The sequence below is a fragment of the Vibrio sp. 10N.261.51.C6 genome (assembly GCF_041471785.1).
In the GTDB taxonomy this organism is placed as follows: Bacteria; Pseudomonadota; Gammaproteobacteria; order Enterobacterales; family Vibrionaceae; genus Vibrio; species Vibrio crassostreae_C.
In genome coordinates, this window is record NZ_JBFRPB010000051.1 from 1 (window position 1) to 57,671 (window position 57,671).

General features: G+C 43.9%; 43 protein-coding genes and 1 riboswitch (1 of these 44 running past the window's edge). Of the genes, 16 read left to right on the top strand and 27 right to left on the bottom strand.

All coding sequences use genetic code 11. The annotated features are described in order from the left end of the window. Positions 1 to 193 precede the first annotated feature (193 nt). On the top strand, positions 194 to 598 hold the full coding sequence (locus tag AB4375_RS13640) for a hypothetical protein (RefSeq protein WP_017069043.1): 405 nt from the start codon (positions 194 to 196) through the stop codon (positions 596 to 598). Between the two features lie 92 nt (positions 599 to 690). Here the strand turns inward: AB4375_RS13640 and AB4375_RS13645 are convergent, their stop codons facing one another. Continuing rightward, positions 691 to 1,284 carry an outer membrane beta-barrel protein gene (locus AB4375_RS13645; RefSeq protein WP_017067207.1) on the bottom strand — a complete coding sequence of 198 codons (594 nt, stop codon included), beginning with the start codon at positions 1,282 to 1,284 and terminating at the stop codon, positions 691 to 693. A 145-nt stretch (positions 1,285 to 1,429) separates the two neighbouring features. On the opposite strand from AB4375_RS13645, the gene AB4375_RS13650 reads away from it, so the two are divergent. Together AB4375_RS13650 and AB4375_RS13655 are read left to right on the top strand one after the other, a co-directional pair. Further along, positions 1,430 to 1,519: a YnhF family membrane protein gene (locus AB4375_RS13650; RefSeq protein ID WP_100214626.1), complete on the top strand. Its 90-nt coding sequence runs from the start codon at positions 1,430 to 1,432 to the stop codon at positions 1,517 to 1,519. Between the two features lie 41 nt (positions 1,520 to 1,560). Continuing rightward, the gene (locus tag AB4375_RS13655; RefSeq protein ID WP_017069044.1) at positions 1,561 to 2,775 is read left to right on the top strand and encodes a patatin family protein; all 1,215 of its coding nucleotides are present in this window, start codon (positions 1,561 to 1,563) and stop codon (positions 2,773 to 2,775) included. A 159-nt stretch (positions 2,776 to 2,934) separates the two neighbouring features. Here AB4375_RS13655 and pyk read toward each other — a convergent pair whose 3' ends face one another. After that, positions 2,935 to 4,383, bottom strand: a complete 1,449-nt coding sequence (gene pyk / locus AB4375_RS13660; protein WP_017069045.1) for a pyruvate kinase — start codon at positions 4,381 to 4,383, stop codon at positions 2,935 to 2,937. Positions 4,384 to 4,702: 319 nt separating this feature from the next. Here pyk and AB4375_RS13665 point away from each other — a divergent pair, with 319 nt between their 5' ends. Then, a complete protein-coding gene (locus AB4375_RS13665; RefSeq protein WP_017062140.1) occupies positions 4,703 to 5,920 on the top strand; it encodes an ROK family protein in 1,218 nt (405 codons plus the stop codon). A gap of 168 nt (positions 5,921 to 6,088) precedes the next feature. Further along, positions 6,089 to 7,030 (top strand): chemotaxis protein CheV, encoded by a 942-nt coding sequence (locus AB4375_RS13670; protein ID WP_017062139.1) that lies wholly within the window; start codon positions 6,089 to 6,091, stop codon positions 7,028 to 7,030. A gap of 333 nt (positions 7,031 to 7,363) precedes the next feature. Here the strand turns inward: AB4375_RS13670 and AB4375_RS13675 are convergent, their stop codons facing one another. The 4 genes from AB4375_RS13675 to AB4375_RS13690 all read right to left on the bottom strand — a co-directional run bounded on the left by AB4375_RS13675 (position 7,364) and on the right by AB4375_RS13690 (position 13,809). Next, the gene (locus tag AB4375_RS13675; protein ID WP_372051805.1) at positions 7,364 to 10,456 is read right to left on the bottom strand and encodes an error-prone DNA polymerase; all 3,093 of its coding nucleotides are present in this window, start codon (positions 10,454 to 10,456) and stop codon (positions 7,364 to 7,366) included. Between the two features lie 113 nt (positions 10,457 to 10,569). After that, complete coding sequence (locus tag AB4375_RS13680; RefSeq protein ID WP_372051806.1) at positions 10,570 to 12,039, bottom strand: DNA polymerase Y family protein; 1,470 nt, start codon at positions 12,037 to 12,039, stop codon at positions 10,570 to 10,572. A gap of 3 nt (positions 12,040 to 12,042) precedes the next feature. Beyond that, the gene (gene imuA, locus AB4375_RS13685; RefSeq protein ID WP_372051808.1) at positions 12,043 to 12,750 is read right to left on the bottom strand and encodes a translesion DNA synthesis-associated protein ImuA; all 708 of its coding nucleotides are present in this window, start codon (positions 12,748 to 12,750) and stop codon (positions 12,043 to 12,045) included. Between the two features lie 318 nt (positions 12,751 to 13,068). Continuing rightward, the gene (locus AB4375_RS13690) at positions 13,069 to 13,809 is read right to left on the bottom strand and encodes a YciK family oxidoreductase (RefSeq protein WP_017062135.1); all 741 of its coding nucleotides are present in this window, start codon (positions 13,807 to 13,809) and stop codon (positions 13,069 to 13,071) included. A gap of 137 nt (positions 13,810 to 13,946) precedes the next feature. Here AB4375_RS13690 and sohB point away from each other — a divergent pair, with 137 nt between their 5' ends. Next, positions 13,947 to 15,014 carry a protease SohB gene (sohB, locus tag AB4375_RS13695; protein WP_181360070.1) on the top strand — a complete coding sequence of 356 codons (1,068 nt, stop codon included), beginning with the start codon at positions 13,947 to 13,949 and terminating at the stop codon, positions 15,012 to 15,014. 185 nt (positions 15,015 to 15,199) lie between these two features. Here sohB and AB4375_RS13700 read toward each other — a convergent pair whose 3' ends face one another. The 8 genes from AB4375_RS13700 to AB4375_RS13735 all read right to left on the bottom strand — a co-directional run bounded on the left by AB4375_RS13700 (position 15,200) and on the right by AB4375_RS13735 (position 27,608). Next, a complete protein-coding gene (locus AB4375_RS13700; protein ID WP_017062134.1) occupies positions 15,200 to 16,762 on the bottom strand; it encodes a SpoVR family protein in 1,563 nt (520 codons plus the stop codon). A gap of 11 nt (positions 16,763 to 16,773) precedes the next feature. Then, positions 16,774 to 18,045, bottom strand: a complete 1,272-nt coding sequence (locus tag AB4375_RS13705; protein WP_372051809.1) for a YeaH/YhbH family protein — start codon at positions 18,043 to 18,045, stop codon at positions 16,774 to 16,776. A gap of 127 nt (positions 18,046 to 18,172) precedes the next feature. Continuing rightward, positions 18,173 to 20,107, bottom strand: coding sequence for a PrkA family serine protein kinase (locus AB4375_RS13710; protein WP_017062132.1), 1,935 nt, complete (start codon positions 20,105 to 20,107; stop codon positions 18,173 to 18,175). A 543-nt stretch (positions 20,108 to 20,650) separates the two neighbouring features. Beyond that, on the bottom strand, positions 20,651 to 21,151 hold the full coding sequence (locus AB4375_RS13715; RefSeq protein WP_017070032.1) for a YfbU family protein: 501 nt from the start codon (positions 21,149 to 21,151) through the stop codon (positions 20,651 to 20,653). Between the two features lie 224 nt (positions 21,152 to 21,375). Continuing rightward, complete coding sequence (gene pflA / locus AB4375_RS13720; protein ID WP_010437353.1) at positions 21,376 to 22,116, bottom strand: pyruvate formate lyase 1-activating protein; 741 nt, start codon at positions 22,114 to 22,116, stop codon at positions 21,376 to 21,378. Positions 22,117 to 22,280: 164 nt separating this feature from the next. Then, entirely contained in the window at positions 22,281 to 23,282 is a 1,002-nt protein-coding gene (locus AB4375_RS13725) for a lipid A deacylase LpxR family protein (RefSeq protein WP_017063491.1), read from the bottom strand. Positions 23,283 to 23,482: 200 nt separating this feature from the next. Then, positions 23,483 to 25,759, bottom strand: coding sequence for a formate C-acetyltransferase (gene pflB, locus AB4375_RS13730; RefSeq protein WP_017063492.1), 2,277 nt, complete (start codon positions 25,757 to 25,759; stop codon positions 23,483 to 23,485). A 307-nt stretch (positions 25,760 to 26,066) separates the two neighbouring features. Beyond that, a complete protein-coding gene (locus AB4375_RS13735) occupies positions 26,067 to 27,608 on the bottom strand; it encodes a DUF3360 family protein (protein ID WP_372051810.1) in 1,542 nt (513 codons plus the stop codon). Between the two features lie 791 nt (positions 27,609 to 28,399). Between AB4375_RS13735 and AB4375_RS13740 the strand changes: the two genes are divergently transcribed. The 4 genes from AB4375_RS13740 to AB4375_RS13755 all read left to right on the top strand — a co-directional run bounded on the left by AB4375_RS13740 (position 28,400) and on the right by AB4375_RS13755 (position 31,578). Beyond that, positions 28,400 to 29,170 carry an ABC transporter ATP-binding protein gene (locus AB4375_RS13740; RefSeq protein ID WP_004736532.1) on the top strand — a complete coding sequence of 257 codons (771 nt, stop codon included), beginning with the start codon at positions 28,400 to 28,402 and terminating at the stop codon, positions 29,168 to 29,170. A gap of 137 nt (positions 29,171 to 29,307) precedes the next feature. After that, complete coding sequence (locus AB4375_RS13745) at positions 29,308 to 30,078, top strand: ABC transporter substrate-binding protein (RefSeq protein ID WP_017062125.1); 771 nt, start codon at positions 29,308 to 29,310, stop codon at positions 30,076 to 30,078. A 79-nt stretch (positions 30,079 to 30,157) separates the two neighbouring features. Continuing rightward, positions 30,158 to 30,898 carry an ABC transporter permease gene (locus AB4375_RS13750; RefSeq protein ID WP_017066929.1) on the top strand — a complete coding sequence of 247 codons (741 nt, stop codon included), beginning with the start codon at positions 30,158 to 30,160 and terminating at the stop codon, positions 30,896 to 30,898. A gap of 2 nt (positions 30,899 to 30,900) precedes the next feature. Then, on the top strand, positions 30,901 to 31,578 hold the full coding sequence (locus tag AB4375_RS13755) for an ABC transporter permease (protein ID WP_372051811.1): 678 nt from the start codon (positions 30,901 to 30,903) through the stop codon (positions 31,576 to 31,578). Between the two features lie 163 nt (positions 31,579 to 31,741). Here the strand turns inward: AB4375_RS13755 and AB4375_RS13760 are convergent, their stop codons facing one another. The 6 genes from AB4375_RS13760 to emrD all read right to left on the bottom strand — a co-directional run bounded on the left by AB4375_RS13760 (position 31,742) and on the right by emrD (position 42,767). Next, positions 31,742 to 34,846, bottom strand: coding sequence for a hypothetical protein (locus AB4375_RS13760; protein ID WP_372051813.1), 3,105 nt, complete (start codon positions 34,844 to 34,846; stop codon positions 31,742 to 31,744). Between the two features lie 33 nt (positions 34,847 to 34,879). After that, positions 34,880 to 34,962, bottom strand: a riboswitch (cyclic di-GMP riboswitch). Between the two features lie 9 nt (positions 34,963 to 34,971). Beyond that, the gene (locus AB4375_RS13765; protein ID WP_372051815.1) at positions 34,972 to 36,312 is read right to left on the bottom strand and encodes an HlyD family type I secretion periplasmic adaptor subunit; all 1,341 of its coding nucleotides are present in this window, start codon (positions 36,310 to 36,312) and stop codon (positions 34,972 to 34,974) included. Beyond that, positions 36,305 to 37,990, bottom strand: coding sequence for a type I secretion system permease/ATPase (locus AB4375_RS13770; RefSeq protein WP_017062120.1), 1,686 nt, complete (start codon positions 37,988 to 37,990; stop codon positions 36,305 to 36,307). Before AB4375_RS13770 ends, AB4375_RS13765 begins: the two co-directional genes overlap by 8 nt. Positions 37,991 to 38,146: 156 nt before the next feature. Then, on the bottom strand, positions 38,147 to 38,953 hold the full coding sequence (gene xthA, locus AB4375_RS13775) for an exodeoxyribonuclease III (RefSeq protein WP_017070028.1): 807 nt from the start codon (positions 38,951 to 38,953) through the stop codon (positions 38,147 to 38,149). A 169-nt stretch (positions 38,954 to 39,122) separates the two neighbouring features. Beyond that, a complete protein-coding gene (locus tag AB4375_RS13780) occupies positions 39,123 to 41,213 on the bottom strand; it encodes a S9 family peptidase (protein WP_372051829.1) in 2,091 nt (696 codons plus the stop codon). A 348-nt stretch (positions 41,214 to 41,561) separates the two neighbouring features. Further along, complete coding sequence (emrD, locus tag AB4375_RS13785; RefSeq protein ID WP_017065927.1) at positions 41,562 to 42,767, bottom strand: multidrug efflux MFS transporter EmrD; 1,206 nt, start codon at positions 42,765 to 42,767, stop codon at positions 41,562 to 41,564. Positions 42,768 to 43,266: 499 nt separating this feature from the next. Between emrD and AB4375_RS13790 the strand changes: the two genes are divergently transcribed. Continuing rightward, entirely contained in the window at positions 43,267 to 45,384 is a 2,118-nt protein-coding gene (locus AB4375_RS13790) for a methyl-accepting chemotaxis protein (protein ID WP_017070026.1), read from the top strand. A gap of 112 nt (positions 45,385 to 45,496) precedes the next feature. Here the strand turns inward: AB4375_RS13790 and AB4375_RS13795 are convergent, their stop codons facing one another. The 5 genes from AB4375_RS13795 to dinG all read right to left on the bottom strand — a co-directional run bounded on the left by AB4375_RS13795 (position 45,497) and on the right by dinG (position 50,395). Continuing rightward, positions 45,497 to 46,630 (bottom strand): cupin domain-containing protein, encoded by a 1,134-nt coding sequence (locus tag AB4375_RS13795; protein ID WP_017070025.1) that lies wholly within the window; start codon positions 46,628 to 46,630, stop codon positions 45,497 to 45,499. Positions 46,631 to 46,680: 50 nt separating this feature from the next. Beyond that, the gene (gene rsmS, locus AB4375_RS13800) at positions 46,681 to 46,851 is read right to left on the bottom strand and encodes a pleiotropic regulatory protein RsmS (protein WP_017055021.1); all 171 of its coding nucleotides are present in this window, start codon (positions 46,849 to 46,851) and stop codon (positions 46,681 to 46,683) included. After that, positions 46,841 to 47,389, bottom strand: coding sequence for a primosomal replication protein (locus tag AB4375_RS13805; RefSeq protein ID WP_017070024.1), 549 nt, complete (start codon positions 47,387 to 47,389; stop codon positions 46,841 to 46,843). The genes rsmS and AB4375_RS13805 overlap by 11 nt, the downstream gene beginning before the upstream one ends. A 22-nt stretch (positions 47,390 to 47,411) precedes the next feature. After that, positions 47,412 to 48,191 carry a TSUP family transporter gene (locus AB4375_RS13810; RefSeq protein ID WP_017062114.1) on the bottom strand — a complete coding sequence of 260 codons (780 nt, stop codon included), beginning with the start codon at positions 48,189 to 48,191 and terminating at the stop codon, positions 47,412 to 47,414. A gap of 128 nt (positions 48,192 to 48,319) precedes the next feature. Beyond that, positions 48,320 to 50,395, bottom strand: coding sequence for an ATP-dependent DNA helicase DinG (gene dinG, locus AB4375_RS13815; RefSeq protein WP_372051816.1), 2,076 nt, complete (start codon positions 50,393 to 50,395; stop codon positions 48,320 to 48,322). Between the two features lie 513 nt (positions 50,396 to 50,908). Here dinG and AB4375_RS13820 point away from each other — a divergent pair. Beyond that, entirely contained in the window at positions 50,909 to 51,928 is a 1,020-nt protein-coding gene (locus AB4375_RS13820; protein ID WP_372051817.1) for a porin, read from the top strand. A 74-nt stretch (positions 51,929 to 52,002) separates the two neighbouring features. Beyond that, positions 52,003 to 52,650 (top strand): DUF2057 family protein, encoded by a 648-nt coding sequence (locus tag AB4375_RS13825; RefSeq protein WP_372051818.1) that lies wholly within the window; start codon positions 52,003 to 52,005, stop codon positions 52,648 to 52,650. 58 nt (positions 52,651 to 52,708) lie between these two features. Here the strand turns inward: AB4375_RS13825 and AB4375_RS13830 are convergent, their stop codons facing one another. Next, positions 52,709 to 53,437 carry a pseudouridine synthase gene (locus tag AB4375_RS13830; protein ID WP_372051819.1) on the bottom strand — a complete coding sequence of 243 codons (729 nt, stop codon included), beginning with the start codon at positions 53,435 to 53,437 and terminating at the stop codon, positions 52,709 to 52,711. A 321-nt stretch (positions 53,438 to 53,758) separates the two neighbouring features. Here AB4375_RS13830 and AB4375_RS13835 point away from each other — a divergent pair, with 321 nt between their 5' ends. Beyond that, entirely contained in the window at positions 53,759 to 55,984 is a 2,226-nt protein-coding gene (locus tag AB4375_RS13835; RefSeq protein WP_017067848.1) for an NADP-dependent isocitrate dehydrogenase, read from the top strand. Between the two features lie 327 nt (positions 55,985 to 56,311). On the opposite strand, the gene cspD is transcribed toward AB4375_RS13835, so the two are convergent. Further along, positions 56,312 to 56,533, bottom strand: coding sequence for a cold shock domain-containing protein CspD (cspD, locus tag AB4375_RS13840; RefSeq protein WP_004736548.1), 222 nt, complete (start codon positions 56,531 to 56,533; stop codon positions 56,312 to 56,314). Between the two features lie 583 nt (positions 56,534 to 57,116). Between cspD and clpS the strand changes: the two genes are divergently transcribed. Beyond that, positions 57,117 to 57,437, top strand: coding sequence for an ATP-dependent Clp protease adapter ClpS (clpS, locus tag AB4375_RS13845; RefSeq protein ID WP_004737430.1), 321 nt, complete (start codon positions 57,117 to 57,119; stop codon positions 57,435 to 57,437). Between the two features lie 39 nt (positions 57,438 to 57,476). After that, on the top strand, positions 57,477 to 57,671 hold the 5' end (the start) of the coding sequence (gene clpA, locus AB4375_RS13850) for an ATP-dependent Clp protease ATP-binding subunit ClpA (RefSeq protein ID WP_017062108.1). It continues 2,079 nt past the right edge of the window; 195 of the gene's 2,274 nt are visible here — the first part of the coding sequence; the start codon lies at positions 57,477 to 57,479; its stop codon lies beyond the right edge, outside the window.

The following is a 57,671-nucleotide window of genomic DNA, read 5'->3' on the forward strand; positions in this document are numbered from 1 at the left end:
CCTCCTCCTACTCGATTCTGCTCTATGAAAGATCTATTGTGCTTAATCTCCATTAACTCAGATACTTATCATTCAACTCGATCAGTTGATGGTTGCTCTTAAATTTTTCGTGTCTTTTATCTTTTACCTAGCGATGACACCTTTCGTTATTATTCCAGTAAACTACCGCTTTTAAACACAGTCTGAGAATATTATGAAACATCGTTACTTGATCGGCCTTATGTGCTGCAGCGGAGCCTCGTTTGCTCACGCTTCTGAAGCTCCAGCTTTGGAAGTTGGACTTGCCGTTGACCAAGACCTGAGTGTCGTTGTGGAATTTGATCAGAAATACCGTGCTACGATTGGCAATGACGGCGCTGCCTTTGATTACATTTTGAAGCGTGGTCAGTTCGAGACTGAAGCTCCGTTGAGCTGGTACGTCGGTGCTGGTGCTTGGGCTGAATGGAATGACGACTTTGGCTTACGCTTGCCGTTAGGCGTGAAAGTGAATTTCTACGAAGGTTGGAATGCTTACGCTCAAGTTCACCCTGAACTCGATATGTATAAAGGTGTTGAGTTGCAAGTGGGCGGCGCTTTAGGTGTTACCTATAAGTTCTAACCTGAACTAAAACCGTTTTAATAATGAAAAAACCAGCATTTAGCTGGTTTTTTAGTTTGGGCCGATCTTATATCTTTGCTTCATTGAGCCGCTTAGAAAGTAAAACTCAGTCCGACATTGGCTTGGAATTGGTTCATCCAGTCGGTATCAAAGCGAATGATGCACTCTTGCCCGTTATTTGGGATATTACAAACACCGGAGGTATCGTTGTCGACAACCGTGCCTAACCAACGTACTTGTGTGTTCAACGCTAGTCGGTCACTAAATTTGTACTCTAAGCCACCAAAGATAGAAGTTGAGAATCCATACTTATCTTTTGCCCAGTCTACATCGACGTAAGAAGCACCCAGGCCTAGCCCTAGATAACCCGACAACACAGGCGAAGCAGGGTAGTAGATGCTGCTTTGAAGGTGCAGGTATTGGATGGAGGAGCTTAGGTTAAGCGTTTCTAATTCCGAGCTCTGATTGGAGTAGAAGAAGCCGATGCGTCCTTTTTCAAGTGGCGTTTCAATGGCAAAGGTGTAATTTTCAGAGCCTTTCATGTCATAGGTTTTACCGTCCTGGTCTTCGACACTGCCACCGCCGGTATAACCTACCATAGGTGTAATGATGATCTCCGGCGAAGCATACGCGCTTGAAACGGAGAGAAGCGTAATCAGTGCCATCATATTTGCTTTGTTATTCATGAGTATATCCTTATCCATACACTTACTAATTGTGATGGTTACATCAATATTGTGCGACTAATTTCGACGATTCTTGAAGATACTTCACACACCTGATAGTACTTAAATAGAGACTCGACAAATTAATAATAAACCAGAGGTGTCTATGGACCATAATCTGAAAAATGCCCTACAAATTACCGTGTTTATCTACATGATCATTCTTTCATTTGGCTTTATTGCGATTGGTAGTTAATACCATCTATTGCGAGGCTGAGTTTTGATACTCAGGGAATAATGAATAGTGGGATTATAACCAATATTGATACAGCAATAGACTTGGATTATTACGCTAAGTTTATTGCTGGAAAAACAGCACTGGTCGCTCAAGGTGGCGGACAGAGAAGTATTTTTACTTCTGGAGTGCTGGATGCCTTTCTTCTCTCAAATTTTGACCCCTTCGACGAATTTTTTGGTACCTCAGCAGGTGCTCTCAACTTATGTGCTTATCTGTGCCGTGATAAAGGCCTTGGACGTTCTTTTGTTCTCGACCTCACAACCTCACCAGAGTTCTTCAATCTCTTTTCCTATATACGACACAGAAAGAACCTAGGATTAGAATGGGCGCTAGAACAAATCATGGCTTACCCATATAAGCTCGATCTGGATTTAGGGCGACAAACGCTAGGCGATCGCCACTTCTATGCGGCTGTAACGGATTCCAAAGACTTACGAGACCACTACTTCCCATTATTGGGCGAAGATTGGTACAAGGTGATGATTGCGACCTGTGCTATTCCTCGCTTGTACAATGACGAAGTCTTTATTGGTGACAGTGCTTATGTGGACGGTGGTGTATCGGCGTGTATCCCAGTTCAGGAAGCGTGGCGAAGACAAGCTCGTTCTATTGTGGTGATTCGTACTGAGCCAGTGGTGGAGGAAGGTAATACCCATTTGGTTGAAGCACCAGTTAAAGGATCTTCAGTCAAAGCGCCTAAACCTATATCTGCAGAAGAACTGGAGTGGTTCCGCGAATCTTTCGACACTGTTCAAGGCCATTGGCAACAGAAAGTGGAACAGTGGAAAACCGACTGGACCTCTTTCTTCCAACAACAAATTATGCGCTCAAAAGAGCAGAAGCGTGACCGTGGGCATTTAGACCTGCTGAACGGTGGTCGCTGGCTATTTGGTGCAGATGATATTTATCGCTTAAGTCATTTAATCGGAGATAAGTTTGATTCAGGGTTGGCTGACATGCTGATGGTGCATTATCAGACCTACTCATTGACTCAGGATTTTTTGAATTCGCCACCAGACGACGCGTTTGTGGTTCAGATAGCACCTAGTCAAACGCTTAAATCGAGCTCATTAATGAGTCATAAAGATGATTTACTGCATGATTACGAATTGGGTTTAGAAGCCGGTTACCGATTTGTGGAGACCTATACCTCAACGGAAAACGCTCGCAACTCGCATATGCCACAGTTAGCCACCATTGCTGCGGGTAACTAATTCCCGAAGTTGATGAGCTAGCATGCTGTGAGCTCGTTATGCTGTTTAAGCAGATTTTAGTGAGTCGTGTTCTGAAATGAAAAAGGGTTATTGAACTTGGTTCGATAACCCTTTTAAGTTTTTGAGATTAGGCGAATCGTTTCGCCTTAAGGTCAAATATTAGGTGACAGGCAAGATTCTCATACAGTTGGTTGACCCTGCTACATCCATAATGTCGCCTTGAGTGACGATCACTAGGTCACCAAACTTAAGGTGTCCTTTCTCTTTCAAGCAAGTGAGTGTAGATAGTGCAATGTCAAAGCTGTCTTCGGCTTCTGTCTCGAAGTAGATTGGTGTCACACCTCGGTATAAGGTACAGCGATTAAGCGTTCCTTCGTTACGAGACAGCGCGTAGATCGGCATGTCGGCACTCAGGCGAGACATCATCAGTGCGGTGCGGCCTGACTCGGTGAGAGTGACAACGCCTTTAATGCCTTCCATATGGTTTGCAGAGTAGATGGTCGCCATCGAAACGGTTTCTTCGGCAGTAACAAAGGTGCGGTCAATACGGTAATTGGATTGGTTATTAATGCCTGCCATTTTTTCCGCACCAATACAGACTTCAGCCATCGATTTTACGGTTTCGACTGGGTAGTCACCAGCTGCAGTTTCACCAGACAGCATCACAGCATCGGTGCCATCGAGTACGGCGTTGGCAACATCCATAACTTCGGCACGGGTTGGCATTGGCGCAGAAATCATTGATTCCATCATCTGAGTTGCGGTGATGATAGTTCGGTTAAGCGCTCTGGCACGGCGTATAAGCTGTTTTTGTACTCCGACTAACTCAGGGTCGCCAATTTCCACTCCGAGGTCACCACGAGCCACCATGACCACATCTGAGGCCATTATGATGTCATCCATGTTCTCAACTGTAGCTACTGTCTCTGCTCGCTCCACTTTTGCGACGAGGTGAGCTTCTAAGCCGGCTTCTCGTGCAAGCTGACGAGCATAGTGCATGTCTTCACCATTACGAGGGAAAGACACCGCTAGGTAATCCACTTTGATTTGTGCGGCGGTGACGATGTCGCGCTTGTCTTTTTCTGTTAGCGCTTCTGCGGAAAGGCCACCCCCTTTTTTGTTGATGCCTTTGTTATTTGAGAGTGGGCCGCCAATGATGACTTCGGTATGAACGCGACAGCCTTCCACTTTGGTTACTTTGAGTTGAACACGACCATCGTCAAGCAACAGTATATCGCCGGCGGATACGTCGTTAGGCAGTTCTTTGTAATCAAGGCCAACGGCTTTTTGATTGCCTTCACCTAAACCTAGGCTGCTGTCGAGAGTAAATAGGTCACCTACGGCAAGTTGAATTTTGCCATCTTTGAATGTCGACACACGAATCTTGGGACCTTGTAAGTCTCCGAGAATGGCGATTTGAGTACCGTGTCTTTTTGCTATTGCTCTGACTTTTTCTGCGCGTTGTATATGGTCGTCGCTGGTGCCGTGAGAGAAGTTCATACGAACAATATTGGCACCGGCTTTGATGATCTCTTCAAGCACGTTACCTTTATCAGTAGAAGGGCCTAGCGTTGTGACGATTTTCGTTTTTCTTAATTCGGCTGTCATGAATACTCCTAGAGTGAGGCCAAGTAATCTTTTAAAAGACTGAATTAAGTATATGCATTAATTGATAATTTATTGGGAGCTAGGAGGATATTTCTTGATTTGCCTTTAATTATTGAATTCAGGGCTCAAACGCGATGTTTTATTCTGAAAATTAAGTCGCAAATTATCGATGTGGGTGTTAATTTTCCTCGAACTATTTGACTCGATACACAAAGATTCATGTATATACGTGATACTGGTCACGGCGATATACCAAGTGACTTCACAATTACTTCGCAAAGTAAAAAAATTACCTCGTTGATGATTTCTGGAGCGTAAAATGTACATGGCTCAACCGGGCCATATTGATCATATCAAACAGGTCAATGCTGGTCGTGTATATAAACTAATTGACCTTAAAGGTCCTATTTCTCGTATCGATCTGTCCAAGCAAAGTGAGTTGGCTCCGGCGAGTATTACTAAAATTACCCGTGAACTCATTGAAGCTCACCTTATTCACGAAACGACGGTTCAAGAAGCCACGACTCGTGGGCGTCCTGCTGTCGGTCTGCAAACTAATAACGAAGGTTGGCAATTTTTGTCGATGCGTCTTGGTCGCGGATACTTGACGATCGCGCTCCATGAATTGGGCGGCGACGTGCTTATCGATACCAAGATTGATATCCATGAACGTGATCAAGACGATGTGCTTGCGCGTCTTCTCCATGAAATCGATGAGTTCTTCCAAACCTATGCCGAGCAACTCGACAGGGTGACGAGTATCGCTATCACACTGCCAGGTCTGGTGAATTCAGAGCAAGGTATTGTGTTGCAGATGCCGCACTATAACGTTGAAAACTTAGCGTTGGGGCCGGAGATCTACAAAGAAACCGGTTTGCCAGTTTTTATTGCCAATGATACCCGAGCGTGGGCATTAGCAGAAAAGCTGTTTGGTAACTCACAAGACAACGACAACTCTGTTCTTATCTCGATTCACCACGGTTTAGGTGCCGGGATCATTCTTGATGGTCGCGTTCTGCAAGGACGTCACGGTAACATCGGTGAGTTGGGGCATATCCAGATCGACAAGGAAGGTAAGCTTTGCCACTGTGGTAATCGAGGCTGTTTAGAAACGGTGGCGAGTTCTCAGGCAATCCGTGAGCAAGTCAAAGAGCGATTGGTAAATGGTGAAGAATCAACGCTAACGGTGTTTGAAGACGTCACTATTGAACAGATCTGTGCTGCCGCTGCTAATGGGGATCCGCTGGCTGTCGAAGTGATTGAACAGTTAGGCCGTTATCTAGGTTCTGCGATTGCGATTGTGATTAACCTGTTCAACCCAGAGAAAATCTTGGTGGGTGGTGTTATCAATCAGGCGAAGAGCGTGTTATACCCGGCGATTCAAAAGTGTATCGAAGAGCAGAGTCTATCGGTTTACCATAAAGACTTAGAGCTGGTGGAATCTCGTTTTTATAAGCAGGCAACCATGCCAGGTGCTGCGCTCATCAAGCAGGCCTTATACGATGGCCAACTGTTAATGAAAGTTATTGAAGGTTAACCCCTTTTTCTCGTCTTGTAGCCTTACCTTGAACCTTTCCATGTACTTAAGCTTTGTATAACATCATTTGTTGTACTTAGTTTAAGCATTCTGTGCATTGGCGCTTTGCTTTAACCTATTGAAGTAGGCTATTGTAGCCACAGTTATTATTTGTCACTAAGGTGTTGTATGTCTGGCGTTTTAAATTCGGTTGATCAGAGAACCAAACTGGTCGGTGAAAACCGTCTGGAACTCTTGTTATTCAGCTTAAATAGTCGTCAACTATTTGCGATTAACGTATTTAAAGTGAAAGAAGTCCTCAAAGTGCCAGTACTCACTCGCTTACCGGGCTCTCATCATCATATTACGGGTGTTGCGTCTTTACGTGGTGAATCGGTGCCTGTTATCGATTTACGCAGTGCCATTGGCTTTCCGCCATCTCGTGCGGAGTCTCAAGAGAGCAACCTGATTATTACGGAATACAACCGAACCGTACAAGGTTTCTTGGTTGGGCAAGTTCGTAATATCGTGAACACGACATGGACAGAAATCCAGCCGCCGCCAAAGACAACAGGTCGTGCAAACTACCTAACCGCTATTACGCATATTCAAGAAGAAGAGCAGCACAAGATCGTCGAGATCATCGATGTTGAGAAAGTGTTGGCTGAGATCATTGATTACGATGTCTCGATCTCTGAAGGCGTTTTAGATGAACAATTAGCTCAGGAGATGATAGGACGTAACGTGCTTATCGTTGATGACTCTTCAACAGCGCGTAACCAGATCAAAGGCACCTTGTCGCAGTTGGGTTTGAACATTATTGAGTGTTGTGATGGCTTAGAAGCACTGACCTTACTTAAGGGCTGGTGTGATGAAGGCAAAGACATCAATCAAGAAATATTGTTGATGATCACCGATGCTGAAATGCCTGAAATGGACGGCTACAAGCTGACACACGAAGTACGTACTGACCCAAGAATGCATGACCTATTCATCACGCTAAATACTTCATTAAGTGGAAGTTTTAATGAAGCTATGGTTGAGAAAGTAGGGTGTAACCGCTTTATTTCTAAGTTCCAGCCAGACCTCTTGGTTGAAGTGACTCAAGAGCGAATGCGTCAGATTTTATAATTAATGCTGCTGTACGGTTTGTTTTGAGTGACCTTATAGAAAACGCTTGCGAATATTCACGCAGCATATTTTTCTTAACGAAATATGCTCAACTACTAGCGTAATTTTTCACACACAATCTAAGGTAGTTCCTCTTAATGATATGGTTAACGTCTAAAGTCGTCATGACTTTGAGCTTATTACTGTATAGGGAATTTAAGAAAAGACGTACGGAAGCTGAAGTTGAGTCATAACTCAACAACTGGAATTGAAGGGAAGCGGATGCTTCCCTTTTTCGTTTTTCTTTCTCTCTTTTCTTTAGCCAATGATCGATTGAGAACAGTTGGTACTTCGCTAATGAAAATCCCGAGATTTGGTTTTCAAGCCAACAATTTCATCGGTAATATCGATAAGTTTTCCCGCGATAACATGCACGACTTCACCTTCTTTTTCTAATATCCCTTGTACTTTTAACGCTTTGGCTGTGAGATAAGCTTGCTGTTGAGCGCGTGCGGTTGCTCCCCATACCACGACATTAATATTGCCAGTGCTATCTTCCAGCGTAACAAAGGTGACACCTGCCGCGGTGCCGGGAGATTGTTTACCTGTGACTAATCCGACAACGGTGACCATAGATTTGTGTCTTTGTTGTATTAAATCTTTCATGTGTGTGAATCGACCTAATCGTCCCGCTTCTTCGAGCAAAGTGATTGGATGCTTGTTCAGTGAAACTCCGACACTGGTGAAGTCTTCGAGTAGATCTTGCATTTCGTTGGGCTTGTGCAGTGTGTGTTCGCCATGCTCATCCTCAGTATCGTCATAGACCTGGCTAAACAGAGGTAGATCAGACGCGGAATCCATTATCGCCCAGCGAGTTTGGAAGCGGTCTCCAGAGACGTTATGTAGCGCATTGGCCGATGCCAGTAGCTCGATATCTTTCTTATTCATCGATAACTGTTTCACCTGGCTAGGGTGGCGATAACCGGATGGTGGACGATTGGCGATCACGCTTTGAATCCCATGCTCGCTGAACCCTTTGATTTGTCGCAGCCCTAAGCGAATCGCTAGACCATTCTGATGAGAGACAACCGTGTGGTCGTTTTGAGAAGCGTTCACACATACCGGAAGTATCACCACATTATGTCGCTGTGCATCTTGTACCAACTGTGATGGGCTATAAAAGCCCATGGGTTGGCTGTTCAACAAAGAAGCGTAGAAACATTCAGGGTAGTAGCATTTCAACCAAGCTGAGCAATACGCTAACACCGCAAACGAAGCCGAGTGGCTTTCCGGAAATCCGTACTCGCCGAAGCCGCATATCTGTTTAAAGATCTGTTCGGCAAACTCTGTTTCATAGCCGCGCTTTTGCATTCCCTCGATGAGTTTGTTTTTAAACTTAAAGACGTTGCCATTTTTCTTCCAAGCGGCCATTGCGCGTCTGAGTTGATCTGCTTCACCACCAGTGAACCCTGCAGCCACCATCGCGAGTTTAATCACTTGCTCTTGGAAGATAGGTACACCTAAGGTACGCGACAGTACTGATTCCACGTCTTTAGATGGATAACTGATTGGCTCAATGCCATCTCGACGCTTGAGAAACGGATGCACCATATCACCCTGAATAGGGCCTGGGCGTACGATAGCGATTTGAATCACCAAGTCGTAATAAGTCTTCGGTTTAAGCCTTGGCAGCATGCTCATTTGTGCGCGTGACTCAATTTGGAATATCCCGACTGTGTCTGCTCGCTGAATCATGCCGTAAACCTGAGGATCGTCCTTAAGGCGAGTGATCTCAGCAATGGTCAGTGATCGCCCGTGAATACGTTTGATCAGGTCGAAACATTTACGAATCGCAGAGAGCATACCCAACGCGAGCACATCAACTTTCAGCAAGCCTAAGGTTTCTAGATCATCCTTATCCCATTGGATAATGGTTCGATCGTGCATTGCTGCATTTTCGACGGGAACCAGCTCATACAAAGGCCCTGAGGATATGACAAAGCCACCGACATGTTGAGATAAGTGACGTGGGAAGCCGATAATCTCATTAACCAAGTGGATAAACTGCTGCCCCTTCAAAGAATCAGGTTGTAGCCCTAATTGAGTGAGCTGAGCCTGCCAACCTAAGCTTTTGTCCCTACGGTTGGTGTTCTTGATGAAGTAATCAAGTTGGGTTTCCTGTAGTCCTAACGCTTTACCGACATCTCTTACTGCACTTTTGAAGCGATATGAAATGACCGTTGCGGCAAGCGCAGCCCGTTCTCTACCGTATTTTTTATAGATGTATTGGATGACTTCTTCACGACGTTCGTGTTCAAAATCGACATCAATATCAGGCGGCTCATCGCGCTCTTTACTGATGAAACGCTCAAACAGCACCGAGATCTGTCTTGGGTCGACAGAGGTGATTTCTAAGCAGTAACAGACCACGGAATTGGCCGCTGAACCTCGACCTTGGTAAAGAATGCCTTGGCTTTTGGCAAACATCACGATGTCATGAATGGTGAGAAAAAAGAAAGGGTAGTCAAGCTCGCCAATTAATCCCAATTCTTTATCTATGATTTGTTGGATGTCGTTAGGTACACCTTGTGGGAAGCGAGTCTGTTTTCCTGTTTCGACCAACATGCGCAGATAACTCATGGGTGTCTCCCCTTGAGGAATCAGCTCACTGGGATATTCGTATCGCAAGCTATTTAAATCAAATTCACACAGCTCAGCGATACGGTTGCTCTCTTCTAGCCACTCCGCTTTGAAGATATGAGAGAGCTTATTGATACTCCGTAAACAGCGCTCGGCATTAGCGAGTAAGTGACTGCCCACTTCGGTAATGGGCTTTTGGTACTTTATCGCAGTGAGTGAGTGCTGTAAGGGTAAGCGGTTAGCATTGTGCATTAGCACGCCACCACAAGCTGTTATCGGCAGTTGATGATGTTGTGACAGCTCAACGCAGTAATCTGTGTACTGCTGGTCGGTTTGCTTTAGGTGTCTTTGTAAGCCGATCCAAAGCCGACCTGAATGGTGCTGGGAGAGCCATTTCCCCCAATGCGCGTCTTCATTTTTCTGTTGAGGAAGCCAAAGAATAAAGCAGTGCTTAGCCGACATGATATCCCACTCAGAGAGCTGATAATGTCCCTTACTGCTACGACGTCTCGCGTTGGTAATAATACGGCACAGCTCGGCGTAGGCTTGTCTGTTTGGGCATATCAAGACCACTTGGCACTCTTCATTTAGCCAAAACATGCTCCCGACAATTTGCTTGAGTGACAGTTTATGTTGCTTGATTGCAGAGTGAACCTTAACGATGCCCGCGACTGAGCACTCATCAGTAACCGCGAGTGCTTTGTAACGTAAGAAGTCGGCCTGTAAAACAAGCTCTTCCGCATGCGAAGCTCCCTCTAGAAAGGAGTAATTACTTTGACAGAAAAGCTCTGAGTATTGCTGAGACATAACGTAATCTCACTTAACCATTGCGAGTGAACATGATTGAAAAGGGACGCTGAAATTGAATAAGTAGAACGGAGGAGCTAACAAAGTTTCTTGCTGACTTACGTTCTTACCGACTAGCTAAATAAGCCGTGCAAAAACCACTGTTTATCTGGCGTTTTAAATATCCAGAGCCACCGACCGTTTTCGCTGTGAGCAATAAAGTAGTCACGAATGACCTTCTCTCCGTCCCACCAGCCAGACACAATGCGCTCTGGGCCTTGAGATAAGGTGACGCTTTCGGTTAAGGCTTCGGGCTCTGGCAGTAAAATACTGGGCCTGAGCCGCTGTTGAACGACGCTGAGAGCTGTGGTTTGTTGCTCGCTCCTTGAGGGCGCTTGCCTTTTTGTCACAGACTTACTCAGTGTTGGGAGCGAATACTGATTGGCCTTTTCTGGCCTTGGGTCGTGCTGTATTTTTGGTGTTTGAATACAGGCTTGTCCAAGCTTTGCTTGCAGTAGTGAGAGCAAATCTAACGCGGCAAGTGTTCCGGTATTACCATCAAAAAGATCATGGTAGGCCATTTGGGGTTCTCCATGACGAACCAAGCTGAGGGTCAGTCCTTGAACCGGTGCGGTGAGCTTGAGTGACTCTAAGGTGAGATGAGTAAGGTTCGCCCATTTTTCAGCAAGGTAATCACCTTGTGCCGAATAAAAAGAGACAGGGTGATCGTCTTTATCTCTTAGGTGTAAAGTCAGAGTTAACTCGAAAGCCACTCGATCGCGTAGCTTCAAAAAACATTCGAGTTGATTCAGTAATTTCAGCAACGGCTTTTCGATAAATAGGATGCTTTCAATATCAAACAATAGCTCCAAATATTGCTGGAAATTCTCTGGTGGATGATAGAAATCAATCGGGTGCTTGAACTGGCCGTTAAGGCGACCGACATAATTCACCAAGTCGATATCAAAGCGGCGTGCGACCTCTTGCAAAGGCAGCTTTAATAAGTCTTCAACGGTATTGATACCGACACGGTTCAGGCGTTCCACTTGCTTTGTCGGTAGCTCACTGGAAATTAATGCTTGTTGATTGACCCAAGTTTTCATCTGCTCAATATTGTTTGTTGCTTGGTTGATCGCTTGCTTACCCAAAAGGATCGCAGAAAGCGGCGAATAACCCGTAGCGAAGCTGAACTGGATATTGAGCGTTTCTAAGTGGCTTTTGAGCTCATGCCAGTAGTTATCTAGCCCGTCGTAAAGTGACAGCATGTTAGAGGCTTTAATCAACAAACCATTAGGTGGCAATAACGCCATGTCGGAAGTGACCAGATACGCCCATTGAGCGATCTCTTTAAGCTTACTTTTCTCCAGTTCAATACTGTAAGGGTGGACGTGTAAGTTGTGACACAGCGCCGCCGCAGATCCTAAGCCCGTACCAAGTGAAATTCCCGATTGCAACGCAACTGGGTTTGCTTGCAGTACTCGGTGATCTTTTTCATCCACGATGATAATGGGTTGTTCGCGTGAGTCTTCGCTCGAACCCAATTCATTAGAGTTAAACAAGGTATCCAACTGCAGGGACGGAAAGTGCAGATAAAGCCACAACATACGCTAGCCTTGCTTCGCAATAGGAAAAGCCAGCACAGTGTTACCTGACAAAGCACGATCTAAATTGTCTTCATGAATGACGTTCTCTGTGAGTAACGGCCAGTTGTGTGTCATGTCTAGAATAAAGCCGCCATACGACCAACTGCCTTTTCTTTTTGTTACCTCTACCTTCAATCCTTGGGCGTGAGAAGACAGCTTCATGCTTAAAGAAACGGGTAGGGATAGTTGATTATGGCTGGTGGCTTTAAAGTGAAACTGCAGGCACTTACCGGTTTCGCTTGCTGCTTGTAAGCGCTTGGTTTGGTGTATTTCTAGATCGGCTCCCCATAGCAATACAGAGTGACAAGCACCGCTTTTGAGGCACTGCTCAGCCGCCCACAACGCATCGAGATCGCGTTGAGGCTGGATAACGAGAATGTTTTCTAATTCAATGCCTTGGCTGTTAAAAAACTCAGCACAGATCTTCCCTGGCGGGTTAATGAATATGGCCAGTTTTTGCGAGTTTTGTTGAGATAAATAGGGCGTCAGTAGGCGAAGCTCGCCGATCCCTTGTTGTGATTCAACTTCAATAACGCCGTGCGTCGGGAAGCCGCCATCAAGCTGTTTATCCAGTTGAGGATAGCCTGTTGAAGTGGTGCTTCCTTGCGTTGTTGATTGTAACCCTTTCCAGATTAGCTGGCGGTCTTGTAAGTTTTTTATTAGTTCATGCATAATTAAATACCTGTATATTTATACAGTATATTTAACAATGGAAAAGATGCAAAGCAAAATGACGAAAATTAGGGGAATAATACCAATCACAGTAAGTAAGTGATCATAAATAGCGCAGGAAAAATGCTTGAGAACAAGGCAGAAATTTTCGATAAGTAGTTATTCTACAATCAAAATTTCTAACGCCGTTATCGAGTGTTTTAACAAGCTAGGATGACCAGTTATTTACTACGATTGGTATCAGTGTTAGTTGATTGATTTAGATACAAAAAAAGCCGCTATGGAAGCGACTTTTTACTATTGGTCAATGATATCAAGTTACTTAGGTTGAGCATCGATACATTGGCCATTAATGTCTGTCACACTTGGGTTCATTAAGTGTAGGTACAGTGGGATGATGTCGAGTGGCGTTTTTAGCTTATTCGCATCTTCTCCTGGGTACGCTTTTGCACGCATACGTGTTTGAGTGCCGCCTGGATTGATTGCGTTAACACGGATGTTCGTGTCTTCAAGCTCGTCCGCTAGGATCTGCATCATACCTTCGGTAGCAAACTTAGAAATTGCGTAAGTGCCCCAGAATGCACGACCAGAGTGACCAACCGTTGAAGAGGTAAATACGATACGACCTGCTTCTGCTTTTTTAAGTGCAGGTAGCAGAGCTTGAGTCATCAAGAACTCAGACTTCACATTGATCTGCATAACATCATCAAAGGTTTCTTCATCAATCTGCTCAAACGGGCTCAGAGTGCCAAGAACGCCAGCATTATGAAGTAGACCGTCTAAACGACCGAACTGTGATTGAATGGTTTCAGCCATATCAACGTAGTTCTGCTTTGTCGCACCTTTTAAATCCAATGGGATAATCGCAGGTTGTGGGTAACCAGCGCTTTCGATTTCATCGTAAATGAATTCAAGGTTTTTAACATTGCGGCCTAACAGAATGACAGTTGCACCATGTTGAGCGAAGCTTAGTGCTGCTTGGCGACCAATGCCAGCACCGGCACCTGTAACCAAAATTACTTTATCTTTGAGGGCATCTGTAGAGATTGGGTAATCCACTGTGCTTATCCTTCTTTCTTTTATTATGTTCGTCATTCCATTGATGTTTAATCACACAGATAACCGCAGGAATGATGAGAAATTCTTGGTAATCGTGACAAGATGGTTACAATACACTAATTCATACAATAGGGGATATGACATTGGAATTTTTGTTGGACTACGGCTTGTTTTTAGCCAAGATTGCGACCGTTGTAATCGCCATCATCGCAATTTTAGTGATTGCTAAATCTGTGGGTGGGAAATCAAGCGCGATTAAAGGTGAGCTGGAAATCACGAACCTATCTGAACATCATAAACAGACGATTGAACAACTAGAGCACCATCTACACGATGATGCTTTCATCAAAGCCCGTGATAAAGCAGAAAAGAAAGCGGAAAAAGAGAAAGTAAAATCACGCGGTAAAGAAGTGAAGAAAGCAGCGAAAGAGGGTGAGCTTGATAGTAAGCGTGAACCACATCTATTCGTTCTTGATTTTAACGGCAGCATTGATGCGAAAGAAGTGGCTTCATTACGTGAAGAGGTAACGGCGGTTCTGGCTGTGGCTCGTGAAGGTGATGAAGTATTGCTGAAACTTGAGTCTGGCGGTGGCATGGTTCACGGCTATGGTTTAGCGTCTTCTCAACTTGATCGTATCAAAGCGGCAGGTTTGCCTCTGACTATCTCGGTAGACAAAGTGGCGGCAAGCGGCGGTTACATGATGGCATGTATCGCAGACAAAATTGTATCTGCACCGTTTGCTATTGTTGGCTCTATTGGTGTTATCGCTCAACTGCCAAACTTCAACAAACTACTTAAAAAGCACGATATTGAGTTCGAGCAGCTAACGGCGGGTGAGTACAAACGCACGCTTACTATGTTTGGTGAGAACAGCGATAAAGCACGTGAGAAGTTTAAAGAAGAGCTAGAAGAGACACATGGCCTATTCAAAAACTTCATCCGTGACCATCGTCCTGCGTTAGATCTTGAAAAAGTAGCAACGGGTGAACATTGGTTTGGTACACAAGCACATGAACTTGGACTGGTGGATGAGATCAGCACTTCTGATGACTTAGTCGTAGCGGCATGTAAGGACAAAACGGTTCTAGCGATCCACTACGTACAGAAGAAAAAGCTTTCAGACAAACTAGCGGGCGTGGCAGGTAAATCTGCAGACAGCGTGTTGATGAAGCTGATTGAACGCGGTCAAAAGCCGATTGTTTAAGCTTATTGAGTTCTAGTTCTAGGCTTGGTGCCTTACGTTCATTTACAGACGTTTGAGCCTTAAAAAGAAAGCGCATAAGTCATCAGACTTATGCGTTTTTTTATTGCTCCACTTCCGAGCGGGTGACCACTATGTTGTAGGGGGAGCGGAGTTTTATACCAAACACTGACTTACTGTGATTGATATTAAATCTTGGCTCCATAATCATTACGTTTTGGACAAGTAGTCAGAATCTCTCTATGACCCGTGTCTTTGAGCTCTTCCAAAATCACATCAAAGCCCCACAAGCGATAGAGATGCTTCATCACTTCGTCGTAGCCTTTATCAAGCGGGATGCGGTCGTGAGGCACATATTGCAGTGTCATTGAGCGGTCACCACGAACATCGACATTAAACACCTGAATGTTTGGTTCAAGGTTACTTAGGTTGTATTGCGCCGCAAGCTTCTCACGAATCAGGCGATAGCCCGGATCATCATGAATAGCACTCACCTCAATGGTATTTTTACGGTCGTCGTCGAGTACAGAGAACAGCTTAAAGTCTCGAATGATTTTTGGAGAAAGGTATTGGCTGATGAAACTTTCATCTTTGAAGTTGTGCATCGCAAAGTGCACCGCTTCTAACCAATCACTTCCGGCTAACTCAGGGAACCACTCTCTATCTTCATCGGTTGGCTCTTCACAGATGCGTCGGATGTCTCTAAACATCGCAAAGCCAAGCGCATAAGGGTTTATCCCGCTGAAATAAGGACTGTTGTAGGCAGGTTGTGCGACGACACTGGTATGGCTGTGTAGGAATTCTAAGATGAACTTATCACTCACCAAGCCTTCGTCGTAAAGGTGGTTAAGAATGGTGTAATGCCAGAAGGTTGCCCAGCCTTCGTTCATCACTTGAGTTTGTTTTTGAGGGTAGAAGTATTGGCTCACTTTGCGAACGATGCGAACACACTCTCGTTGCCAAGGTTCAAGCAGTGGTGCGTTCTTCTCGATAAAGTAGAGAATGTTTTCTTGAGGCTCGCTAGGAAAGCGGATCTTGGTCTCTTCTTCCTTACTTTTATTTTGAGGAACGGTTCGCCATAGCTCATTCACTTGAGATTGCAGATAAGCTTCGCGTTCTTCTTGTCTTGCTGTCTCTTCTGCAATGGAAATCTTCTCAGGGCGTTTGTATCGGTCTACGCCGTAATTCATCAGTGCGTGACAAGAATCAAGGAGCTGCTCGACTTCAGCAACACCATATTTCTCTTCACAACCACTGATGTACTTCTTAGCAAACAACAAGTAATCGATGATGGAACTGGCATCGGTCCATGTTTGGAACAGGTAGTTGCCTTTAAAGAAAGAGTTGTGGCCATAACAAGCGTGAGCCATTACCAGCGCCTGCATTGTGACCGTGTTCTCTTCCATCAGGTAAGCGATACACGGATCGGAGTTGATTACGATTTCGTATGCCAAGCCCATTTGGCCATGCTTGTAGTTTTGCTCGGTTTGAATGAATTTCTTACCAAAAGACCAGTGGTTGTAATTGATAGGCATACCAATGCTCGAGTAGGCATCCATCATCTGTTCTGAAGTAATCACTTCAATCTGGTTTGGGTAAGTATCTAAACGGTAATGCTGCGCAACACGTTTGATTTCTACGTGGTATTTCTCCAAGAGGTTGAACGTCCAATCTGGACCATCAGGCAGCATCTTGTCGTTTTTCTTTTTTGCAGCTTTGTTTTTCTCTGCAACGTTTGATTTCGCTGTCATGGCAAACTCCCTTACACTGTCTCTTTCTGGAACAGTTCTCTAAACACAGGAAAAATATCATCCACCGTTTTAATGTTTTTCATGGCGAAGTTGTCAAAGCTACTCTCGAGTTTTTCGTATTCGTGCCAAAGTGTTTGATGAGAGCGGCGTGTTATTTCGATGTAAGAGTAATATTGGCAAGTTGGCAGAAGCGTATTGACCAGTAACTCTTTACAGCGAGGAGAGTCATCAGCCCAGTTATCGCCATCAGAGGCTTGTGCTGCATAGATGTTCCACTCATTAGCAGGGTAGCGGTCTGCGACAATTTCCTTCATCAGTTTCAGTGCGCTTGAAACAATGGTGCCACCCGTTTCTTGTGAGTAGAAAAACTCATGTTCGTCGACCTCTTTAGCCTGAGTATGGTGACGAATAAACACAACATCGACGTTTTCGTAGGTGCGATTTAAGAACAGATACAGAAGAACATAAAAGCGCTTCGCAATATCTTTTGTGGCCTGATCCATAGAGCCCGATACATCCATTAGACAGAACATCACGGCTTGGCTAGATGGAATAGGGCGCTTCTCGTAGTTTTTAAAACGTAAGTCGAAGGTGTCAATGAACGGCACGCTTTCAATCTTTTTACGTAACTCGGCAATCTCTTCTTTGAGGCGACCTTCCTCAAAAGGTTGTGCCGGCTCCGTCATTTTAACTTGGTCAAGCTGTTCCATCAGTAGGTTAAGCTCGCGTTTTTTACCTGCTGTCATCGCGGTTCTACGAGCCAGAGATTGCTGTAGTGAACGAACGATAGCGATGTTGGATGGAATCCCCGCGCTTTGGTAACCAGAGCGGTGAGTTTTCCATTCGGTGATTTTGTTGACCTGATTTTTCTCTAGATTAGGTAGAGCTAAATCTTCAAAGAGAATATCAAGATACTCATCTTTTGAAATTTGGAAGGTAAATTCATCTTGGCCTTCGCCATCAGGGCTTGCGTCGCCTTGGCCTGAGCCACCACCTTGACCACCACCTTTAGGGCGTTCGATTTTATCGCCAGTGATGAACTGATCATTACCTGGGTGAACGCGCTCTCTTACGCCGCCTTGACCTTGGTGAAAGTTCGGCTCTTTGATGTCTTTATGGGGAATAGTGACGTCTTCACCTGTTTCTGTATTGGTGATTGAGCGTCGGTTAACTGCATCGGCCACAGATTCTTTGATTTGCTCTTTATGGCGTCGTAAGAAACGCTGTCTATTCACAGCACTCTTATTTTTGCCATTGAGCCTCCGATCGATAAATTGTGCCATAAGAACTCCCTCTCAGCTGATGTCGCGATCCTACTTTTTATTCGGGTATAAGAGTTATTGATTTACTAAGGTATAAAAGTTATTGGTTTATACGAGCTGCTCAGTTGAGCAGCTCAATACCGTTTAGTTATGAGGATTTACGAACTCTTAGGTACCACTCAGATAGCAGTCTCACTTGCTTCTCGGTGTAGCCTTTTTCCATCATACGAGCAACGAAGTCGTCATGTTTTTTCTGATCATCCGTTGAGGTCTTAGCATTGAACGAAATAACAGGAAGTAGCTCTTCTGTGTTAGAGAACATTTTCTTCTCAATCACAGTGCGCAGTTTCTCGTAGCTCGTCCACACTGGGTTTTGACCGTTATTGTTGGCTTTGGCACGAAGCACAAAGTTCACAATCTCATTTCGGAAGTCTTTAGGGTTACTGATACCGGCTGTCTTCTCGATTTTCTCTAGTTCACCATTCAGAGAAGCACGGTCAAATAGTTGGCCTGTTTCTGGGTCGCGGTACTCTTGGTCTTGAATCCAGAAATCTGCGTAGGTGACATAGCGGTCGAAGATATTCTGACCGTACTCAGAGTAAGACTCTAGATAAGCGGTTTGAATTTCTTTACCGATGAACTCTACGTAGCGTGGCACTAGGTATCCTTTCAAGAACTCTAGGTACTTCTCGGCGGTCTCTTGAGGGAACTGCTCCCGTTCGATTTGCTGCTCAATAACGTAGAACAGGTGCACTGGGTTCGCGGCCACTTCGGCTTGGTCGAAGTTAAACACACGAGACAGGATCTTAAAGGCGAAACGCGTTGATAGCCCAGACATGCCTTCGTCAACGCCAGCATAATCTCGGTACTCTTGGTAGCTCTTCGCTTTTGGATCGGTGTCTTTTAGAGTCTCACCATCGTAAACACGCATCTTAGAGAATAGAGATGAGTTTTCAGGCTCTTTTAGTCTCGAAAGAATGCTGAATTGCGATAGCAGATCGAGTGTGCTTGGTGAGCAAGGCGCTTGGGATAGCTCACTGTGCTCAAGCAGTTTCTTGTAGATCTTAACTTCTTCAGACACACGCAGACAGTAAGGGACTTTTACAATGTACACACGGTCGAGGAATGCTTCGTTGTTTTTGTTGTTACGGAAGGTCTGCCACTCAGATTCGTTCGAGTGAGCGAGAATCATACCGTCAAATGGCAGTGCAGAAAGCCCTTCGGTACCGTTGAAGTTACCTTCTTGTGTTGCCGTAAGCAGAGGGTGTAATACTTTGATTGGCGCTTTGAACATCTCCACGAATTCCATCACACCTTGGTTGGCTTTACAAAGCGCACCAGAGTAGCTGTAGGCATCAGGATCATCTTGAGAGAAGTGTTCAAGTTTACGAATATCAACTTTACCAACCAGAGACGAGATATCTTGGTTGTTTTCATCACCTGGCTCCGTTTTCGCGATCGCAACTTGATCGAGAATAGAAGGGCGCAGTTTGATGACTTTGAATTTGGAAATATCACCGCCAAAATCGTGTAGACGTTTCGCTGCCCACGGAGACATAATTGAGCGAAGATAGCGTTTCTCAATGCCATATTCGTTCTTCAATAAGTCGCCGTCTTCGTTAACGTCGAATAGACAGAATGGGTGATCGTTTACTGGGCTTCGTTCACCGTCAGCAGACAATACATAGATTGGTAGTTTCTGCATCAGGGCTTTGAGTTTTTCAGCGAGAGAAGATTTACCACCGCCCACAGGGCCAAGTAGGTAAAGGATTTGTTTACGTTCTTCTAAACCTTGCGCAGCATGTTTTAAGTAAGAAACAATCTGTTCAATCGCATCTTCCATACCGTAGAAATCTTTAAATTCGCTGTAGCGTGAGATGACACGGTTCGAGAAAATACGACTCAGTTGAGGGTCTTGAGCAGTGTCAATAACCTCTGGTTCGCCAATGGCTAGTAATAAGCGCTCGGCAGCATTAGCGTAAGCACTTTTATCGTCTTTACACAGCCCTAAGAACTCCTGCAATGTCAGCTCTTCTTCCTTGGCTGCTTCATAACGTGATTGATAGTGGTCAAAGATACTCATAGTCACATTCCCCTTGTTAACCAGTCAAAACTGACGAGCGATTGAAAAATAGGCTCTCCCTACATTTTAAGGTTAGACCCGCTTCCACAATTTTGCTTAACAATTATGTATTTATTTACAATTTTGCGTGTGAAAAACGTGGCGAGCGCAATAGGCAACTTGAGGCGCGTAGAATCAAATTATTTTCCATTCGAGGGGATCTGGTCGTTTGTTTTGAGATTTTAGGTTGCTTAATAATACCCGTGCTGGATTTATGTATGCTAGATACATAGCCGAGCCTTATTGATAATCTTGCATGATGAACGGTCTAATGCGCTTGGCTATCAGAAAATAACAAGAGAATGTGAGAATGGTTTATCAAAAAAGTCGTTATTGATTCTCATTATGTTTGAAATGGTAAATTGATACTCTAGAAGGTTACTGCGTTATTTGACGCTGCTTGCGTTTTCTAGTTCAAGTGATTCGAATAAAAAAAGGGTTACTCATGATGAGTAACCCTTTTTCTTGAAACTTTTTAAAAGTTATCGCTGATCTATTAACGAATTAAGCGCTAAAGATTTGAGATAGCTCTGTCGCACATAGGTGGTACTGACGAGGGCAGTTGCGCCATGTTGTTAGCATGCGACGGTACTTCTCTAGCATTGGCATCTGGCTATTGAAGTGGTGATCGGCTTTGTCGAATTGAGGGTAAAGACCTTCAGAATCAACAAGGAAACGCACGTAGTGTACGATCTGCGCTTCAGAAGCGATATCAAAACCTAAGAACTGCAGGCGACGTTGGTCTACTTCAGCACGCTCTTGCTCTGCAAGCATTTTGTTCGACTCTTGCATTGCATGGTACATCTCCATGATGTCGATAATTTCGCGACATTCTGCTTCAGTCAAACAACCAAACTCTTTGTTAAGCTCACGCATTTGGAGTTCGTAACCACGTTCTACAATCGTTTGTAGACGCTGGTATTTCGCCGAGTTCTCAGGGTTCATTTGAGACATTAGGTAGTATTGATTTGATAGAATTAGACGCTGAGCATTGGTCATTTCCATGGGATGAGCCTCACTAAAAAACTAAATGTTATATTCTTTTGTTGCAGTAAGAGTAACAGCATTCCTACGCGTGGAAACATGATCTCAACACGGATTTAATATGATTTTTTTAATTGATAAACAAAAGTTGTAAAGAAAAGTGAAAGGATAGTTAGCGCTAGAAAAGAAAACGCCCCAATCGAAATTGAGGCGTTTAAAATAGAGGTTGAGCATCGTCTGCAGTATTAGTATTTTACGTTTGAATGATACTGGCTAAGAACAGCAACAATCTCATCCATTTTCTCTTTGCTTGGCGGATTTGTACCTTCAAGAGGGTAGTCAAAACCAAGTGCTTCCCACTTATGTGCACCCAGCTTATGGTATGGAAGCAGCTCTACTTTCTCGATGTTATCCATGTCTTTGATGAATTCACCTAGCAGATGAGCATCTTCAGGCGTGTCCGTGTAGCCAGGGACAATCACATAACGAATCCACGTTTTCTTACCGATTTTGTGTAGGTAGCGCGCAAAATCCAGAGTACGTCTGTTTGATACACCAATGAAATCGTGGTGAATCTCATCTCGCATGTGCTTAAGATCCAACATAACTAGATCAGAGGCTTCTAGGACTTCATCAACCACTTCAGTGTGCTTACGAATGTAGCCATTAGTATCAAGACAAGTGTGGATGCCTTCAGCTTGAGCTGCGCGGAAAAAGTCACGAACAAACTCAGGTTGTAGCATCGCTTCACCACCAGAACAGGTGATACCACCGCCCGATGCTTTCATGAAATGACGGTATGATTTTGCTTCGTTGATGATCTCTTCGACCGTTACTTCCTTTCCGTCATGAAGATCCCATGTATCACGGTTATGACAGTACATACAACGCATTAAGCAGCCTTGAAGAAACACAATAAAGCGGATACCAGGGCCATCGACAGTACCACAAGATTCGAATGAGTGAATGCGACCAGTTGTAGACATGAGCTATTCTCGTAGAGGAATTTATACCGTTTATTTTATTACAAAAACGGTACATAAAATAGGGTCAAATGGTAACGAGACCTTTAAAAATAAAGGCAACCACCTGTGAAGATGATTGCCTTTATTAAACTTGAAAAGTAAAGGACGAAAGCCCTTACTGGTGGCTAGAAGAAAGCAAACATTGTGATACCGCCAGTGGTGTACACTGACTCTTTCGCTTCTTCGTAATCCGGTGTTTTTGCGGTTAGCGCTAAAGAGGCACCAACGTATCGGTTATACCAAGCGACACCCAATACAGCAGTTGCTTGAATGTTCTCTAAAGTCACATCGTAGATCGCTGGATCTTCGTTGTTTTTATTAGCGTACTCATCAACACCTGAGCGATCGCCTTCGATAGTCAGGTCGTTGAATCGGTAGCGACCTTCGAGGCCTGCATAGGTAAACCAACCAGCGTTTGATGCGCCGATCATGCCCGGTTTGAATGGGTTTTCTGTGGTGATGTTAGCTGCACCAAAGTTACCGCCTAAGTCTGTACCCCAACGAAACATGAAGCCCGTTGAAATGTCACTTCTAAAGTTACCGACGTTGATTTCAGAAACGTTAGAGATTTCGTAGTCAGTATTCGCAAGAGCTTGATTACGCATTAGGTTGAAATGGCTTAGGTAACCAACGCTTCCCGCCCATTCATCATCGACTTGGTATTCCCAACCCATCGGCTCATCCGACTTAGTGATTGAGTGAACCAGCTTTTGAGCATCTTCAGACAGTGCACGTTCGCCCGTAGTACCAAACGTGATATTAAAACGCTGGGCTTGCTGTGGGTTTAAGCTGATGTAATTGAATTCAGTGTGAAGGTAACCTGCGTATGGGCGATCATTAGGCGATGGCGTTTCTAACTCAATGTCAGAAGGCGTATACATCTTGTGGCCAATGGTGATTTCCCACTTGTCTAGAGAGCTTGCGCCCCAGTAGGAAAGACTCAATGGTTTTACCCAGTTATATGGCGTAATACTTGATGATGTGTAACCCAGAAATAAGCCGTTGGTATAGTCTTGGTCGACACCAAAAATACCATCATTATCTAAAGCAAAAGTTAACGTAGAACGCTCAGAGGCTAAAGATGAGAAAGAGAGAAGAATCAGGGGTAAACAACGCAGGTATTTCATGGAGCAGTTACTCTTAAATTATGAACCGCGATATTACCGTAATTTGACAGAATTTGTGGAAAAAAAGTGAATGGCAGGGTGCTTTTTTGCTCAACCTAACATTTCGCGGGATAGGTGAGTGTAGTGCGATTTATTTCAGATATAAAAAAGCCCCGCACATTGGCGAGGCTAATATTATTTACTGTCTATTGAGCGTGAGCTTATAGAGACTCAGTAAATGTACGTGCGATTACGTCAGCTTGTTGCTCTGCAGTTAGAGAGTTAAAGCGAACAGCGTAACCAGATACACGGATTGTTAGCTGAGGGTATTTCTCAGGGTGCTTAACTGCGTCTTCAAGAGTTTCGCGGTTAAGAACGTTAACGTTAAGGTGTTGACCACCTTCAATGCCAGCTTCGTGGTGGAAGTAACCATCCATTAGGCCTGCAAGGTTAGCACGTTGGCTGTCTTGTTCTTTACCTAGTGCGTTTGGCACGATAGAGAACGTGTAAGAGATACCATCTTGTGCGTCAGCAAACGGTAGTTTACCTACAGACGTTAGTGATGCTACAGCACCTTTCTCATCACGACCGTGCATTGGGTTTGCACCAGGAGCGAAAGGAGCGCCAGCACGACGACCGTCTGGAGTGTTACCAGTTTTCTTACCGTATACAACGTTAGACGTGATAGTAAGAACTGACTGTGTAGGGATAGAGTTACGGTAAGTCTTAAGCTTACGGATCTTGTTCATGAACGTAGAAACTAGTTCACAAGCAATATCATCTACACGAGAGTCGTTGTTACCGTATTTAGGGTAATCGCCTTCGATTTCGAAGTCAGTTGCGATACCGTCTTCGTCACGGATTGGCTTCACTTTAGCAAACTTAATTGCAGACAGTGAGTCAGCAGCAACAGAAAGACCAGCGATACCACAAGCCATAGTACGACGAACGTCACGGTCATGAAGAGCCATTAGAGACGCTTCGTAGCTATACTTGTCGTGCATGTAGTGAATGCTGTTTAGTGCAGTCACGTATTGCTTAGCTAACCAGTCCATGAATGTGTCTAGGCGACCCATTACGTCATCGTAGTTAAGAACTTCGTCAGTGATCTTGTCTGAAACAGGACCAACTTGCATCTTAAGTTTCTCGTCCACACCGCCGTTGATTGCGTAAAGCATTGTTTTCGCAAGGTTAGCACGAGCACCGAAGAACTGCATTTGCTTACCAACGATCATTGGAGATACACAACAAGCGATAGCGTAATCATCAGACTCTAGGTCAGGACGCATTAGGTCATCATTTTCGTACTGGATAGAAGAAGTATCGATAGATACCTTCGCACAGAAACGCTTGAAGCCGTCAGGTAGTTGCTCAGACCAAAGAACAGTGATGTTTGGCTCTGGAGAAGGACCCATAGTGTATAGCGAGTTTAGGAAACGGAAGTTCGAACGCGTTACTAGCGTACGACCGTCGATACCCATACCACCCATAGACTCTGTTGCCCAGATTGGGTCGCCAGAGAACAGCTCATCGTACTCAGGAGTACGTAGGAAACGAACCATACGCAGTTTCATTACGAAGTGGTCGATCATTTCTTGTGCTTGTTCTTCAGTGATCTTGCCAGCAGCGATATCACGCTCGATGTAGATGTCTAGGAAAGTCGAAGTACGACCTAGAGACATTGCAGCACCGTTTTGAGATTTAACAGCAGCTAGGTAGCCGAAGTAAGTCCACTGGATAGCTTCTTGAGCTGTTTGAGCTGGCTCAGAGATATCGAAACCGTATTTCTCAGCCATTTGCTTGATTTGACCTAGAGCACGATGTTGCTCAGAGATCTCTTCACGCAGTTGCATTGTTTCTGCTAGGTTTTCACCGTTTTCGAATTGCTCTTGAAGAGAAGCAAATTGAGCTTGCTTGTCTTTCATTAGGAAATCAATACCGTAAAGTGCAACACGACGGTAGTCACCAATGATACGACCACGGCCGTAAGCATCAGGAAGACCAGTCAGAACACCAGACTTACGACATTTTAGGATATCAGGAGTGTAGATATCGAAAACGCCAGCATTGTGTGTTTTGCGGTATTCTGAGTAGATTTTTGAAACCATTGGGTCAAGAGTTTCACCGTATGCTTTACAAGAACCTTCAACCATACGTACACCACCGTTAGGGATGATTGCACGTTTTAGTGGCTTCTCAGTTTGTAGACCAACGATAGTCTCAAGATCTTTCTCAATGTAACCTGCATCGTGAGCAGTAATGGTAGAGATAACAGAAGTATCGAAATCTACAGGTGCTTTAGTTGCGTTTTCCTGTTTGATACCTTCCATTACCGAAGACCAAAGCTTGTTAGTTGCTTCAGTACCCTCAGAAACTAGGAAAGACTCGTCGCCTTCATACGGCGTGTAGTTCTTTTGAATGAAATCACGAACGTTTACTTCGCTTTGCCACTCACCTGCAGCAAAATCTTCCCAAGCTTTAGCAAATTGCTCTGCCATGACATACCTACCTTTTTAGTAGAAAAAATACGTACATTAACACTGTTGAGCCAGCGCCCCTCGTAAGGGTAGTACACTCTTATTAATAACAATATATATGAGCATATAAGCATCATATGGTTATATATATTGTCACTACCTTTTATATGTTGTCTTTACTCTATGTATTCAAGACTACGCTAAAAAATTTCTGCAAACCTTAAACTAAATCAATAAATGCCAAAAAAAGTTGAAAAAATTTGAGTGGCAGGGGTTGCCACCCAAACTTTTTTTTAATCCTAATACTACTTTTGTGTAGTAAGGACTATTATAGCCAAGCTTTTAGACCATACTGACCTTCTAGCATACCAACTGCAAGCATTGCCACTAGACAGATAACTAAAACGCCAACAGGGATAACAATCTTATCTACAAATGATAGACGCTTTGCACGCTCTTTATCACCAATTAGACCATTATTATCAAGAAGCATAGTTAGTGCCCATGCTAATACTGGGTTAACAACCGCTGAACCAAAGATACAGATACCAGCCGCTTGAGAATCTTTTGAATCTTTAACCATCTGCATACCTGCTTCAAGTAGAGGTAGAGATACACCTACAAGTAGCGCAACACGCATCACTGGTGGCCATACTGCTACGTCCATCGGGAAACCAAGAATCGCAACAATAATACATAGAGAACCAAGCAAGATTGCGCCGCCAGGAATTGGACGTTTCGCGATTGCTGCTGGGATCATGTAAGTACCCCAAGAAGATGTGATGTTACCACCACCAACTGCAGTACCTACCATTTGACGAACAGAACACATAGTCATTGTGTCATCAACATCCATCAGAACTTTTTCAGAGCGTTTAGGGTAGTTCAGTTCTTGGAAGATACGGTGACCTAGGAAGTCAGGAGACCACATTGCTACAGCAAGGATTGCAAATGGTAGAGATGCGATGAAGTGTTCAACGTTTGGCAAGCCAAGCATCCAACCTTCAGAAGTAGAACCCCACCAGTAAACTGGGTTTAGGTTTGGAATACCCATTTCAGTTTCGAATACGATGTCGAAACCAGCACCTAGAACTAATGCAATAGCAAGGCCTGTGAATGCACAAACAGGGATAGCTAACCAACGCTTGTTCACTTTTGCTAAGAAAGCGTAGATAGCAATAGTAATAGCAAGAACGATTAAACCAACGTAACCCATGCTGCCCGCTTCAACGGTAGAAGATTGAAGACCAACCGCCCACTCTTGAATTGAGTTGATTTGGCTCATGGTACCGGTTAAGCCTAAGAATATGAGCAAGCCACCTGCTGTACCTTCAGAAGTTAGGTTAACAAGTTTAGATCCGCCTTTTAGGAAACTTAGGATGAGACCGAACACACCGATCAGGATGGCCAATGCAAGAGGGTGAGCACCAGCGAGAGCGATGGTACCGATAAGAGGGATCATTGGGCCGTGGTTGCCGGCAAGGTTTGCTTTAGGGTTAAAGAAACCAGAAGCAAGGATACAAAACAGTAGTGCAGGAATAAGCATTTCTACACGAGCGACTTCAATTGCGAAGTCTTTACCTAGGTTTACGTGATCCCAAGCTTGAGTTAGGCCATCAGCCCACGACATCATTACTGCAGAGTACATCGCAATGATACCAATAGTACCAGCAAGTGCAGGAACAAGATCTTCAAGTTCAAAGCGGAAGTCACGACCTGGAAGGTTTAAACCGAAGCGGCGAGGCTTCATGATTTGAAGTTCGTGATCTAGATAATCTGAGCGGCTCTCAAATTCAGAAGCAGGACGGTGTAGCTCTTTATAGCTTTTCTCTTCTACTTCAGAGTTCGCATTATTGACAACGTCTGACATAGATTCCTCATATTTTTTGTTAGTAATTCTAAAATTGAATTCTATAAGTTCGCGTAATTGCGTTATTTCTTAGTTATAACTCATTAACATTATGTTGCACGGTTTTGCTGTGCTTTATGCAGTTAAGTTAAAAGAAATGTTTGGCATTTTTAATGCCTTATTTTGTGTTGAGGAGTCTAACAAGCTTACCCTTTAGGGTGATTGATCTTGATCACTTTATGAGTATATGTGAAAGAAAGCTACAAAACGCAGCGATTCATTAACTTCCCATTGATGAATCGTGTAATTAGTTTTCACAAATTGACGTTTACCTATCTTCTTCGAGCCTTTGTCGTCATGGCTCGAGTTCAATACTCAATTCTTACTGAGTTATTTCACTATTACTTGCTTCCCAACTGTTCCGAGTGAAATGCTTACAATGTAATAACCTTAAAATAATTGTGCCTTACGGTGTGTATGTAGTGTTGAGCGTGCAGATTATATTTTGCAGATCTCGGCGTATCTAAGTTCACAAAACTTGTTTTTCTTGTGAGACATCAAGCTACGTGAATCTCATTTTGATTAACTTTATTTAAACAATGTAAGGGGTGTAATTGCAGCTTATTGATAGAACTCATTCATTAAATTGAGGCGAAAACGCTACCTTTTGCATAATAAGTCAGAGTGAATCGCTATTTATTCCAATTTATCAGGTTAATAATTTGTTGCATGTTGTTTCGTGTGGTGCTAGTTTGTATCGCATGAAAAGGTCGGAGTACCTTGCATTTTCACAAACTTGGGAGAGAAAGCGCATGAAAGATGTACCAGCGCTGGACATAAAGGATCTACACAAAACGTTTGGTCAAAATGAAGTTTTAAAGGGAATTTCACTTTCTGCGCATAAAGGCGATGTTGTATCGATTATCGGATCTTCAGGGTCGGGTAAAAGTACTTTCCTTAGATGTATCAACCTTTTAGAGACACCAACTGCAGGCGAGATTTGGGTTAATGGCGAATTAATTCAAATGAAAAACAACCGCCAAGGCGTATCTGTTCCTGCCAACGAAAAACAAGTACAGCGTATCCGTTCACGCTTAGCGATGGTTTTTCAAGGCTTCAATCTTTGGTCTCACCTGACCGTTCTCGAAAATGTTATCGAAGCACCCGTTCACGTATTAGGTGTACCTAAAGCTCAAGCGATTGAAAATGCAGAACTACTACTTAAAAAAGTAGGCTTGTATGAGCGCAAAGATTACTACCCAGGTCATTTATCCGGTGGACAACAACAACGAGCGGCAATTGCTCGAGCGTTAGCGGTTGATCCGGAAGTGATGCTGTTTGATGAGCCAACATCAGCACTTGACCCTGAGTTAGTAGGGGAAGTACTCGGTGTAATGCGAGATCTAGCAGAAGAAGGAAGAACCATGCTTGTGGTAACACATGAAATGGCTTTTGCTCGTGACGTATCAAACCATGTGATGTTCCTGCACCAAGGTCTAGTGGAAGAACAGGGCGATCCAGCTAAACTGTTTACGGAACCTGAATCTGAACGTTTACAACAATTTATCTCATCGATTTACTAATCAGAATTGAAACGCCGTTGCCAACGGTAAACAGCGACGGTGTGAACAATAAAACACAACAAGTAAGTTAATAAGCAACAACAAACACAATATTAAAACTAGCAAAACATAAAAACCTAAATCACAGGAGTAGGGATATGAAAAAGTGGTTATTAGTCGCGGCACTTGCTGCAACTGCTGCAACGGGCGTAGCTCAAGCAAAAGAATGGAAAACAGTACGCTTTGGTATTGAAGGTGCTTACCCTCCATTTAGCTGGACAGAAGCTGACGGGTCACTGAAAGGCTTCGATGTCGATATGGCTAACGCACTTTGTACTGAAATGCAGGTGCAGTGTAAGATCGTTGCACAAGACTGGGATGGTATCATTCCTTCTCTACTTGCTCGTAAATATGATGCGATCATCGCGGCAATGTCTATCACGGAAGAGCGTAAGAAAAAAATCGACTTCACTGGTAAATACGCACTTATCCCAAACAAGTTCATCGCTAAGAAAGGTGCAGGCCTTAACTTTGATGATCTAAGCGGTCAAAAGATTGCAGTTCAACGTGCAACAACTCACGATAAATACCTAACAGACAACTACGGCGATACAGTAGAGATCGTTCGTTACGGTTCATTCGACGAAGCTTACCTTGATCTAGCAAACGGTCGTGTTGCTGCTGTACTAGGTGATGCATCTGCTCTAGAAGAAGGCGTGCTGAACAAAGCTGGTGGTGAAGACTACGAGTTTGTTGGCCCCTCTCTAACGGATCCTAAGTGGTTCGGTGAAGGTATGGGTATTGCTGTTCGTAAGCAAGACAAAGATCTGACTAAGCAATTAGATGCGGCAATCCTTTCACTACGTGAAAAAGGCATCTACCAAGATATCGCGGCTAAATACTTCAACTACGACGTATACGGTCAGTAATCTTTAGCGTCAATTCTTAAGGGAGAGGTTCTCCTCTCCCTGTCTTACCAACTTTTTCGCAGTTCTGTTGGAATCCATTATGTTTGATTTACAAGGATATGAAGCGTCGATCCTGAAAGGGGCGGTGCTCACAATCGAAGTTGCCTTGCTGTCGCTAATTTTAGCTATGGTTCTTGGTATGCTAGGTGCCTTAGCAAAACTCGCGCCTTATCGCTGGGCTCGTGCTATTGCAACCCTCTACACAACCGTTATTCGAGGCATTCCTGATCTCGTCTTGATGATGCTGATTTTCTTTGGTGGACAAATCCTTTTAAACAACAGTTTGTATTCCATCAACGAGTGGCTCAATGAGTGGTTCACATCAAGTGATCCTAACCACGAATGGACCGCTTACTTACCTGATTATATTGATGTCAGTCCATTTGTTGCTGGTGTCTTAACCATTGGCTTCATCTTTGGCGCCTACATGGCTGAAACCTTCCGTGGTGCAATCATGGCGGTTGATAGCGGTGAAATGGAAGCAGCAAAGGCCTATGGAATGGGACCTGTTCTAGCGTTCCGTCGTATTCTATTACCGCAAATGATTCGTCACGCACTGCCGGGTTTTGGTAACAACTGGTTGGTTTTACTTAAAACTACCGCGTTGGTTTCCATTATTGGCCTAGAAGACATGGTACGTGTTAGTGCACTGGCGGCGGGTTCAACCAAAATGCCATTCACTTTCTACATGACTGTGGCGATTATCTTCTTATTCTTCACAAGTGTTTCAACGGGCTTACTTAAGCTGGTTGAACGTAAATTCAGTATCCACGCGAGGTAGTTATGGACTTTTCATTGATAATTGAAAGCCTGCCGATTTACCTTGGTGGTTTATGGACAACGGCTTGGATGGTTTGCGTTGCTTTGATCATTGGCTTATTCGTCGCCATACCACTAGCTATCGCTCGTAACAGTCCAAATATGCTGATTAATGCTCCGGCTTGGTCATTCATCTATTTCTTCCGTGGTACGCCATTACTGGTTCAGCTGTACCTGATTTACTACGGTATGGACCAATTCTTCCCAGTGAAAGACACATTATGGGAAAACGCATGGTTCTGTGCTTTGGTGGCATTCATTCTTAACACGTCAGCTTATACCGCAGAGATCATTCGTGGTGCGATTAACGGCTTACCTAAAGGTGAAGTCGAAGCAGCAAAAGCTTACGGCATGAGTACACCGAAGACTTACCGTCGTATCATTTTACCAAGTGCTCTGCGTCGCGCATTGCCGGCTTACAGTAACGAAGTCATCTTCATGCTTCACGGCTCTGCGGTAGCGGGTATCGTAACCATTATGGACTTAACCGGTGCAGCACGTTTGGTTAACTCACGTTACTACGCTCCATTCGAGTCTTTCCTAACGGCAGGTCTGTTCTACATGGCACTAACGTTCATCATCATCGGGATTTTCAAATTCGCAGAGAAGCGTTTCCTTGCTTATCTAAGACCCCTTAGCTAATTGCACGGTATTCACACAGTTAACAAAACGGCGCTCATTGAGCGCCGTTCTTATTTAGGGTTTGTATAGGAATTAGTTGAGTAGCTCTTTGAAGCAAAAAGGACTTATTACACAAGCAATAAGTCCTTTAACTTTGTTTCTGATTTACTAGTTCAAAAAGCAATTAAACTTCATTAACGCCAATGAAATCACCATCAAAGGATGCATCAGTGTAGATGATGACTTCTTTGCCTCCTTTGGTGAAGCTATAAGCGGTAATCGTTTCAGTTCCATCGAGTCCAAGTTTATCTTGCATATCTTGGTCTAGCGTCACTGATGTTGCGGTTTGGTATTGGAATCCTTGCAGATGACTTGCGTCGATATCTTCAATTCCTAAAGCAAAGAATTCAGCAACTTGGTCGTCGTTCTTTGCTCTATTACCATCAAGGTCATGGTTTTGATTGAAGGTTTTACCTAGAGAAATAGTCAGTTTGTCATTAGCTGAGTCTCCCCCTATGACTGCTTCAAACCCATTGATGTTTGACCCCTTCGACATGTCGATATCGACACCACCAGGGTCATTGGCGACCAGTACATCGAACCCTTTACCACCATGGATCAAGGCGTCGTCAGCATCATAAATAACGGTGTCATTACCTGAGCCAGCTTTTATAATGTCGCTGCCTTCACCACCATCGATAATGTCATCCCCTTTACCGCCTTTTAAGGTATCTTCGCCTTCGCCGCCGGCAAGAACATCATCACCTTTGCCGCCTTTTAAGACATCGTCACCACTACCTCCAATCAGTGTATCGTCGCCTTTACCACCTTTAATTAGGTCGTTGTCTGCGCCGCCATCTAACCAATCATCACCTTTACCTCCGAGTAGTGTTTCTACGTCAGCTTCTAGCTCAACAGTGGTAACTACATCATCAAAGTCACTGTCACCACTGCCTGGATTGTCATTAAAGTGTTGGTTACCTTCACCAGCAACACCGCTATAGCCCGGAGGTGTATCAACCTGCAGATTGAAAACAACAGATTGAAGGTTATCTCCGGCTACGACAGAGATATCTTGGTCGGTGTTGGATTGAGTTTGTACTGATGAATCATTTTGGAGGTCTTCAACATTGAAAGAAAGACTGCTGCCGTCGGTAACGCCTTTATCACCGCCGTCGGGGACAATAAAGAAGCCAAGCGTTTCAATACTGTCGTCGACAGAGACTTCAAAGCTTGGTTTCTCTTGACCCGCATTATCTAGTGCTGCGTGAACATCTCCCCACACAACGTCTATATTTACACCGCCTTGATCGTCGACAGTATAATAACCATATGAGTTATTGTAGCCTGCCTCTGAGCTTTCCAAAGTGATTGAGAGAGTTCCTGAGTAATCATTGAGAGAGTAAGTACCGTCGTCATTTAAGACGAGTGAGCCATTGCTGTTGTGACCGCCCAGAATAACATCATTGCCGTGACCACCAACGAGGTAATCTGTACCATCACCACTCAACTCTAAAGAGTCGATAGAGGTAACGAAGTAATCACTGGAATCATCAGCGGTATTGTTACTATTTTTATCGAAGGCTTCACCTACAGCAGTGAATTGGATTTCATCAAATGCTTTAAAACCTGTATCTACAGGTGAAATGATAAGAAAACCGTTGTTGTTTGATGTACTTTCAGAAAAGTCATCTTTCACTAAATCGTTAGCAGTAAAGTCGCCTTCAGCAACAAGAATACCTTCACGATAAGCAGCCCAATGTCCTGTTTCATGGACTCCGCTCCCTCCTTCATTTAGGTACAAATTGGAGATGCCGACTTTCGCTGCCATGGTATGTTCATCAACGGAAACCGACAACATTTCAGATCCGTTTGTTGTTCCGTCTGGGTTATATGAGAGTCCTATCTGAGCACTCACACCACTTTGAGCTAAACCAACTACACCATAACCCGTGCCACCAGAGCTCACTCCTCCATTAGACTCGGAGACGTCAGCTTCGCTGCCATCTGGGGCATAAGCTGAAAGGTTATCGTTGTCGAGCGCGACATTATTACTGTCTTCGTCACTGTAGGTATTGTCAAAATCTAGGAAAAATTCGCCTTGCTGTTCATCGTAATAGAGAGGATTAAAGTTATCGCCGATAATGATGTCGTCGCCTTTACCGCCACGGATCAAATCGTCTCCGGAAACGGAAGTTTCATCCCAATTACCATTTGTGTCACGAGGTGTACCATCACCAACTAAGAAGTCGTTAGCCTCGTATTGATACATTTCAACATTAGCGATGAGAGCACCGTAAGTATCTTCGCTAGTATCTGTTTCTGTGGCTCTGAAAGAAAGGGTGTGGTCTCCAGGTGTCAAATCAACGTTGAGTTTTGCGGTGTACCATTGATGCTCATTACCGATTCCGTTGTTATCGAATTCGGCCACAACCTCACCATCAATTAGAACTTGAAAAGGGCTAGTATCAGTTTCACTGCCTTTATGTCTATTAGCGTATTCAAAAGTTAACTGGAATGTACCGCCACGGCCAATTGCGTCGGGCTCAACAGTGAAGACGGTAGAAGCTGTCGTATTCGTTTGGTCGCTGCCAATGCCATTATGGTTATGAGAATCAAGTTCAAGTACATTGCTGGTAGGGTGGTCGCCGGATGGAGCGCCACCAACACTCTGAAACTGAACTTCCATTAATCCTTCGGGGGTGGCATCGACGCCATCGTTGTCGTTGTCTGCTTCCCAGCCGTTAAATGAAGAGTAGGTTCCCCAACTTCCACCTAAGCCAGGCCCTCCAGCACTAGTATCTGATTGATCAACTTGAAAATTACCATTGGTGATTAGATTGTCCCCAGCGACCTTGGCTCCTCTGTCGCCGTAGATCACATCATTGTTACCACCACCTTCAACGTAATCATTACCAGAACCAGCCACAATGACATCATCGACATTATTCACGATGTCGGAGTCTCGGGCTCGAATAGATTCAGGCATACTTAATGTGCCTGATTCATCTTTTGCGTTGATAGAGTGATTCCATGATTCAACAACGTCATTGCCGTCACCAGCTAAAATCGCATCTGAACCGCGGCCAGAGGCTATAAAATCATCACCGTCTTTGGCTTTGACAATATCGTCTCCTTTCCCTGCTCTAATGGCATTGTCACTGGTGTCTCCAAGAATAATAGGGTTGTCGTTACCGTTTTGGGACTGGTCTTGACTTGGAACAGCAACCTTATTTCCGGCCTCTTGGGCTAATGTTCCAGTTACATTATTTGTTAATTGAATAGCCATTGCTATCATCCTCTGATATATCGGTTTGATATAAGAGGCAGCCCAGCCATCTCGCTTCATCCCTGAGATCTGGAGCTTTCCGTCCTCACCTCACGATGAGTTTGGCTTTTTCTTCTCGCGCTTGGTTAAATTTCTCTCATTGCCTTATAGGCGCTCACAGAGAGTGGATTGAGTAGATACTCGAGCGGTGTTTGTTGCTCAAGTAAAATCATCACTTCTGCGGGCATGCCCGGATACAATGAGATGTTTTCTAATGCTTCTAGCTCAGACTTATCTAACGATACTCTCGCTAAGTAAGCAGAAGATCCTGTGGCTTGATCGCTAATGCGGTCAGCCGAAATATGGACTAACTTTCCACGAATCGGTGGTGTTTTACGGAAACTGTATGCGGTCAGTCTTACTTGGGTATCCAACCCAATTCGTAAGGCTTCAATGTCTTCTGGCTTGACTAACGCTTCTACAATCAACTCGTCATTTTGCGGAACCAATTCCATTAAGGTTTCACCGGGTGGAACAATGGCATTTTCGGAGACCACATTAAGTCCAACCACCACACCACTTTGAGGTGCTCTTATTTCAACCCGGGTAAGAATATCTTGAGCATTGACCATAGCTTCTCTGGTTTCATTCAGCTTTCGTTCTAAATCTTGTATCTCTTCGCCGAGCGTTTTGGCGTAAGTATAATCCGCGTTGATCAGCTCTAATTTCGCTTCGGCGATGGTGCGCTTGGCGTGTCCGATTCTAGCTTTGAGGTCAGCAACGTTACCTTGTAATTGAGAGCGTTCTCGCTGTAAATCCAATAAGCGAGATTTGGATGTGTTACCGGAAACAAGCAAATCTTGGTGCATTTGTACCTGTTCTTCTAAATACTTCAGGCTTCGATTTCCGGCTAAGAATCGTTGTTGGAAGCCTTGCAGATCAAGTTTTGATTGCTCGACTTTTTGCTGTAACACATCGGATTCACCGGATTTTAACGATTGTCTTTTGCTGAAAAGTTTACTCTGCGTATCAAGTAAGCTTGATACGTTTGGGTCACTCATAAGGGAGAGTAATCTCATATCAAATTGAATTTCTTGATGACTCGCTAACTCTGATTGTAAGCGGTTCAGCCGCGCTAAATCACTTTGCCACTGAGCTCTTAGCCTTAGAAGCGATGCTTGAGCTTGTGTGTGACTTAACGTGATGAGCAGTTCGTCTTTTTGAACATGGTCGCCGTCAGAAACATGGACGATTTCTACAATCCCGCCTTCTAAGTGCTGAATGGGTTTTCGCTTTGATTCTACGATAATCACGCCTGGCGCAATGGCAGCAGAAGAAAGCGGGGCTAGGTATGCCCAAGCAGCAAAGCCACCAAGAGTAGTCACAAGAACTAACCAGATGAACACCTGTATTTTGATTGTAGAAAAGATCAGTTTTCTACCATCGTCGAAGTGAATACCTTTATCGTCATGATGAATACTAGCCATTCGACACCTCCGACGAAGCGACATTGAAGAGCGACCGGACCACTTTACTCGCTTCGCCTGCTTGCGTTATCTGGCCGTTTTTCAATTCAACAACCCAATCGACATGTCTGAGTAAGCTTGGGTTATGCGTTACCATCACGACAGAAATGGATTTCTCTTTCGCCAATTGTAATAGCGAAACAAGAAACTCTTCGCCTTCTTTGTCGAGATGGGAATCAGGCTCATCAAGCACGAGTAGCTTAGGTGAGAAAACCAATGCTCTTGCGATGGCAAGTTTCTGGGCTTGTCCACCAGATAACTGATGACCAAAAGAACCGATAATCGTTTCATATCCATTCGGTAAGGCGACAACAGCATCATGCACACCGGCTTGAATAGCGGATCTGACGATTTGGCTATCCGTAACGTTGGAATCAAATCGGGCGATATTTTGTTTTACAGTGCCATGTAAAAAGTCGATGTGCTGAGGAACATAACCGACGGTGTGTTTGAACTGATTCAGATTCCACAACTCAACATTGAGTCCATCGATAGAAATGCCACCTTTTGAGGGCGATATGCCGTTAGTGATCATTTTGCAGATGGAAGACTTACCTGACCCGCTAGGGCCTATCAATGCGACTCGATTTCCTGATTCCAGTCTTAGCTTCAAACCATTAAGAGTCGGCTTGTTAAGTTTTTCAGACGCGAACCATGTGACGTTGTCGATGACCAGATCACCTTTAATTGTTTCCAACTCGGTTCGCTCGGTATGTTTAGTATGAGAAGCAAATTCCTTAGCTAAGCGTTTGTTTGCATCCAAACCAGTTTTCCATGCTTGAATACCACTAGAGAGCATCTCAATTGGCTGGAGTGCTCTCGCCATTAGGATTGAACCCGCAATCATTCCACCAGCAGACATGGCATTTTGAATGACTAGACTTGCTCCGACAGCCATGATGATGAGTTGAAGGACCATACGTATGTAACGAGAAAATGCACTCAGTGAACAGGTGGCTTGATCTAAATGGCTTCGAGACCAGCTCTTCTCCGCCAATATTTCTTGGTAGGTCTGACTTAAACCTTGTTGTTGATGTTGGCTAAAGATCGTGGCGTGTTTTTGAAAGCACTCGTCGTTTTTTCTTTGTGTTGCGAGCTGGCTTAAGTAAGTGGTTTTAAAGTGCTTAGATTTAACCCAATGAGAAAGCAATGTTGTCATGAGAATAAAAACAACGGCACCCACACCGACTAATCCTATATATGGATGAATCGCAAACATAATAATAAGAAAAAGGGGAGTGAATGGCAGATCAAACATGACAAAGTAGGCTGGAGAAGAGAGTAGGCTCTTTACCTCACTTATATCGTTGAACAGATGTTTTTCTTTTGATTTCGATGAGAAGGAGGTTTGTTCAAATAGCTGCTGAGACGCGATAAATTCAAATTTGATCGCTTTCTTTTGTGCATACTTGGCTCTAGACGCGTCAAGGAACGCTTGGGCTGTAAGTAGGAACACAGCAATGAAAGCCAAGAATAGAAGCGTATCTAAACTTTGACTTGAGAGGACTCGATCAAACACTTGAAGGCTGAATAAGGGAACGACTAACATCAATACGCTGATCGCTCCGCTGACCACCATCATCGGAAGTAAACTACGCAGATTAATTGGATTTATACCGGCCCAAGGCTTTGCGTCCATACAAAACTCTCTCCATTGGTTGTCCAAATAGTATAGATGGGCAGTGGCGAGAATGTGAACTATCTCAAGCTTTTTGAGTGGATTTGAGCTAAGTAAAAAAAATGCACAAGCTAAACAAAAGCTTGTGCATTTTTGATTTGAAATTTAATTTGGATTTTATTTAAACGTCGACCAAATCGGAGCGTGATCTGACGGTTTTTCAATGCCGCGTAGCTCGTAATCGATGCCAGCTTCAGTACACTTATCGGCAAGCTTTTGAGTCGCTAGGACTACATCAATACGCAGGCCGCGGTTGTCTACGAAGCCTTTTGAGCGGTAATCAAACCACGAGTATTGATCATTCACTTCAGGGTGCAGCAAGCGGAAGCTGTCTACAAAGCCCCAGTCCATCAATGTTTTCAACCATTCGCGCTCTTCTGGTTGGAAAGAACATTTACCAGTTTTTAACCAACGTTTCGCATTAGGTTCACCAATGCCGATGTCTGCGTCGATAGGGCTGATATTAATGTCGCCCATCACAATCACTTGCTCATCTTTGTTGTGATAATCGTTTAAGTAAGTCATTAAGTCTTTATAGAACTGGCGTTTGTACGGGTATTTTGTTTCATGCTTGATGTTATCCCCTTGAGGGAAGTAGCCATTTAGCACGGTAACCTTTTCACCATCTTCATCTTCAAACGTCGCCATGATCATGCGTTTTTGATGGTCTTCATTATCTGTTGGGAAACCCTTCTGCACAGAAATAGGCTCTTGCTTACACAACATTGCCACACCGTAGTGGGCTTTTTGACCGTGGAAGTAAACCTTATAGCCCATTGCTTCAACATCAGCAATTGGGAAGGCTTCATCGTGCACTTTTATCTCTTGCAGACCAATCACGTCGGGTTGGTGTTTGTCGATAATAGCTTGCAGTTGGTGAAGGCGGGCTCTAAGACCGTTGATGTTGAAGCTAATTACTTTCATTTGTTTTTATACCTCTCGTAAACCTTTGTCACTGCTTGTTTTTAAAGGTTTTTGATTTGGTGGATTTCATGGTTCATCGTATTTAACCATGCTTAATAATTTCTGTCGCCACTTTGTAGAGACAAAATAGCGACATTAAATGATGTGAATACTTACAGTTACGTAGAATCTATTGAGTCTTAAGTAAATCCAAAAAGAACGCGTATTCAAGTGCGTCTTCTTTTAATCGTTTAAATCGGCCAGAAGCGCCACCGTGACCGGCTTCCATATCGGTTTTGAACAGCAACACGTTGTTGTCTGTTTTCATCTCCCGTAACTTTACGACCCATTTCATTGGCTCAAAGTATTGCACCTGTGAGTCATGCAGGCCTGTCGTTACCAACATGTTCGGGTAGTTTTGTACCTTAATGTTGTCGTACGGTGAGTACCCCAGCATGTAATCGTAGTAGGCTTTATCGTTCGGGTTACCCCATTCGTCATACTCATTGGTGGTTAGAGGGATCGATTCATCGAGCATGGTTGTCACAATGTCTACAAACGGAACATGTGCACCAATACCACGGTACAGTTCTGGTGCTTGGTTGATGATTGCTCCCATCAATAGACCGCCAGCAGACCCCCCAACGGCGAACACTTTATCTTTCGCGCCGTAGCCTTCTTCAACAAGCTCTTTGGTTACATCAATAAAGTCGTTGAACGTGTTTTGTTTGGTCAGTTTTTTGCCATCTTCATACCAAGGGCGACCAAGCATTTCTGAACCGCGGACATGTGCGATGGCATAAACAAAACCTCTATCCAGTAGGCTTAGGCGAGTTGAGCTGAAGGTAGGTTCAATCGTAGAGCCGTAAGACCCATAGCCGTATTGGTAGATTGGGTTAGTGCCGTCTTTCTTAAATAAGTCTTTACGATAAACCAAAGAGACAGGAACTTGCTTACCATCGCGAGCCGTAATCATGATTCGCTCTGATTGGTAGTTATCCGCTTCGAAATCACCTAATACGGGTGTTTGCTTCATGAGTTCGGATTCACCTGTACTTAGGTCGAAATCATAGTAAGTACCTGGCGTGGTTAAGCTGCTGTAATAGATACGAACTTTTGCGTTATCTAATTCATAGTTACTCGTTAGGTAAGCGGCAAATGCGGTGTCGTTAAATTCAAGTGGAAACTCGTGGCCTGTTGAGAGTTGGCGAACTTTCACTATAGACAAGCCATCCGCGCGTTGCTCGTAGACAAGATGGTCATCAAACAACTCGAAATCTACAAGCTGAGTATTATCGTCCGCTGGGATGACATCGACCCATTTTGAGCGATCATGCATCTCTTCGGTTGTGACTTTCATTAAACGGAAGTTGACCGCTTGGTAGTTGGTGTAGATGTAATACAAATCACCTAGCTTAGCGATGCTGTACTCTATGCCGCTCTCTTTTGGGTAGAAAGCCTCAGCTGTAGCCTTTGGGTTGTTGGCATCGATGACTGAGACACCGCTGGTTTCTGTGCTCGAATGCCAAATGTAGACCTGTTCTCCATCTTTGCTTTTACTCAAAGAGGTGTAGTAAGCACTATCGGTCTCTTCGTAGATTAACTGATCGCTTGCTTGAGCGCTGCCTAAAACGTGGCGGTAAACTTGATAACCTAGCAATGTTTGTGGATCTTTTTTGATGTAGTAGAAGGCTTGGTTGTCGTTTTGCCACGCGATTGCACTTGAAGCGCCTTCAATTTCATCTTTTAGGTATTCACCTGTTGTGAGGTCTTTGATCTTGATGGTGTATATTCGTCGGCTCAGCGTATCTTCGCCATAGGCCAACAAGTTTTCGTCTGGGCTGATCGTTAAGCCACCAATACTGAAGAATTCATGCTCTTTTGCTAGCTCGTTAACATCTAAGATGACTTGCTTGTCTGTGCCTAAAAAGTTTTTTTCACGCAGGTGAACTGGGTATTCGTTGTCGCCTGTGACCTTATTCGAGTAGTAGTAACTGCCTTTGCGAACCGGTACCGAATTGTCGTCTTTTGCGATTCGGCCTTTGATCTCTTGAAATAATTGTTTTTGTGCTGCTTGTGTATGTTTTAACACTGTATCTGCGTACTGATTCTCTTGCTCAAGCTGTTGCAAAATCTCTGGATCTTGGCGTGCATCATCGCGCATCCAATAGTAATCATCGATTCGGGTTTCACCATGAATCGTCATTGCGTGAGGGACTTTCTTAGCAACGGGTGCTTGGGTTTGCTGAGCGACGAGCTGTGATTGAGAGTAGTGGTTCATGGTTGATATTCCTTGATTGCTGCATCCGGCGACAAGCGCTATTGATACGACTAATGTGGTTAAAGCGATACGCATCTGTATATCCTCAGTGTGTACCTTACTCGTTTTAATGCCAGCATCCTTTGTTGTGAGAGTTCAGGTACGTTGGTGTTCTTCCAGTGATATTATTTATAATTGGATTCTGGATATGCACCTTCATCGTAAGTGTCTGTTATTGTTTTTAAAAAATCAAAGCAATGTTAAATGAAATTACTGATACGTGAGAGTGGAAGGAATAAATGTGCAACAAAAAGGGACACACTTTTCAGTATGTCCCTTTCCTTTGTTTAGCAAGATTCGAGTTTTACGTTAAATAGCCAATGGCATTTCGTTTGAGTGGTCAGGTTTACGATTAACCCAACGTAAACCAAGCATAGCGATGAATGACATAGCAATCATCAGGCAGCCGAGTGGCAGTTGGTCTTGAGCTGGGAAGAACGATGCCAATAGTGTTGCGATGCCAGCACCTAGGTTTTGCATACCACCTAAAATCGCACCTCCAGTACCAGCGTGGTACGGGAATGGCGAAAGTGCCCCTGTTGTTGCTGCTGGGAATAATATGCCAGCGCCCAAGAAGTAAATTGTGGCACCGCCAATCAAAGTTAATGCTGTTGTTTGACCAAACAGACCCGGTATCAATACCACTGTTGAGCCTACCAATATCGCAACCAGACCAACATTCAATGCACGGCGCTCAGAGCGACGTTGTGCGATGTAACTAGATAAGCCTGCACCGACTAAGTAACCTGGAATAGGCAAGACAAACAGCAAGCTTACTGTGGTTGCCGGTAAGCCAAGTACGCCACCAAGCAACACACCTGCCGCTGCTTCAAATACGGCTACACCAGCAAAGGTTGCGACTAATACCAATAAGAAACCTTGGAAACGTTTATCAGACAGAACGAACTTGTAGCTGTTGGCAACCGATTCATGCTTGCGTCGTTCTTTCGGCAGTGTTTCCATCATGCTCGTCATCATAGTGATCACAACAGCAATACCAAACAGCGCAAGGAATAAGTAGCTAGAACGCCAGCCGAAAACTTCTGTTAGGTAACCACCCAGTACAGGAGCCATCAATGGTGAGAAAATCACACACATGCTAATCAAGCTGTTTGCACGGTGCAGCTCTGCGCCTTCAAAACAGTCGCGAGTCAATGTACGAGACATCGCACCACCACAACCGATGCCCAAACCTTGGATAAAGCTGCCCGCTAAGAACCATTCATATTCGTGAGCGAACAATGCCACCAAAGTACCGATGATGTAGATGATCAAACCAATCACGATGATCGGTTTACGACCTAGGCGATCTGAAAGTGGGCCGTAAACAAATTGCGACAGACCATAAGGGATCAAGTAACACGCCATCACTGCCTGCAGTGAAGATGCCGAAACTAAGAACTCACCTGCCATATGACCGATAGAAGGCACGTACATCGTTTGAGTCATTTGACCTACGGCAGTCAGAATAGCGATTAAAAAGGTAAGTTTCGCTAATGGAAACGAGGCGGACATTTGCGTATCTCTCCAAAAATTAAGACGTAAAAAGCCTTAGCGCTCCATTAAAGGAGAGCCAAATGAATAAAGTGTTCAGGGAATCTAGGCGCGAGATATTAGATCTTGATTGCGGGCTTAGCAATCAAAAAGTGTGAAGTTGAGCAAGATAAAAATCTATAACTTGGATTATAAAAACTAATCCGAAGTTACTGCATTTTAAAGAGGGAGAGGGTGGAGTGGGCTTCCTTTAAATATCGATGTTCTGGCTATGTCCAAAGCGCTAAAACCTAAGCAACACAGCTAATGATTATATGAGTATATCATTTGAAATCACAGAAAAAAGGAAGAAAACACGCTCTATTAACATTTGTATAAACTTTCGTTTTATATGTAAGCAATTTGTGCTGTAATTATCCGCTAAGCTATTCGTCTAACTCATTTACATTGTGTACAGCAATTCGTTGTCGATGTGATAGTTATGGTTATGGAAGTCTTTTGGCTTAAATAAGGATATTAAATGCGCTCTCTATCGGTACAGTGGAAAATAACCCTCTTAGCAGGTTGTTGTTTAATCATTACGTCACTGTCTCTTATTGGTTTCTCGATCTACAACGCAACGAGCAATCAACAAGTCATCAAATCTCAAAGTTCAGAATCAGTTATCAATAAAACTCAGCAGTTGCTGGCGTCTGTTTCTCAGCTAAACGCTCAAGAAACTCAACGTTATGTAGACGAAGCTATTTACCGCGCAGAGATGCTTGCGGCCAGTGCTCAGTTTCTAAAAAACAATGCAGACGAAAACTTTACACCAAGTGAAGAGCTTCGTACCGCCTTGGATGAAATGGTTCGTCGCTCGGTTTTAAACTTCGACTCTATTCAAGGAGCGTATCTAGTTTTCAAGCCTGACTTGCTCGATAGTGAAGATGCGAATTATGTCGATGCTGATTATGTTGGTTCTAACGAAAAAGGTCGTTTTGCTCCTTACTGGAAGGTGGCAGATAACGGTGAAAATGTTCTAGCGAACGTTCTTTCAGAATCTATCTTGAATGATGACAGCAATAGCGAACGTTTTTACTGTCCTTTGTCTTCAGGGCAAACGTGTATTAGTACGCCGAGAGTCGTGAACAGCGGTGGTGTAGCACTACTTACGTCCTCTATTTCAGTCCCTATTTTGGTTGACGACGTTGCTATTGGTTTTCTTGGTATTGATCTAAGACTTGATGGTTTAACCAGTGTGATTACTCAATCTGACCAGAGCTTGTTTAACGGTGCGGGTAAAGCTTACGTGGTTAGTCTAGATGGTTCGGTCATCGCTTCTGATGATTCAAGCATTGCAGTCGGTTCAACTTTCCAAAGTGGCAATACAAATAGTGATTTAATGACCGACTTTATCTTTGGTGGTGAAGTGACAACGCAATGGAGCGAGAACGGTGAGTGGTTACTTGCCTTTGCACCTGTTGTTGCAGCTAACCAAACTTGGGGGGTGTTGTTTGAGATCCCAAGAGACAGTGTCGTCGCTGACGCAAATAAATTGGATTCCATCATTAGCACTAAGCTAAGTGAAGGCATCAAAACAGAAGTGATCGCCGGTACAGTGTTTATTATCTTTGGCTTAGCCATTATCGCGTTTGCCTCGTTGTCTATTGTGAAGCCGATTCGTCAGGTTGTGGAAAGGTTGAATGACATCGCTTCAGGTGAAGGTGATTTGACGCAGCGCTTGGAAGTGAAGTCTCAAGATGAAATCGGTCAGTTGTCAAAAGGATTTAACCTGTTCCTAGATAAGCTGCAACACACAATCAAAGAAGTCATTCACACCACAGAACAAGTGGCAAATACTACCAGCCAAGCGAAAGCATCAGCATCAAGTACTCGTGAAAGCAGCGAGTCTCAATTTAAAGAAGTGGATCTAGTCGCGACAGCGGCCGAAGAGATGACTCAAACTGCGGGCTTAGTGGTACAAAATGCAGAAGTGGCCGTTGATGCAGCGTGCGAAGCGAATCGTTCTGCTCAACAAGGGCAACAAGTCATCGAACTTTCAGCAGGTGAAATGAGAAAGCTGGTGGAGCGTATGTCGAGTGCTGTTCCTATTGTTGAAGAATTGGCAAAAAATAACGGAAACATCACCGAGATCTTAAGTGTGATTGAAGGGATCTCTGAGCAAACTAACTTACTGGCATTGAACGCGGCGATTGAAGCGGCTCGTGCTGGCGAACAAGGTCGAGGTTTTGCTGTTGTTGCGGATGAGGTAAGAAACCTCGCAAGTCGCACCCAGTCATCGGTTGGTGAGATCAGAGCGGTGATCGACAAGGTTCATGCTGGAACTCAAGATGTCGTTGAAGCAATACAAGAAGGCAATATCCTAGCTAACGATACAGCACTACACGTTCAGAAAGCAGTTGAAGATCTGGGGTCGATCTTTACTTCTATTGAGGCGATCAGTGATATGAACAGTCAGATCGTTCGAGCAGCCGAAGAGCAACAATCGGTTTCCGGTGAAGTAAATCAAAGCGTGGTTAATATTCGCGATTTGAGTGCGAAGATCTTGGAGCAAGCCGCGGCTTCTGAGCAAGTCGGCAATGAAATTGACCAACTGTCTCAACAACAACAGAAGTTGGTCAATCAGTTCAAGGTATAAGCATTAAGCCTTAACCAGTTCTTGAATAGAAAAAGGGACAAATGAAGATTTCATTTGTCCCTTTTTTAATTGTTTATTTAGAGGCTATGCAATAACCAGCGGTTGACGCTGCTTACTCTTCGATAAACCAGTAGCCTTTGTTGACCAATTCAGTCACGACAGTTATGCCCGAAGGAGATAGGGCAGTAGCCGAGGTAATCATGGTCTCATCGCAAAGTATGTTGAGTAACGAAGAATCCGCTTCATCAACCTTAACCACTTCGCCATTGATGTAAGCAGTGTTGCTTTCATTTTCGTGGTAGAGCGCCTTTAAGCCTGATACTCGGTGAATCTCACCTTCAGACTCTAAGTGTTGAGCGATCTCTTCTTGAGTCCATAGTGGCTCTGGAGCAACGATATCAAGCTGGTGGCGTGATTGGCTTAGCAGACAACCCATGAATTCACTGATGGTTTCAGGTTGCTCTAGTGCAGATTTCAACATGTCTGTGAGATTGCTTAAATCCGATGAACGAATTTTTCCGTAGCCTTCTTGCATTTTGAATTCTGGATCGTGCAGGTGTACGTCACCCATATCATGAGCAAGCACAAAATCGGCAAAGTTGCTGATCAGTTCTTGTTCTTTAGGCGAGCGGTAGCCAATAGAGTAGCTCATTGACGGCTCTAACGTGCTCCCTTCATGTGGGAAACCTGGTGGGATATAAAGGATATCGCCCGGCTCTAAAGTTTCATCAATGATTGGGTCAAAACCTTCAATTTGACGAAGTGCAGACGCTTGAACAGTCTCTTTGTATTGGCCAACATCTTTAGCGCCAACCTTCCATTGACGTTTGCCTTGACCTTGAATGATGAAGACATCGTATTGATCAATATGTGGGCCTACGCCGCCTTCAGGTGCTGAGTAGCAGATCATGAGATCGTCGAATAACCAGTTTGGTAACGCTTGGAACGCCTCAGTCAGCTGATTTGCGCCTTGGTGCCAGTGGTTCGCTGCTTGAACGATCAGTTGCCAATGAGTTTCGGTTAATTCGCCAAACTTTTCTTCAGAGAATGGGCCGTGTTCTGCAGTCCACTGATTGTCGAGGTTAGAGACAAAGCGAGAATCCACTTCTTCTTCCATCGATAAACCAGCAAGTTCTTCCGGCGAAATTGGGTCGACGAAGTTTTGGAAGCCACCCTTTAAGATGGTTGGTTTTTTATGCCAGTAGTTTTCAAGAAACTCGGGCATAGAAAAGCTGAGTTGGTACATGTGAATCCTGTATATTTTTATGCTAGATGCTAGATGCTAGATGCTAGATGCTAGATGCTAGATGCTAGTTTGGCTTGTAAATCTTGCTGGACAATTTTGATTGCTTCTAACGCGACTTTTGGATCGATTTCGTTGCTTTCGAGCAGATAGATCAGGTCGACAGCTAACTTAACTTCTTCTGGTGCGTTATCCAGTGGTGATGGTGTGTTATCAGTGTTCATTTCGCTTAGGGTTCTCTAAGTTAATCAGTCTCTCAATATTTTTCATTGAGTCTTCACAGCGTTCTAATCGCTCTTTTGCTAACTGCCAAGCCTCTTCCGCTTTTTTCTTACTGTGGCGAGGCGCAGAATCAAACGCTAACTTTCGTACTCGTACTAAATCGACCAATCGCTTTTGCCAGTCTTGGTGCTGGGCGAGTTCGTTGTATAGGTCGTTCAGGGTTTTCCCTGACTTGCTTTTTCGGTCCAAGCGTAAATCGTGGTTGGCTAACTCTCTTTGGATTGCTGCAATCTGATTGGTCAGCTTTTCTGTCAGGTAGTTGGCTCTGGACGCGGTCAGTTGATTTGAGGTTTGTTCACGTACAATGGTGCGGTACGTTGCCTGAGTTTCAAGTGCATAGGGAAGCAAAACAGAGGCGCCGCATTTAAATAAGGCTCGGTCAAACAAGGCTTGATGATAAGCCCCTCGAGATTTGTCAACCTGCGAGCAATGGCCAATCAAGGTATCAATAACACTTTTTAGCTTTGAAAATTGATTCATTTCACTTCCCGTTGGCTACTGCCTATAAGTTCACAAACCAAGCTTCGTATGCCAGTTTAATTGCAAGTACGCTTACAACTGTAACAAACACAGGTCTTATAAATGTAGCACCGAACCGAATAGCAGAGTGAGCGCCAACAAATGCACCGGCCATCAAACAAAGGCCCATGGTTAAACCTAGAACCCAATCAATATGACCAAGAATCGCGAAGGTCACCAAAGAGGTAAAGTTACTGGTAAAGTTCATGGCTTTGGATAGACCAGAGGCAAGTAAGATGTTTAAGCGATAAAGCGCCATAGAGCTTACCGTCCAAAACGCGCCAGTTCCTGGGCCAGCAACCCCATCATAAAAGCCAAGAATGAATCCTTGGTACTTTTGTTTTCTCTTAAGCACAGGGCATGGCTTAGGAGACACATTATGGCTCACATCTGGAGTCTTATGAAAAATGGTATAGACCGCTGCGGCAAGAATGACTAACGGCAATACCTTCTCTAACCACTCGGTGCTAATGGCATCAACAGTGAGTGTGCCGATTGTCGCACCTATTAAAGTAGATATGAATGCATTGACCCAACACTCAGGCTTGAACAGCTTTTTACGGTAGTAAGTGAATGCAGCTGTAGATGAAGCGAAAGTCGCTGCAAGCTTGTTAGTACCCAATGCGATGTGTGGCGGTAAACCAAGCGATAGCAAAGCTGGAACGGTTAACATCCCTCCGCCACCTGCGACAGCATCAATAAAGCCTGCTGCAAATGCAACCAGAGCAAGTATGACCAACATGGTTGGCTCAATCATTTCCATAAATAGCTAGTGTTCTCGTTATCGGCTGATAGGGCAGCCACATGAAAAATCTATGGATTAGTCATGTTGGGTTGTGAATGCAAGGGCCTAGCGATGAAGGCCCATAACTACCTCAAGGGCAGGGGATATTAGTATTTTATTGTTCTTTTAAAAGGCGGTAGTGAATCGAGTAGGGACTTTCCGTATCGCTTCGTTACTATGCGTCTATCAAGGATCGTGACTTTACCAGAATCTCTTTCCTTACGCAGTAGTCTACCCACAGATTGAATAAGCTTTTTACTCGCATCTGGAACAGTAATCTGCATAAAAGGGTTGCCACCGCGTGATTCAATATATTCTGAATGTGCTTGCTCTACAGGAGAGGTAGGAACACCAAAAGGAATCTTGGTAATCACGAGGTTTTCAAGAAGCTCACCCGGTAGATCAAGACCTTCAGAAAAGCTGCCAGTTCCAAAAAGAACGCTGGTTTTACCTTGGTCTATTAGCTTTTTATGTTTTTTTAGAATTTCAGTTCGTGAAGTATCGCCTTGAACCTGCAATGCCCACGACTTTTTAACGAAATCTGTTGTTAAAGCCTCTGCAACTTTGTTCATTTGCCAGTAAGAAGAGAATAGAACGAGATTGGCTTTTTTGTCTTCTATTACCTTAGGCAAAATTTCAATAAGATATTCGGTAAACTGAGGTGCTTGTGGTTCGTACTTCATTGCCGGAACGATCAGCTCAGCTTGATTCTGGTAATCAAACGGTGATGCCAAAGCCAAAAACTGTACGCCATCTTCTGCTTTTTGGCTGATACCTGCTTGATGACAGAAAAAGCTAAAAGAGTTGAGCGCTCTCATGGTCGCAGATACTAATACGGCACCCACACAGCGGCTCCAGATTTGTTGATCCAGTTGCCAACCTACCTCTAGTGGCGAAACATTCACAACGAAATCGCCTTCGCTTTCTTTATTCAGTTCGAGCCAACGAGCCAAAGGAGCACCTTTTTCTCTCTTCGGTTCAGCCATTAAGCGCCAAACTTGAGCAAGGTTTTCTGTTCTTTGTATATAGAAGCCAATTTCTGCCAACGCAGGCTCTGCAAGTTTTGCTGAAAGCTCCCCATCTTTAACTCGTTCTGCTATCAGGTCTGCAATCTTCGCAACAGCTTGGCTCGCCTTTTGTGTGAGTTGCTTAAGGTCTTTAGATTCATTCTCTAGCCACTCAGGTAAGTCGCCATGTTCGAAGCGATACAAGCCGTCTTCAAAGTGGCTTGCGTCAAACTGTTTGCTCATTTGAGTCAGAGTAGGGATCAGTTGTTGTACGGAGTCCTGCAATTCATTTCTAAATCGGTGGACACGCTTTTCGTCCGCTAAACCAGAAAGCTTAGTGATCGATTGATTTAAACGCTCTAACCAAGAAGCCGCACCTTTTAAACTGGCAGCTGCAGAGGAGTGATCTCGAGCGACATGAGGTAAATGGTGTGCCTCGTCGAATATATAGATGCTGTTTTCTGGCTCTGGAAGAATAACTCCGCCACCTAGGTCAGCGTCGGCCATCACCAAACTGTGATTAGCGATAATCACATCTGCTTTATCTAGCTCTGAACGCGCTTTCTGGAAAGGGCAATCTCTGTGAGTTGGCATACTGTTATTGCAGCTGTGCTTATCACTAACAATCATCTGCCAAATCATGTTGTCGATGGGTTTTGGCCACGAATCACGGTCACCATCCCATTTACCTTGGGTTAGGCTACGATACATGGTTTGAAGTTGGTCGATATCCTTCTTCTTTGGCTTAGATTCGAACATGGCCATTTGTCCGCCATCAACCCCGCAGGCAGCGGCTAGCTTTTCGGAACAACAATAACGCTGTCTGCCCTTCGCTAATATGAAAGAAAACTCTCGATCAGTCAGTCTTCTATATAGAGGGAGATCTTTATTGACGAGCTGTTCTTGTAGCGCAACCGTCGCCGTTGATATGACTATTTTTCGGTTATTGAGCACAGCGACAGGAATAGTTGCCATTAAATAAGCCAGTGATTTCCCGATCCCGGTTCCCGCTTCTGCAACAATCATGCGATTACTTTTGTGGTATTGACCACAAAGTGTCTTCGCTATTTCTGCAACAAGGTAATTTTGAGCACGTCGAGGTACAAAGTTGTCCAACTGATCTTGGAGGTTTTGATAACTGGTGCGAATAGATTTTTGAATTTTAGTAGTTAGCATACTGTGACCTACGTAACGGAGCGAGGATAGTAGCACATATCACTAGTCGGTACATTTACGGTGAAATAGCTTGCTTTTGAATCAAAGGTAGATCTTGTTCACAAAAAAAAACTGAACCATCAGGAACTTAACTATTTTATTTATGTTGCGAAATATAAATATTAAAAAAGACTTGCTTGTAGGTGTTAAATCCTGAGGCGTGGCGTTTTTACAAGTTGTTTGTGGTGTTAAATGCTGTTTTGTTCTTTTTTTGGATTATTATATTTTCTGATAAAACTAAGGATAAGCTGCTCGTAAAACTATGAAAAAAAATGTAAGTAGTTGATTTTGATTGCTTTGTGTTTTTTTTAGGTTTGTTTTTAGTTTATTTGACACGCAGGATAATCTTTTGCAATCTAGACCTCGAAATTTAGTGACGGTGATTAACCAACAAAGAGTGGTAATGACCAGTCATAAAAATAAAAGGGAACCGGGCAAGGATCTCCCATTCTTAGAAAAGGCAGTGGATTTATTATGAAAAAGACTCTATTAGCGCTAGCTATCGCAGCTACAGCAACTTCTGTAAACGCAGCAGAAATTTACTCTAACGACGATACTAAAGTTGGCCTAAAAGGCGAGGTAGATATCTACCTACAACAATCTGAAGTAGACGAGACTCTAACTAAAACAGTTAAAAACGAAGCTGACGTTTCTACTTGGGCTAAAATTCAACTAGACGCTGAGCAGAAGCTTAACGACCAGTTCACAGCATTCGCATCTTTCGAAATCGAAACTGACGGCAGCAACGCTAAGTTCGATGACGTTCTAGCTGGTTTTAAAACTGACACTTGGGGTATGGCTTTCGGTGAAACTGGCGACCTAGCAGAATCTGCTGACGCTATCCAGAAAGATGATATCACAAACGAAGGTAACTACATGGGCTCTACTGGTGGTCACCACCGCGAGTCTTCTGGCCACGGCGCTGTATTCAAAGGTCAATTCGTTGAAGGTTTCACAATCGTAGCTGACGTTAACACTGATTCTACTGAAGACGTTGACAACACTTACGGTATCTCTGCAGATTACGCATTCAGCAACTTCTCTATCGGTGCTTCTTACATCAGTGGTGACGCTGCTAAAGACGTAGATTACTCTCTTGCTGGTGTTTCTGCTTCTGCTGAATTTGGTGGTTTTTACTTAGCGCTTACTTACGCACAGTTTGAAGGCAACCAAGGTTACGGTTACTGGGACCTATCTGACATCGCTGCTGATTCTTACGGCAACGGTGAAACTATGGGTATCGCAGCTGCTTACCAAATCGACGCTGTTCGTCTATACGCTACATACTCTGTAGCAACAACTGACGAAATCGCTACAGCAGCGGGTACTTCTAAGATCTCTGATATCGACTCTACTAACCTAGTTGTTGGTGTTGATTACGCATTCCGTGACAACATCCTATTCCTAGCTGAATACCAAACTGCTGATTTCGAATACGCATCACAAACTCTAGATGCTGACGGCGTTATCGCTGGTGTTTACTACACATTCTAATCTGTAGTTAACTATGCTATACAAAAGCCAGCTATTAGCTGGCTTTTTTACATTTATTGATTAAGGAATCGTACATGAACAAGTGGTATTTGAGTTTTGTCTGTCTATTCTCTGCACCATACGCAACGGCTGCTCTTGATTTGGCTTCTGGTATTTCGCTAAATACTTTGAACGGTGAGGTTGTTGAAAGTGTGGAAGACGCTGTATTCACCTCAGGTGAAAACCAACTCGTTTTAGATTACACAGGGTATTTGAGCGATAAAGGCAAACGCGAGTTTATCAGTACAGTTCCTTACATTATGGTAGTTAATGTTCCCGAAAATGCTGATGTTGATATTGATCTTCTAAGTAGAAAGTACGCTAAAATCGAAAAAAATGTAGACAGAGAACTTCCTATATTCAGTATTTCGGTAAATGGTGATGAAGTAGAATTCGAGCAAGAAGTTTTGCCTCCATCTCAAGGTGCACTGCCTTACAGCGATATCCCTCAGTTGGTTAAAGACTACAACCAAGAAAGAGGCTTAGTTTTTGATTCTGGAAAGATTCGCTCATTGAAAGAAGAACTCGCGGCAGTACAAACTGGTGCTGTGGTTGGTGCGACAGTTGCTGCTGATAGTACGGTGCAAGAGTCTGAAAATACGCTTCAACTTAAGCTATGGTATTCAAGAGCAAATGAAGAAGAGCGTAAAGTATTCCGTAAATGGATGATTGATCAAGAGTAATCAATCTTCACGTACAAAAAAGCGAGACGTATATCTCGCTTTAATATATTGCTACGAGTTAAATCTCTTTCCACTCACCAGGCTGAAGCTGCCCCACATTCATGTTACCCATTGAATAGCGGATAAGACGTAGGGTAGGGAAGCCGATATTTGCTGTCATTCGTCTTACTTGGCGGTTACGCCCTTCGATGATTGTAATAGCTAACCATGTTGTCGGTATCGCGGCTCTGAAGCGAACTGGAGGATTTCTATCCCACACTTCAGGTTCTTGCATCACTTCTACTTTAGCCGGTAGTGTCATGCCGTCTTTTAGTTCGACACCTTTTCTCAATTTATCTAAATCTTCCTCAGAAGGTGCGCCTTCAACCTGTACCCAGTAAGTCTTTGCGGATTTTGAGTTTGGTTGAGTTAGCTTAGCTTGAAAAATACCATCGTTGGTCAAGACCATTAACCCTTCGCTGTCGCGGTCAAGGCGACCTGCAGCATAAACGTCTTTCACTGGAATAAAGTCCGCTAGCGTTTTTCTCCCTTCGCCATCTGTAAATTGGCTTAGAGTATCGAAAGGCTTGTTGAACAGAATTACTTTGCGATCTTCGAGCGCAACCTTAGGTTTTGCATTGGTAGGCTTGCCTTTATATCGGTGCTTGCTTGAGTGAGATTTGTTGTGCGAATTGCCAGTGTTATTCTTATCACTGCTTCGGCTTTGTCTATTACCGCTTTGTTTTAATGTTGCACCAGAACGAGCCGGTTTGTCTGAACGAGATGCGCTGCGTGAGCGAGTAGACATGTTAACTACCTTGCAAAAATGTAAACGAAGTGTGCTGAAAAGTTTTCACTGAAACGGAATTGAGCTATCATTTGCGCGCCTAAAAGACACAAAATAGAACAAGTTGATGGACTCTTAAGCCTGATTTGTTTAATTATACCTTCGTGTTTTATTATAACAACGCACTCACGGATTTGGTTCATGCTGTCATCAAGATTGTATGAAAAATAAGATAGAGTAAGACTATCGAGTAAGCAGTTTTCACTCTTAGAGTGGCTTACTGGTCAATTTATAACACGCTCACTACTTTAAATGAGCTTGTAAGAACTATAGGGAAATTTCATGCCTACTGAAAAACCAACGATCATCTATACCATTACAGACGAAGCTCCGGCGCTAGCAACATACTCTCTGCTGCCTATCATTCAATCTTTTACAGCTTCTTCTGGTATTAACGTTGATACTCGCGACATTTCACTTGCAGGGCGTATTATTGCCAACTTCCCTGACTATTTGAACGAAGAGCAACGTATTGGTGATGCATTAGCAGAACTAGGTGAATTGGCTAAGACACCAGAAGCAAACATTATCAAGCTTCCAAACATCTCTGCATCTGTACCTCAGCTTCAAGCAACAATCAAAGAGCTACAGTCAAAAGGTTACGCACTTCCTAATTACCCAGAAGAAGCAAACACTGACGAAGAGAAAGCAGTAAAAGCGACTTACGACAAAATCAAAGGCAGTGCAGTAAATCCAGTATTGCGTGAAGGTAACTCGGATCGCCGCGCTCCACTTTCTGTTAAAAACTACGCGAAGAAGAACCCACACTCAATGGGTGCTTGGTCTGCAGATTCTAAGTCGCACGTTTCAAGTATGGACGACAAAGACTTCTTCGGTAGCGAAAAGTCAGTAACCATTGAAGGTGCTACAGAAGTTAGCATTGAATTCGTTGGCAAAGATGGTGCGAAGAAAACATTGAAGCCAGCTTTTGCACTGCAAGATAAAGAGATCATTGATGCGTCAGTGATGAATAAGGCCGCTTTGGTTGCATTCTTCGAAAAAGAAATCGCATCGGCTAAAGAGCAAGGTGTGCTGCTTTCTCTTCACTTGAAAGCGACGATGATGAAAGTATCTGACCCAGTGATCTTTGGTCACGCGGTTAAGGTTTACTACAAAGACGTATTTGCTAAACACGGTCAGCTGTTTGAAGAGTTAGGCGTTGATGTAAATAACGGCATCGGTGATGTCTACGCGAAGATTGATGCGCTTCCTCAAGAGCAGAAAGAAGCAATCGAAGCTGACCTGCAAGCGGTATACGAGACTCAGCCACCACTAGCGATGGTTGATTCGGACCGTGGCATTACTAACCTACACGTACCAAGCGATATCATTGTGGATGCATCTATGCCTGCAATGCTGCGTTCTTCTGGTCAAATGTGGGATCCAGAAGGTAAGCAAAAAGATACCAAAGCAATGATCCCAGATCGTAGCTACGCGAGCATTTACCAAGCGGTTATTGATTTCTGTAAAGAGAACGGCGCGTTCGATCCAACAACGATGGGTAGCGTACCAAACGTTGGCTTGATGGCTCAAAAAGCGGAAGAGTACGGTTCTCATGATAAGACTTTCATCCTTGAAGCTGCTGGTCAGGTTCAAGTTGTTGACGCTTCAGGCGCTGTGCTTCTTGAGCAAGACGTAGAGGAAGGCGATATCTTCCGTATGTGTCAGGTTAAAGATGCACCAATCCAAGACTGGGTTAAGCTTGCGGTAACGCGTGCTCGTGCATCGGGTGTTCCAGCGGTATTTTGGCTAGATGCGTCACGCGCACATGATGCTCAGCTTATCAAGAAAGTTGAAGCATACCTTCCTGAATACGATACCGATGGTCTTGAAATTAAGATCCTTGCTCCACTTGAAGCGACTCAATACTCACTGGTTCGTATCAAAGAAGGCCTAGATACTATTTCGGTTACTGGTAACGTATTACGTGATTACCTAACTGACTTGTTCCCGATTTTAGAGCTTGGTACATCAGCTAAGATGCTATCGATTGTTCCACTAATGAACGGTGGTGGTCTGTTTGAAACAGGTGCTGGCGGCTCTGCTCCTAAACATGTTCAACAAGTAGAGAAAGAAAACCACCTGCGTTGGGATTCTCTAGGTGAATTCTTGGCACTAGCGGCATCTCTAGAGCACCTGAGCGTAGTAACAGGTAACGCTAAAGCACAAGTTCTAGCTGATGCGCTTGATAAAGCGACGGGTGAGTTCCTTGATAACAACAAGTCTCCTTCACGTCGAGTAGGTGAGCTTGATAACCGTGGTAGCCACTACTATCTAGCGGCATACTGGGCTAAGGCGCTTGCTGAGCAAACGGCTGACGCTGATCTTGCTGCTGAGTTTGCAGGTGTGGCAAGTCAACTGGCTGAAAGTGAAGAAGCGATCGTTGCAGAGCTGAACAACGCTCAAGGTGTGGCTGGCGACTTAGGTGGTTACTACCTACTTGACGATGCATTGGTTTCAACACTAATGCGCCCAAGCTCAACGCTAAACGCGTTTATTGATGCATAGTGATTGGACTCATCGTTAGTCACTCATGAGCGTGATTTGCTAACGAGTTGCTTAGGCTGATAGCTAAGTTATAGATAAAGTCAAAACGAAAGACGCTTTAACGATAATGTTAAAGCGTCTTTTTTCTATCTAATACTTCTTAAGACCTAGCTTAAGGGGAGTAGCTCTTCGAGCTCATTGTCCAGTGAGCAACTTTAGAGCCCCCAAAACGAAAAAAACCGCTCACGTAATCCTGTGTTACAGGTATTAAATGAGCGGTTTCAATATTCTGTTTACCTGTCAGCCGTTAATGACGACTGATGGAGGTTAACATGAGTTTGCATTCGCCTATTTTGCGGCGCTGCCTTCTACAGGAACAACGGAGCTAGCATGCGAGCCTTTAGGTCCACTTTCCACTTCATAGTCGACCTGCTGACCAGCCTTTAAGGTTCGATAACCTTCCATTTGTATTGTGGAGTAGTGCGCGAAAATATCGCCGTCTTCACCTTCTGGACAAATAAAGCCAAACCCTTTGGCATTGTTAAACCATTTTACTGTACCTGTAGCCATGCTATACATCCCTCATGCATTTTGTTACTAACGTTGTTATATCAATTGTTGTAAGTGCGATTGATATCATTCCTACCAGCTAAAGAATTTCAGCTAATAGCTTGAATCTCGTACATTGCTTACGGAATTAACGCTACCCTGCGTAATTATTCCTTATTGTTAATTTTTGAAGCGTGTTACTGATTTTAATTCATGTTGCAAAAGTGTATTAAAAAACCTTTTAGCTTCAATGTAGCTAATGATTGAGCACAGTCAATAGTAAATTGGTATAAAGCGATTAATTTTAATAACAAATCACATTCGAGATTAACCGCAAACTATTAACTAAATAGTAACTTAGCGGTAATCTTATCGTTAGTATCAATAGTTATGGCGTCTTTTTAATCAATCACATATGTTAATCCTGTTAATCGAGATCTTTTATTTGCAGCGATGGAAATGGTGGATTAGGCTCAGTATAGAGGAATATTTTTTGGTACTGTTTCTCGGTGCAGTTTCTTAGTACACCGTAAAGCGTGAATGTGGTAAATTTGAGTTAGGTAAACACTCACGATTTCCGAAAAATAACCCTTAGCAAAGCGATATGAGCAGAAACTTTGAATGGGCATCTCCAGGCTCAGATTTACTGGAGAAAGAAGCAACAAAAGTAAAGCCACCGGCGATGTATAACGTTGTGTTGAATAACGATGACTACACGCCCATGGACTTTGTAATCGAGATCCTAGAGCGATTCTTCTCACTAGATATCGAAAAAGCAACGGAAGTGATGCTCAAGGTTCATTATGAAGGTAAAGCTATATGCGGCACATACAGTGCTGAAATAGCGGAAACAAAGGTAGCGCAGGTCACGATGTACTCAAAGGAAAATGAGCATCCGCTACTATGTACAATGGAGCAAGTATAAATTGCTCGAACAACACTGTTGTTCCCTTAGGAGGTACTTATGCTAAATAAAGAATTAGAGACGAGTTTAAATGGCGCATTTGCTCGTGCGCGAGACAAGCGACATGAATTCATGACTGTCGAACACCTCCTACTAGCATTATTAGAAAATGATGCGGCCAAGGAAGCGCTCCAAGCTTGTCAGGCTGATCTCGATGCTCTTCGCAATGAGCTCGATATTTTTATCGATCAAACG

Coding starts and splice junctions, on each gene's coding strand:
- rsmS (WP_017055021.1), bottom strand. CDS start 46,851: ATGAACACTGATAACACACCATCACCACTGGATAACGCACCAGAAGAA.
- imuA (WP_372051808.1), bottom strand. CDS start 12,750: ATGCATGAACTAATAAAAAACTTACAAGACCGCCAGCTAATCTGGAAA.
- AB4375_RS13715 (WP_017070032.1), bottom strand. CDS start 21,151: ATGGAAATGACCAATGCTCAGCGTCTAATTCTATCAAATCAATACTAC.
- AB4375_RS13675 (WP_372051805.1), bottom strand. CDS start 10,456: ATGTCTCAGCAATACTCAGAGCTTTTCTGTCAAAGTAATTACTCCTTT.
- AB4375_RS13830 (WP_372051819.1), bottom strand. CDS start 53,437: ATGTCTACTCGCTCACGCAGCGCATCTCGTTCAGACAAACCGGCTCGT.
- AB4375_RS13790 (WP_017070026.1), top strand. CDS start 43,267: ATGCGCTCTCTATCGGTACAGTGGAAAATAACCCTCTTAGCAGGTTGT.
- AB4375_RS13820 (WP_372051817.1), top strand. CDS start 50,909: ATGAAAAAGACTCTATTAGCGCTAGCTATCGCAGCTACAGCAACTTCT.
- emrD (WP_017065927.1), bottom strand. CDS start 42,767: ATGTCCGCCTCGTTTCCATTAGCGAAACTTACCTTTTTAATCGCTATT.
- AB4375_RS13825 (WP_372051818.1), top strand. CDS start 52,003: ATGAACAAGTGGTATTTGAGTTTTGTCTGTCTATTCTCTGCACCATAC.
- AB4375_RS13645 (WP_017067207.1), bottom strand. CDS start 1,284: ATGAATAACAAAGCAAATATGATGGCACTGATTACGCTTCTCTCCGTT.
- AB4375_RS13700 (WP_017062134.1), bottom strand. CDS start 16,762: ATGACAGCGAAATCAAACGTTGCAGAGAAAAACAAAGCTGCAAAAAAG.
- AB4375_RS13755 (WP_372051811.1), top strand. CDS start 30,901: ATGGACTTTTCATTGATAATTGAAAGCCTGCCGATTTACCTTGGTGGT.
- AB4375_RS13770 (WP_017062120.1), bottom strand. CDS start 37,990: ATGGACGCAAAGCCTTGGGCCGGTATAAATCCAATTAATCTGCGTAGT.
- AB4375_RS13745 (WP_017062125.1), top strand. CDS start 29,308: ATGAAAAAGTGGTTATTAGTCGCGGCACTTGCTGCAACTGCTGCAACG.
- AB4375_RS13655 (WP_017069044.1), top strand. CDS start 1,561: ATGAATAGTGGGATTATAACCAATATTGATACAGCAATAGACTTGGAT.
- pflB (WP_017063492.1), bottom strand. CDS start 25,759: ATGGCAGAGCAATTTGCTAAAGCTTGGGAAGATTTTGCTGCAGGTGAG.
- AB4375_RS13835 (WP_017067848.1), top strand. CDS start 53,759: ATGCCTACTGAAAAACCAACGATCATCTATACCATTACAGACGAAGCT.
- AB4375_RS13765 (WP_372051815.1), bottom strand. CDS start 36,312: ATGGCTAGTATTCATCATGACGATAAAGGTATTCACTTCGACGATGGT.
- AB4375_RS13640 (WP_017069043.1), top strand. CDS start 194: ATGAAACATCGTTACTTGATCGGCCTTATGTGCTGCAGCGGAGCCTCG.
- AB4375_RS13705 (WP_372051809.1), bottom strand. CDS start 18,045: ATGGCACAATTTATCGATCGGAGGCTCAATGGCAAAAATAAGAGTGCT.
- sohB (WP_181360070.1), top strand. CDS start 13,947: ATGACATTGGAATTTTTGTTGGACTACGGCTTGTTTTTAGCCAAGATT.
- AB4375_RS13725 (WP_017063491.1), bottom strand. CDS start 23,282: ATGAAATACCTGCGTTGTTTACCCCTGATTCTTCTCTCTTTCTCATCT.
- AB4375_RS13805 (WP_017070024.1), bottom strand. CDS start 47,389: ATGAATCAATTTTCAAAGCTAAAAAGTGTTATTGATACCTTGATTGGC.
- AB4375_RS13670 (WP_017062139.1), top strand. CDS start 6,089: ATGTCTGGCGTTTTAAATTCGGTTGATCAGAGAACCAAACTGGTCGGT.
- AB4375_RS13680 (WP_372051806.1), bottom strand. CDS start 12,039: ATGTTGTGGCTTTATCTGCACTTTCCGTCCCTGCAGTTGGATACCTTG.
- dinG (WP_372051816.1), bottom strand. CDS start 50,395: ATGCTAACTACTAAAATTCAAAAATCTATTCGCACCAGTTATCAAAAC.
- cspD (WP_004736548.1), bottom strand. CDS start 56,533: ATGGCTACAGGTACAGTAAAATGGTTTAACAATGCCAAAGGGTTTGGC.
- pyk (WP_017069045.1), bottom strand. CDS start 4,383: ATGACAGCCGAATTAAGAAAAACGAAAATCGTCACAACGCTAGGCCCT.
- pflA (WP_010437353.1), bottom strand. CDS start 22,116: ATGTCTACAACTGGTCGCATTCACTCATTCGAATCTTGTGGTACTGTC.
- AB4375_RS13710 (WP_017062132.1), bottom strand. CDS start 20,107: ATGAGTATCTTTGACCACTATCAATCACGTTATGAAGCAGCCAAGGAA.
- AB4375_RS13740 (WP_004736532.1), top strand. CDS start 28,400: ATGAAAGATGTACCAGCGCTGGACATAAAGGATCTACACAAAACGTTT.
- AB4375_RS13735 (WP_372051810.1), bottom strand. CDS start 27,608: ATGTCAGACGTTGTCAATAATGCGAACTCTGAAGTAGAAGAGAAAAGC.
- AB4375_RS13795 (WP_017070025.1), bottom strand. CDS start 46,630: ATGTACCAACTCAGCTTTTCTATGCCCGAGTTTCTTGAAAACTACTGG.
- AB4375_RS13760 (WP_372051813.1), bottom strand. CDS start 34,846: ATGGCTATTCAATTAACAAATAATGTAACTGGAACATTAGCCCAAGAG.
- AB4375_RS13665 (WP_017062140.1), top strand. CDS start 4,703: ATGTACATGGCTCAACCGGGCCATATTGATCATATCAAACAGGTCAAT.
- AB4375_RS13780 (WP_372051829.1), bottom strand. CDS start 41,213: ATGAACCACTACTCTCAATCACAGCTCGTCGCTCAGCAAACCCAAGCA.
- clpS (WP_004737430.1), top strand. CDS start 57,117: ATGAGCAGAAACTTTGAATGGGCATCTCCAGGCTCAGATTTACTGGAG.
- AB4375_RS13750 (WP_017066929.1), top strand. CDS start 30,158: ATGTTTGATTTACAAGGATATGAAGCGTCGATCCTGAAAGGGGCGGTG.
- AB4375_RS13810 (WP_017062114.1), bottom strand. CDS start 48,191: ATGGAAATGATTGAGCCAACCATGTTGGTCATACTTGCTCTGGTTGCA.
- AB4375_RS13650 (WP_100214626.1), top strand. CDS start 1,430: ATGGACCATAATCTGAAAAATGCCCTACAAATTACCGTGTTTATCTAC.
- xthA (WP_017070028.1), bottom strand. CDS start 38,953: ATGAAAGTAATTAGCTTCAACATCAACGGTCTTAGAGCCCGCCTTCAC.